Below are 57,671 nucleotides of genomic sequence, written 5' to 3' on the forward strand. Positions count from 1 at the left end.
ATAATAAGAGCCATAATCACAAAAAAATAGCAGATGGTCAATTTGACCACCTGTTATTTTTTTACCAATTAACAATTTTATCTACAATATTTTGTTGTTCAGTAGCTGTTTTCCTTAGATAAATTCGAGTAGTTTCTATACTTTCGTGTCCCATCAAATCTGCAAGCAAGGCAATATCATTATACTTCGATAAAAAATTCTTAGCAAATAAATGTCTAAAAGAATGAGGGTAAATTACTTTAGGATTCATTTTGTATTTATCAGCATAATTTTTTAACTGTTGAGCAACTCCTCTTGCTGTAATTGGTTCATTAAATTTATTCAAAAATAAATAACCACTTCGGCGATTTTCTGATTCTAACCAACTAAGACAACTATTTCTTAATTTTTTAGGAATGTACAGTCTACGAATTTTACCACCTTTTGAGTAAATGTCAAAATAACCGATTTCTACATGCTCTACTTTTAGCTTAATAAGTTCACTTACACGAGCCCCGGTTGCACCTAAAAACCAAACGACAAAATGCCATTTTAAAATACCATCTTTTTTCAAACTACGTTTAAGAAAAAGGTAATCAGCATGGCTAATGACATCTTCTAAAAACGGTTTTTGCTGTACTTTGACAAATTTTAATTTCAAATCATCATGACCAATAAAAGCCAGATATTTATTTACTCCTTGTAGTCGCAAATTAACAGTTTTAGGTTTAAAATTGTCTAATAAATATCCTTTGTATTCAAATAAATCTTCCATTTTGAGTTCGTAATTCTCCAAGAAAAATCGAACACCATAAAGGTACGAACGCACAGTATTTTCAGCTAAACCAGCTTTCTTCAAATGTAATTCAAAATCTTTCAACGTAAAACTCCTATCTTATGTTTGATAGAAATTCCACCGCACGTAAAACTATTATACTAAATTAGTGCGTCAATAATGGCGAAAGATTCTTCGATTTTATCAACGATTCTGGATTGTTCAGGAAGGGGTGGGAGGGGGATTAAATATTCTTTTATAGTTTTCGTTAATAATTCTTTTTGTTTTGTACTACCCGACGCTTTTTCTTCAATAACTGACTGAACAATAGGAGAGGAAAGAAAATTATAGATGAAATGGCAATTAGTAAACCCCGATAAGACTCTTATAACTGTAACATGGCTATCTGCAACAGCCCAGCCATAAGGATTTTTATTTTCATGGTAAATAGCTAATCGTCCTAACGTACCTAGGCCTGTTGAATTCCACATTAAATCACCATATCTTAGTAATCTTTCTTTCTGGTAACTATGAACTGTTTCGGGATCAATAAATCTTGCTAAGTCAATAGAAAAGCCAGACCATTGATTACATTTCTGAGCAATCACAGGGTATATAGGAATATTTGAATATTTTGGAGACTTCCCTCTTTGAATGTAGGAGCTTATATCGTTTAACTTCACCCATTCCCAACTTTCTGGTATTTCACAAGGTACTTCCTCATAATAAGAGTTATCATCTCCTTGGGAAACAATTGAAATCTCTAAATCTTTCTTTTTAATCTTACCTTCTTCGAAGAGTTTTTCCTTTTCTGCTCGTATTTTTTCAAGTAGAACTTCGACTGGTTCATCATTTGGGTCTTGTTCAACTAATTTTCCTTGCATAGCATATTGAAGAATAGATTTTTTTAGTTTATCTGGAAATTCTTTATCTAGCTGTTCTAGTCTATTATAACTTTCAGCATATTCATCTACTTTTTCTAAAGCTGATTCGATTACTTCTACTATGCGTTGTTGTTCGGATAGTGGAGGCAATAACATAGGAACTTCATATTTTAAAAATTTTATTGAAGCTAAATTTTTTATCGCTGAACCTATAGAATGCTCTTTTAGTGTATTAATCAAACTCGTAAACATCCATTTAAAATACTGTGAATCTATTATATCTGAGTTTAACGTAAGTTTTAATAATGCTTGATTTATAACTCCATTATAATAATTTGAAGGTATTTGAAAGATTTCTCCAATAGTACCTGCACAAGATATTAAAATATCTCCTGCTTTTATTGAAAAATTTTTTAAACGTATATAATCACTCTCTTTTAACCAATAGTCTCCATAATCTATAGTTTTTCTTATAGCATTACCTTGTTCATAAACCTTATATGTATGTTCTCCTTTCGGAACAAACATTGACTTTGTTATAGAACTACCAAAAGGACCTCTTTTTATTGAGCCGTCCTCTAATGCACAAATGTCTGGTAAATAAACTATGGCCCATCCTTTAGGTATATTATGTTTAAACTCTTTTATACTTCCATCAGCGAACTTCTCATAATGTTTCCCATCATCACCACGAAATATCTCAGTTTCCTTTTTATCTCGTTTGATTTTTCCTTCACTGATAAGTTTTTCTTTTTCAGCTTTAATTCTCTTTAATAATTCACTTGCAGGTTCGTCATTGGGATTTTGCGGCACTAATTTCCCTTCCATCGCTCTTTGGAGAATACTTGCTTTAAGTTGTTCTGGTGTCATTATTTATCCTCCAACAACTGCAAAATATCAGTTAATACATTATCAATCTTATGATTTAAAGTTGCTCTTTCCGCTTGATAATTCTGAATCAACTCAAAGGGATTTAAGATTTCCTCTTCCTCTTTTGGAAAACCACACTGGTCTAAATTATAATTCAACTCAGCCAATTCACTAGGTGTAAATGATTTAGATTTGTAGAACTTACCTTCCAGAATCTCTTCACGATTTTCCCACCAGTCACGAACAGGATTGAAGTGTTCTGACTTCATCGGCTTAGTTTTCGAGAAATTTTTATAACCATCTGGCATATCTAAACGATAAAACCAAGTTTCTTCTGTTTTCTTTGTTTTATCAAAGAAAAGAATGTTTGTATGGATTCCTGTATACGGTGCAAAGACACTATGAGGCAACCTAATAATCGTATGCAAGTTGAACTCATCTACCAGTTTTTGTTTCAAGCGAGTTTTTACACCTTCACCAAATAGAAAACCATCAGGTAAAATAACTCCAACACGACCATTTTCTTTCAAACGATACATAATGACAGCCATAAATAAATCAGCCGTTTCAGAACTCCGTAATTCTGCTGGAAAGTTATTTTTTATTGTTTCTAATTCTGACCCTCCAAAAGGTGGATTCATCATAATAATGTCAAATTTTTCATCATCCGTATATTCACGAACATTTTTCTCCAAAGTATTTCCATGAACAATTTTAGGGTCATCAATTTCGTGAAGAAACAGATTTGTAACTGCTAAAAGATGAGGAAATGCTTTCTTTTCAATACCAAAAACAGCTGTATTATATTTTTTGGTATCTTCACTAGTTTTACGTTGACTACTTAAACGGTTCAGAGTCGAAGTCAAGAAGCCTCCTGTTCCGCAAGCAAGGTCTGCCATTGATTCTCCAAGTTTTGGGTCAAGAACTTCGGCGATAAAATCAGTTGCTGCTCGTGGCGTATAAAATTCTCCTGAGTTCCCAGCATTTTGAATATCTTTAAGAATTTTTTCGTAAATATCATTAAACGAATGACGATCTTCAAGGCTGTTGAAATCAACTTCATCAATAACATTGATGACTTGGCGTAACAAGACGCCATTTTTCATATAGTTGTTCGCATCTTCAAAAGCTGATTTAACAATCGTTTTTCGAATAGGCATATTTGAAGTTATTTCAAGCTCTTTCAACTCTTTGAATAACTTGTTATTGACAAAATCAAGTAATTCATCGCCTGTCAATACCCGTTCCCCATTTTGAGAATGAGCCCAATTCCGCCATTTTAATTCCTCTGGGATAATTGACTTATACTCGTCTTCTTCTAATTCCCAAACCATTTCACGGCTATCATAAATTTTTAAGAATAATAACCAAGACATTTGCTCAATACGTTGAGCATCACCATTAACACCAGCATCGTTTCGAGTGATATCTTGAATTCTTTTTACAAATGATGTAATTGACATACTTTCCTTTCATTAAGCTACTGTAAATAGCTCTTTCTCCAATTCTTTAATTGCTTGTAAATATCGTTTTTTATCTCCAAAATAAGTATTGATGATTTTGAAGGTTCCACCATATATCTGAAATTCTGGAAGTTTTAATGTTTCAATACTTTCGAGTTCTCCAATACCTTTATCCATGTATTTGTCCAGTAAAATTTCCAAAACAGCACGCGCTTCCTCACTATATTTATATAAATATCCGCTTTGTTTGAGTTTATTGATACGTTCCGTTTTGGTTAATTCTTTTTGACCATAGGCAAGTTTTAGGAGTAAATCAAAATCATCGATTTCTTGTTCTGATATTCCCTCCGACTCTCGAATAGCATCTAGATAAACTCCTTTTTTATAAAGTTCGTCTAAGATAAGCTTCTTTTTATCCGCCGTATGCCAAACTGTGATAAAATCGTTCAAAGTGGCGTAGCTACCTAAGATATTCTTCCGAGTGTAGTCAGTCAGGCTTTCGGTAATCAGTTTCCCGTTTTCGTCCAATACTTGAACAGTAGAATTAAGAATGGTAACCTGCTTATCTGTAACGATATATTTTTCTATTGGGTCACCACCTTCGTTTACAAAACCAGGTGTAGTACCATTGTTTGTTTTTGCGCCCGTTTCCAGAACCTTCACTGGTTCACCATCAAAATCAGGGTCAGCAAACAAATTGGTAACATTTCTAAAATCAATAATCGTAAAAAATTCTTTCCCCTTTTGAGGATAAAGACGTGTGCCACGACCAATAATTTGTTTAAACTCAGTCATGGATTGGATATTAGAGTCTAAAACAATCAAACGACATGTTTTAGCATTAACTCCTGTAGTTAATAATTTAGACGTTGTTACAATAGCGGGAAAATTAGAATTGACATCCATAAAGTTATCCAGTTGAGCTTTTCCTTCAGCGTTGTCACCAGTTACTTGCATAATATAACGATAGTCTTCTTGGACTAAGTCTAGATTCTCTTTTATAAGTGCAGCACGCATTCGCTCGGCATGGTCAATATCAACACAAAAAACAATTGTTTTATCAAATCGTGCATTGTTTTGCTTCATATAATCAGAAACAAACTTGGCAACTCTTTGAGTTCTATCATCAATGACAATGGTTTTGTCAAAATCTTTCCTGCCGTAGTACCTATCTTCTATTAATTGTCCGTTAGCATCAACTTTTCTAGTTTCTGGACGATAACCATCCACATCCACATCTAAATTAACCCTCATAACACGATATGGAGCCAAAAAACCATCCTCGATTCCCTGTTTTAAACTATAAGTATAGATTGGCTCACCAAAGTATTCCATATTGGAAGCATTCTTGGTTTCTTTAGGAGTAGCGGTCATCCCAATTTGTGTAGCAGAACTGAAATAATCAATCACCTTACGCCAGTTACTGTCTTCCTTAGCTGAGCCACGGTGTGCTTCATCAATTATGATTAAATCAAAGAAGTCTTTGTCAAACTTTTGATAATGTGTTTCAGTTCCATCTTCACCAGTTAGTTGCTGATAAAGTCCTAGATAAATTTCAAAAGAATTTAATTTTTCAGGAGCAGTCAAAAGTTTTGGTGTAATTTTCGTCATTACCTTTTCGAATGGCTTAAAGTCTTCAGCCATCGTTTGGTCTACTAAGATGTTTCTATCCGCTAAGAATAAAACTCGTTTAGCCAAACCAGCTTTTCGAAGGCGATGAATAATTTGAAAAGCCATGAACGTTTTCCCTGTTCCTGTTGCCATCACAAACATTACTCGTTTTTGTCCTCTGGCAACTGTTTCAATAGTACGGTTGATAGCTATTTGCTGATAATAGCGTGGCGTTTTCATTGAGAAGGCGTCTGTATAGTATGGAGTTGAGATAGCTTCTGTAATTTCGTATGTCAATCCTTTTTCCTTCGTCATACGAGAAAATAATTCTTCACGAGTGGGGAATTCGTCTAACTCCAGCTCACGTTCTTCTCTCGTGATACGATCGTGTTCAATAAAGCCATCACCATTCGAAGAATAAACAAATGGAACATCTAAAATCTCTCCATATTCAATAGCTTGTTGTAATCCTGCTCGAACGCTGTGTTTATTATCCTTTGCCTCAACAATTGCAATTCGAGTTCCAAATTGGTAATACAGTGAATAGTCTGATTTTTTTCCTTCTTTACGACGAGCCTTATCTCCTCTAACCTCAATTCGACCATCAGTGAAGTATTCTTCGTAAGTGATATGCTCACCATTTTTCCATCCTTTGGATACAATAGCAGGAGTGATGAAATTTGCTTTAATATCCTCCTCACTCATTTCTTTCTTAGACTTTATAAACTCAACCATATTGAACCCTCCGCATTCTAAAAATATACTTCTCCATAAAATAAACTATCAGAACAAATTATACTTCTATTATATCATACTTATAAAAATACTCTGCTAAATTGTTGAAAATAAGTATACAATATACTTTAGCATCGAGTCGGATTATCTCCGCATAACACCGCTATTTTTCGCTGTTTTTGGCAGGCGACTTATTATCATTCTATAAGCACTTTCAGTCGGGCTGGTGAGCTATTTTTCAAAAATAAATAATCACATTTAAACATTTTGAAAGTATAAAATATCTACATCAGCCATTCAAAAACTGGTGTAAATTCTACTATAATATTTTAGCATGAATAAAGATTTTTTTATGTCAAACGGATTTTAACGAGGCGGATGCTTCCTATTTTGCTTCTCTTTTTAGCTCTACTACCGGTTTTCTCAAAGTTTGTCAGTGGAGGTAGTTCTTTCAGTTGGGAAGTATTTTTGATTTTCATAATAGATTGGGTTTTATTGATAGTTTTTGCGATTCAGATTTCTTATATTTTTTGGAGATTGAGTCAAAAGTGGAAAGAATTATCTAATAAATAACACCAGGCATGTTTTCTAATTTTGGGGTAAGACAATGAATAGCAGAGTAGAATTTCGGATTTTCACCATTGTTGATTTGGACAAGGAAGAAGAATATTTGCATGAGATGCACTTGAAAGGTTGGAGATATAGAACGAGTCGTTTTGGTTTTTTCTATTTTGACCAATGTCAACCAGACGATGTCATCTACTATATATATGATTCTAGATTTCTTAAAAAATATAAGCATGAACTGCAAGATTGTAGAAATAGAGGTTGGGAATTGATAGGAGCAGGTTCTTGTTCGATTCTTCGTAAATCGGCTTCTGATTTACTTCCAGAGGATCAAGTCTATATGAGTAAGGGGCTCAGATGGGAAGTTATGCGATATAGACTTCGTTCATGTGCAGCTGCTTTCTTAGGTGGTCTTGTTGTTTGTATGAGTTTGTTTCGAGAAGAACTGTCGCAACCTTTCTTTGTCATTTTTGTTCTATATGCCTTTATGATTTCTTATCTAATCTATGGTTATTTCAGACTAAAAAGGAAATATCAAGTAGATGGAAGGTGAGTTTCTCGGTCTTCAGACCGATTTTTAGCACTCTTGGCAAAAGAGTGCTAATTTTTTGAGTTTTTATCTTGACATTCTCTTTTAAGGGTGTATAATAGAATCATGAGTTAGCACTTGAGTATGTTGAGTGCTAATCGATCAGACAGAGAGGAGTGATGAGGTGGTTACAGAGCGTCAGCAGGATATTTTAAATCTGATTATTGACATCTTTACCAAAACGCACGAACCTGTCGGATCTAAAGCCTTGCAAGAGTCTATTAACTCTAGCAGTGCAACCATTCGTAATGACATGGCGGCTCTAGAAAAGCAAGGTCTGCTTGAGAAGGCTCATACTTCAAGCGGTCGGATGCCAAGTGTTGCTGGTTTTCAGTACTATGTGAAACACTCACTGGATTTTGACCGACTGGCTGAAAATGAGGTTTATGAGATTGTCAAAGCCTTTGATCAGGAATTTTTCAAGCTTGAGGATATTCTGCAAGAGGCTGCTAATCTACTAACAGACTTGAGTGGCTGTACGGTAGTGGCTCTGGATGTTGAGCCCAGCAGGCAACGGTTGACAGCCTTTGATATTGTTGTTCTGGGGCAACATACAGCCTTGGCGGTATTTACCCTAGACGAGTCTCGAACGGTTACCAGTCAGTTTCTGATTCCAAGGAACTTCTTGCAGGAGGATTTGCTGAAACTGAAGAGCATCATTCAGGAACGTTTCCTCGGCTACACCGTTCTAGATATTCACTACAAGATTCGGACGGAGATTCCGCAGATTATCCAGCGTTACTTTACAACAACGGATAATGTGATTGATCTCTTTGAACACATCTTTAAGGAAATGTTCAACGAAAATATTGTGGTGGCGGGTAAGGTTAATCTCTTGAATTTTGCCAATCTAGCAGCCTATCAGTTCTTTGACCAACCGCAAAAGGTGGCTCTGGAGATTCGTGAGGGGTTGCGTGAAGATCAGATGCAAAACGTCCGTGTTGCAGACAGTCAAGAGTCCTGTCTAGCTGACCTAGCGGTGATTAGTAGCAAGTTCCTCATTCCTTATCGGGGAGTTGGAATTCTAGCCATTATCGGTCCAGTCAATCTGGATTACCAACAGCTAATCAACCAAGTCAATGTAGTCAATCGTGTTTTGACCATGAAGTTGACAGATTTTTACCGCTACCTCAGCAGTAATCATTACGAAGTACATTAAGATTGAAATCATTAAAGGAGGCGAAAATGGCCCAAGATATAAAAAATGAAGAAGTAGAAGAAGTCCAAGAAGAGGAAGTTGTGGAAACGGTAGAAAAAACAACTCCTGAGAAGTCTGAATTGGACTTGGCAAATGAACGTGCAGATGAGTACGAAAACAAATACCTTCGTGCTCATGCGGAAATGCAAAATATCCAACGCCGTGCCAATGAAGAGCGTCAAAACTTGCAACGTTATCGTAGCCAGGATTTGGCAAAAGCGATTCTCCCTTCTTTGGATAACCTTGAGCGTGCACTCGCAGTTGAAGGTTTGACAGATGATGTGAAGAAGGGCTTGGAAATGGTGCAAGAAAGCTTGATTCACGCTTTGAAAGAAGAAGGAATCGAAGAAATCGCAGCTGACGGCGAATTTGACCATAACTACCACATGGCTATCCAAACTCTCCCAGCAGACGATGAACACCCAGCAGATACCATCGCCCAAGTTTTCCAAAAAGGCTACAAACTCCATGACCGCATCCTACGCCCAGCCATGGTAGTTGTTTACAACTAGGCAATTCTGACGGTTGTAACATACATAATAGAAAACTTGTCCGAAACGACAATAAACTATGAAAGAAAGATAAAAAAGTAGTTCAGCTTTGCAATAGTGAGCGAAGCGAACAAAAGACGATACTCTTCGCCGTGGCGCTATTTGCGAAAACTTTGAGACCTTAGGCTCAAAGTTTAGTCAAAGAGATTGACGAGTCAAGCTCTGACGGCGCCGCCACTTAAGAAGAGTATCTAAAAGAAAAATAGAATATAAAATTTAAGGAGAAAACACATGTCTAAAATTATCGGTATTGACTTAGGTACAACAAACTCAGCAGTTGCAGTTCTTGAAGGAACTGAAAGTAAAATCATCGCAAACCCAGAAGGAAATCGGACAACTCCATCTGTAGTATCATTTAAAAACGGCGAAATCATCGTTGGTGATGCTGCAAAACGCCAAGCAGTTACAAACCCAGATACAGTCATCTCTATCAAATCTAAAATGGGAACTTCTGAAAAAGTTTCTGCTAACGGAAAAGAATATACTCCACAAGAAATTTCAGCTATGATCCTTCAATACTTGAAAGGCTACGCTGAAGACTACCTTGGTGAAAAAGTAACTAAAGCAGTTATCACAGTTCCAGCTTACTTCAACGATGCTCAACGTCAAGCAACAAAAGATGCTGGTAAAATCGCTGGTCTTGAAGTAGAACGTATCGTCAACGAACCAACTGCAGCCGCTCTTGCTTACGGTTTGGACAAGACTGACAAAGAAGAAAAAATCTTGGTATTTGACCTTGGTGGTGGTACATTCGACGTCTCTATCCTTGAATTGGGTGACGGTGTCTTCGATGTATTGTCAACTGCAGGGGACAACAAACTTGGTGGTGACGACTTTGACCAAAAAATCATCGATCACTTGGTAGCAGAATTCAAGAAAGAAAACGGTATTGACTTGTCTACTGACAAGATGGCAATGCAACGTTTGAAAGATGCTGCTGAAAAAGCGAAGAAAGACCTTTCTGGTGTGACTTCAACTCAAATCAGCTTGCCATTTATCACTGCAGGTGAGGCTGGACCTCTTCACTTGGAAATGACTTTGACTCGTGCGAAATTTGACGATTTGACTCGTGACCTTGTAGAACGTACAAAAGTTCCAGTTCGTCAAGCCCTTTCGGATGCAGGTTTGAGCTTGTCAGAAATCGACGAAGTGATCCTTGTTGGTGGTTCAACTCGTATCCCAGCCGTTGTTGAAGCTGTTAAAGCTGAAACTGGTAAAGAACCAAACAAATCAGTAAACCCTGATGAAGTAGTTGCTATGGGTGCGGCTATCCAAGGTGGTGTGATTACTGGTGATGTCAAAGACGTTGTCCTTCTTGACGTAACACCATTGTCACTTGGTATCGAAACAATGGGTGGTGTATTCACAAAACTCATCGACCGCAACACTACTATTCCAACATCTAAATCACAAGTCTTCTCAACTGCGGCAGACAACCAACCAGCCGTTGATATCCACGTTCTTCAAGGTGAACGCCCAATGGCAGCAGATAACAAGACTCTTGGACGTTTCCAATTGACAGATATCCCAGCTGCACCTCGTGGAATTCCTCAAATCGAAGTAACATTTGACATCGACAAGAACGGTATCGTGTCTGTTAAGGCCAAAGACCTTGGAACTCAAAAAGAACAAACTATTGTCATCCAATCTAACTCAGGTTTGACTGACGAAGAAATCGACCGCATGATGAAAGATGCAGAAGCTAATGCTGAAGCAGATAAAAAACGTAAAGAAGAAGTTGACCTTCGTAACGAAGTAGACCAAGCGATCTTTGCGACTGAAAAGACAATCAAGGAAACTGAAGGCAAAGGCTTCGACGCAGAACGTGACGCTGCCCAAGCTGCCCTTGATGACCTTAAGAAAGCGCAAGAAGACAACAACTTGGACGACATGAAAGCAAAACTTGAAGCATTGAACGAAAAAGCTCAAGGACTTGCTGTTAAACTTTACGAACAAGCCGCCGCAGCCCAACAAGCTCAAGCAGGAGCAGAAGGCACACAAGCAACAGGAAACGCAGGCGATGACGTCGTAGACGGAGAGTTTACGGAAAAATAAGATGCAAAGCCCGTTAAAACCTCACAGTGAAAATAGGAAATCTGACGCAGAAACTTTAGTTTCTAGGAAGATTTGTCTTTTTCACCAAGAGGTTAGGGAGTGCTCGATTTAGCATTACTAGTTTGATTTTTAAAACTTGAACGTCGTAATGATAGGAAGAAATCCAGAGGTTGCAACCCAGCCTCTGTTTTTCGATAAAAAGGACCTAAACCTGATTTATTTGGGGTTTGTCTCATCAATATGACATACAGAAATTGAACCCGATCTAAATCGAAGTTTGATTCAAAATATCAATAGAAAGGAACAATGGTGTTCAGGGAATTGAACACGGGTTCCCATATTTCTTACTCAATATAACAGAAAGGAATTGAACCCGACCTAAATTCTCGGAAAAAAGATAAATCTGCCTAGGAGCATCGCTCCAGCGTCAGATTTCCTATTTTTCAGTCGAATTTTACGGTCTTGGTATCTTGTATGAACAATACTGAATTTTATGATCGTCTGGGGGTGTCAAAAAACGCTTCGGCAGACGAGATCAAAAAGGCTTATCGTAAGCTTTCTAAAAAATACCACCCAGATATCAACAAGGAGCCTGGTGCTGAGGAAAAATACAAGGAAGTTCAAGAAGCATATGAGACTTTGAGTGACGACCAAAAACGGGCTGCCTATGACCAATATGGTGCTGCAGGCGCCAATGGTGGATTTGGAGGCTTCGGTGGTGGAGCTGGCGGTTTCAACGGGGCAGGTGGCTTCGGTGGTTTTGAAGATATCTTCTCAAGTTTCTTCGGCGGAGGCGGTACTTCACGCAATCCAAATGCTCCTCGTCAGGGGGATGACCTCCAATACCGTGTGAATTTGACCTTTGAAGAAGCTATTTTTGGAGCTGAAAAAGAAGTCAAATATAACCGTGAAGCTAGCTGTCGTACATGTAATGGCTCAGGTGCTAAGCCAGGAACAAGTCCAGTCACTTGTGGACGCTGTCATGGTGCTGGTGTCATTAACGTCGATACACAGACTCCGCTTGGTATGATGCGTCGCCAAGTAACCTGTGATGTCTGTCATGGTCGCGGAAAAGAAATCAAAGATCCATGTACAACTTGTCACGGAACAGGTCATGAAAAACAAGCCCATAGTGTACATGTAAAAATCCCTGCTGGTGTGGAAACTGGTCAACAAATTCGCCTAGCCGGTCAGGGTGAAGCAGGATTTAATGGTGGACCATACGGTGACTTGTATGTAGTAGTTTCTGTGGAAGCCAGCGACAAGTTTGAACGTGAAGGCACGACTATCTTCTACAATCTCAACCTCAACTTTGTCCAAGCCGCTCTTGGTGATACAGTTGATATCCCAACTGTTCACGGTGATGTTGAATTGGTTATCCCAGAGGGAACTCAGACTGGTAAGAAATTCCGTTTACGTGGTAAGGGAGCTCCGAGTCTTCGTGGTGGTGCTGTTGGTGACCAATACGTTACCGTTAATGTCGTAACACCGACAGGCTTGAACGACCGTCAAAAAGTAGCCTTGAAAGAATTCGCAGCTGCAGGTGATTTAAAAGTCAATCCAAAGAAAAAAGGCTTCTTTGACCATATTAAAGATGCCTTTGATGGAGAATAAAGTAAAAAGAGCCGATGAGCTCTTTTTGTTTATAGATTTTTTAAGACTTTCCTTAAGTAATGACGGACGGTAGCGCCCTTCTTCGAAGTTCCATACCTAAACTTTGAGCCTAGGTCTCAAAGTTTCCGAACACCTGAAACCAAGCTATTTCAGGTGTTTTCATTACGGCGGAAAGTCTGGGAAAGTCTTCGATTTAGTTATGAAACGGTGAATGATACTCTTCAAAAATCTCTTCAAACCACGTCAGCGTCGACTTGTCGTACTCAAGTACTACCTGCGTCTAGCTTTCTAGTTTGCCCTTTGATTTTTATTGAGTATGAGTTTTCTAAATTATGATGTATAGTTGATGGGATATAACTTGTTTACCTTTTAAAAAAGAGCCGATTGGCTCTTTTTACTTATCTTTAAGTTCCTGTGTTTCTTTGATCACAGCTAGTCTAGTCTGGATATCTTTTTCCAAGACCTTAAACTTGTAAGTCAGGTCTTCTTGGTATTCCTTGATGAGTTCTTTTTGTTGGTCGATGATTTGCAGGCTGTTTTGGATAATATCCACATCATCCTTGATAGCTTGAACGCGGTCAGTGGTATTCAAGACTTCATCTGTGATGGTTTGGCGATTTTTTGTGATCAGATAACTTCCAGCTGCAGCTCCTGCAAATAACAGTAGGTTGGATAATTTCATGGCAACTCCTTAGGCGTTTTTGATAGTTTCAGCAACTTGAGCAAGTTTGTCAAAGTCTGGTTCGTGGGCGATAAAATCAATCTTGAGGTCATCGTCTGCACTGTAGCGAGGCACGAGGTGAACGTGGGTATGAAAGACGGTTTGTCCTGCGATTTCTTCACAGTTGGCAATGATATTCATACCAGCAGCCTTGGTAGCTTTCATGACTTTTTGAGCTACTTTTGGTACTTGGGCAAAGAGTTGGCTGGCGCTAGTAGCGTTCATTTCCAAAAGATTGCGATAGTGTTCTTTTGGCACGACCAAGGTATGTCCTGGTGTCACTTGAGAGATATCAAGAAAGGCAAGAACCTGCTCATCTTCGTATACTTTTGAAGCAGGAATTTCCCCTGCGATGATTTTACAAAAAATGCAATCTGACATAAAATCTACCTCTACTGTATTGAATTTTGATATAATATAGCTACATTATACCAGATTTGGAGAAAATATGTTAGAAATTAAAAACCTGACAGGTGGTTATGTTCATGTCCCTGTCTTGAAAGATGTGTCCTTTACTGTTGAAAGTGGGCAGTTGGTCGGTTTGATTGGTCTCAATGGTGCTGGTAAATCGACGACTATCAATGAGATTATCGGTCTGTTGACACCTTATAGTGGTTCCATCAATATCAATGGCTTGACCTTGCAAGAAGACGCGACTAGCTACCGCAAGCAGATTGGCTACATTCCTGAGACACCTAGTCTGTATGAGGAATTGACCCTCAGAGAGCATATCGAAACGGTTGCTATGGCTTATGGTATTGACCAGAAAGTGGCTTTTGATCGAGTGGAACCTTTGTTAAAAATGTTCCGTCTGGACCAGAAATTAGATTGGTTCCCTGTTCATTTTTCAAAAGGGATGAAGCAAAAGGTCATGATTATCTGTGCTTTTGTGGTGGATCCGAGTCTCTTCATCGTGGATGAGCCTTTCCTTGGTCTTGATCCGCTGGCTATTGCGGACTTGATTCAGCTTTTGGAAGTGGAAAAGCAAAAAGGCAAGTCCATTCTCATGAGTACCCACGTGCTGGATTCGGCTGAGAAGATGTGTGATGCTTTTGTCATTCTTCACAAAGGGGAAGTGCGTGCCAAGGGGAATTTAGCGCAACTGCGCGAAGCCTTTGATATGCCTGAGGCTAGTTTGAATGATATTTACTTGGCTCTGACCAAAGAGGAGGAGCTATGAAAGACTTGTTTTTAAAGAGAAAGCAGGCTTTTCGTAAGGAGTGTCTTGGTTATTTGCGCTATGTTCTCAATGACCACTTTGTCTTGTTCCTGCTTGTTCTGCTGGGCTTTCTAGCCTACCAATACAGTCAACTCTTACAACATTTTCCTGAAAATCATTGGCCTATCCTTTTATTTGTAGGAATTACGTCTGTTTTACTTTTGCTTTGGGGAGGAATTGCCACCTATATGGAGGCTCCAGACAAGCTCTTTCTCTTGGTCGGAGAAGAGGAAATCAAACTCCATCTCAAGCGTCAAACTGGCATTTCCCTAGTCTTTTGGCTCTTTGTACAGACCCTTTTCTTGCTTTTATTTGCGCCCTTATTTTTAGCCATGGGTTATGGCTTGCCAGTTTTTCTGGTCTATGTGCTTTTATTGGGGGTAGGAAAATATTTCCTCTTTCGTCAAAAGGCCAGCAAATTTTTCACTGAAACTGGACTAGACTGGGACTATGTCATTTCCCAAGAAAGCAAGCGCAAGCAAGTCTTGCTTCGTTTCTTTGCCCTCTTTACGCAGGTAAAGGGAATTTCAAACAGTGTCAAGCGTCGTGCCTATCTGGACTTTATCCTAAATACTGTTCAGAAGGTGCCTGGGAAGATTTGGCAAAATCTCTATCTGCGTTCTTATCTGCGAAATGGAGACCTCTTTGCTCTCAGTCTCCGTTTGCTCTTACTTTCCTTGCTGGCACAGGTTTTTATTGAGCAAGCTTGGATTGCGACAGCAGTGGTAGTTCTCTTTAACTACCTCTTGCTCTTCCAGTTGCTGGCCCTCTATCATGCCTTTGACTACCAGTATTTGACCCAACTCTTTCCGCTGGACAAGGGGCAAAAGGAAAAAGGCTTGCAGGCAGTGGTCAGAGGATTGACCAGTTTGGTCTTAGTAGTGGAATTAGTTGTTGGGTTGATTACCTTCCAAGAAAAACTAGCCCTTTTAGCCTTACTGGGAGCTGGTTTGGTTTTACTAGTTTTGTACCTACCTTATCAGGTAAAACGTCAGATGCAGGACTAACATTTCTTATATGACACTAAAAAAGAAGTTGAGTTCAGTTTGTCTCAACTTCTTTTATTTTCTACAGGATAATGGTTGGTCCGTAGAGACTCAACTTGGTCTTGACTTGGTCAAAGTGGAAGCGGTCATAGGTCCGCCAAGCGGCGCGAGTTGGAGCGTCTGGATTGAGAGCGCTGAGTCCCATGAGAAGACTGGAAGTCTGGTAGAATTTTTCCAGTTCAATCAAGACTCGATTATCCACTGTTTCAGCCTTAGCTAGAAAGCCAAGAATAGAGTTTAATTGCTCCTGAAAGCGGACGTCGTCAGCGGTTGCCTGTTTGCATGCTTGGTAGGCTTTGTTTAAGTCAGTAATCAAAGTCTGAGCTCTTTTGATGGGGTCTGTATCTGTCATGAGAATTCCTCCTCTAATCTGGGTGCTAGTCTTGGTTCTAGCAACTGTATTTTGATACTGTCAGTCTATCACTTTTATCTCCTTTTTCACCATCAAATCTTTAATTGTTCTTGAAATTTCCTGAATGGTACTGTTAAGATTTTATGATAAAATAGTTGTAAGATTATCATGCTTATTTGAGGAACAAGCTACCCTTCAGGAGCGTTAAAGGTCTGTTTAGGATTTGGTGGGCTTGTATCATAGTATTTTTGCTATTCTCTTTTTAGGAAGAAATCGAAACAAGGAGAGTAAGAAGATGAGAATATTTGTTTTAGAAGATGATTTTTCCCAACAGACTAGGATTGAAACGACGATTGAGAAACTCTTGCAAGAACATCAGATCATTCCTAGCTCTTTTGAGGTATTTGGCAAGCCAGACCAGCTGCTGGCAGAGGTGCATGAGAAGGGAGCCCATCAACTATTCTTTTTGGACATTGAGATTCGAAATGAGGAGATGAAGGGTCTGGAAGTGGCTAGAAAGATTCGGGATTGGGATCCTTATGCTCTCATCGTCTTTGTGACGACTCACTCAGAGTTTATGCCCCTGTCTTTTCGCTACCAAGTGTCTGCTCTGGACTACATTGATAAGGCCTTGTCAGCAGAGGAGTTTGAATCTCGTATCGAGACAGCCCTCCTCTATGCCAATAGTCAAGATAGTAAAAGTCTGGCGGAAGATTGTTTTTACTTTAAATCAAAATTTGCCCAATTCCAGTATCCTTTTAAAGAGGTTTATTATCTCGAAACATCGCCCAGAGCCCATCGTGTTATTCTCTATACCAAGACGGACAGGCTGGAATTTACGGCGAGTTTAGAGGAGGTTTTCAAGCAGGAACCTCGTCTCTTGCAGTGCCACCGCTCATTTCTCATCAATCCTGCCAATGTGGTTCGTTTGGATAAGAAAGAAAAACTCCTTTTCTTTCCCAATGGTGGAAGCTGTCTAATCGCGCGTTATAAGGTCAGGGAAGTATCTGAAGCTATCAATAACTTGCATTGAGCTAGGAGAGTTTATGAATATTGCTTGGATATTATTGTATACGCTTATTACTAATGGGCTAAAAATTGTTATTTTCTTTAAGGTAGATGGAATTGGTCTCAATTTTGAGAGAATTTTTAAGGCCTTTCTTTTTAAGCTACTTTTGGCAGTTGTTTTTGTAATGATTAGCTATATAGTAGGAAATGATTATCTATCTTATTTTATGGAACCCTTGTACGGTATAGGTTTGTCTTTCTTACTGTTAAGAGGGCTTCCTAAAAAACTCCTTTTCTTTTATGGTCTCTTTCCAATTATATTGGTGAATCTCTTTTATAGAGGGGTCTCCTATTTTGTGCTTCCATTTTGGGGACAAGAAATTGTAGATAAAGGTAGCAATCCTATCTTTTTATTGATGACGATATTCGTTTGCTTCATAGTTTTAGTCTTTTTGAAATGGTTGGACTATGATTTCACTAACTTGAGAAAGGAGATTCTCGATAAAGGTTTTCAAAAGTCCCTGACCAGGATTAACTGGATAATGGGGGCTTATTATCTAGTGATGCAAAGTCTGTCTTTCTTTGAATATGAACAAGGTATTCAATCAACGACTGTTCGCCATCTGATTCTAGTGTTTTACTTGCTCTTTTTTATGGGGATTATCAAGAAACTGGATACCTATTTGAAGGACAAACTCCATGAGAGATTGGACCAAGAGCAGGCCTTGCGCTACAGAGATATGGAGCGATATAGTCGGCATATAGAGGAACTTTACAAGGAAGTCCGGAGCTTTCGCCATGACTACACTAACCTCTTAACCAGCTTACGTCTGGGCATCGAAGAGGAGGATATGGAGCAGATAAAAGAGGTCTACGACTCCGTCTTAAAGGATTCCAGTGAAAAATTGCAGGACAATAAATATGACCTTGGACGACTCGTGAATGTTCGTGATAAAGCCCTCAAAAGTCTCCTAGCAGGGAAATTTCTAAAAGCCAGAGATAAGAAGATTGTCTTTAATGTCGAAGTTCCAGAGGAGATTCAGGTCGAGGGGATGAGCTTGCTTGATTTTCTAACCATTGTGTCTATCCTTTGTGACAATGCTATTGAAGCTAGTGTAGAAGCCTGTCAACCTCATGTTTCAATCGCCTTTTTAAAAAATGGGGCACAGGAGACCTTTATCATCGAAAACTCCATCAAAGAAGAGGGCATCGATATTTCTGAAATCTTCTCCTTTGGAGCAAGTTCTAAAGGGGAGGAGAGAGGAGTTGGTCTCTATACCGTCATGAAAATTGTGGAAAGCCATCCCAATACCAGTCTCAATACCACCTGCCAAAATCAAGTCTTTCGTCAGGTTTTAACAATTCACTCGATGTCAGTTGATGATTAGAAGATTTGTTGAAAGAAGTACTGCCCAAAGTCATCAATTAAAATACTATAGTATGCGAGGTATATTAAATGAATAAGAAATCCTTTTTTATCATCTGTTCTACGTTAATCATAGCATCGAATCTTCTCATGATTTCCGTGGTGAATAAGGGAGAAGAAACGGGGAGTAATCTGTTTGTGATTGCTATAGCCTGTGTTATGTTACCATCATTCTTATATGCGGTTGAGAACCGACTGACTTCTCTAATTCGGACAGGGTCAGTAGCTTTACTCTTATTGACAGTATTGTCCTTAGTCCGTCTTGTCAACAGAATAGAGAGGACGCCTGAAATTCTCAACATTATCATTACTCTTCTGGTTTTGGCAGGTGGGACAGCCTGTATCCTTGTTGCGATTATGAGAATATATGAGAACAGAAGGAAGTAAGGGTGAATAGCTTTCTATTTTGTATTTTCACATTGTTAAATTCCCCTAGGGCAAGTATGTTTTTCATGCTTGCTTTTTAAATTTTTTACAATTCAAGATGTTTTGATGACCATTTATGATTTGGATGGAAAATTTTAAAAAATAGTAGTATACTAACCTTATTAAGGTTGTAATAGGACGAAAGTAAAAAGAGGTATTCCTCGTGAATGCAAAAACAATGTTACAATTGGCTATTATGGTTGCTTAAAGACTTGAGCTTGTGTACTTGGAGGTAATTATGGATTTTAAAAGTTTTATTATTGGTTTAGTAGTTGGTATATTTGGTCCTTATATGGATGATTTAATTAGAAAAATATTTTCAAAATCTCCCAAAAAGGATACAGATAGTACCCTCTAAAAAATAAATTTCTCCCCTGTATTTGCTAGCTTAATTTACAGGGGAGTTTCTTTAATTTTGTTTCGCCTGTCAAAATGATATGTGATAGCAGGATGAAAAGTCTACAAACAAGTTGGTATCAATACAATATAAAGAGGAAAGTATGTTTTTCATGCTTGCTTTTTAAATTTTTTACAATTCAAGATGTTTTGATGACCATTCGTGATTTGAGTGATCCAAGGTCAAAATAAGTGCTATACTAATAGTGTAAAGGTTCTAGCTCAACAAACATTTAGGAGGAAATCTTATGAAGAAAAAAATACTTGTCATTTTCATCTTGTATCTAATCATGTCCATCTTTCTATATCCGCTTAGGGAGAGTGCTTGGTATCAGCTATTTTATACTATAGCCTATATGATTGCGGTTATGATTTATCTTGCTTTAACTAAAAAGAAAGGAGCAAAGAAATGAAAACTTTTCTTGCTAAAAAACGGAACATCTTCCTTGCGAGATTGTTCTTAGGTCAGTTGCCCTTGCTTGTCTCTACTTATCTATTTCTATCTCGTCAGTTTTTAAATTTTTCCTTGGTTTTCCAATTTCTTTTAGTGGTTATTAACTTGGCTTCGATTTTGGTTACTGTTTACCTCACTAGGGAGATGAGGATAAGAGAGTTTGAAGATGATGATTTGGTTAGTCCTAGAACCAATCAACTCATGTTCATCGGCTTGACAGGTTTTATGTCTATTATCTGTTTGTATAGAGGTATCACAGCAGGAGAATCCTATCAGCAATTGATTGCCTACATTGGTGCTATTCTCTGCTTGATTATCATGCTTCTGCTTATTTGGGGCTTGAAGTATTATAAAAAGTAGGGGCTAATGAAGTTTTTACAATTCAAGATGTCTCGATGACTATTCAAGATTTGGATGAAAAACTTTAACAAATAGTGCTATACTGAAATTGTCAAAGTTGCAACGGGTGCTGCTACATTATGTTAAAAATCGCTCTTGATTGATAAGCTGGATTTGTTAGGAAAGGAGTAAATAATTATGGATAAGAAAAAGATAGTTTCGACTATAATATGTATAGTATTTCTTGTAGTGTCAGTAGATAATTTTTTTAGAGACTTAACCCCGTTATTGTTCATTTTAAATATTATTGGCCTAACTTGTTTTTTAGTGTTAACATACACTAACATAAAAGAGATACTCTTAAATATAAGTAAATGATGATTTGGTTAGTCCTAGAACCAATCAACTCATGTTCATCGGCTTGACAGGCTTTATGTCTATTATCTGTTTGTATAGAGGTATTTCAGAAACAGAATTCTATCAACAACTAATCGCTTATATATATGAAATACAGACTATTTCTTGTTATTTTCTTGAGTAGTGTGTTGGATATTCTTTTAGGGACATTTTTACAAATCTCTATCGTATCGATTGGGTGGCTTGTTCTTTACAGTGGTTTGTTTGAGGCAGGAGTTTTCCTTCTTGCCAATAAAGGGTTGGCGGTAAAAATCAAGGAAGTAGACATTCGAAATCGCTTTAAATTTATTTTTGGAAAAACCTTATGGTTTCAAATTCTTTTGCTCATCTTTTTGATAATCAAACTTTATCTTGGTTTGGATGCGAGGTTGATTTTATTCTATGGACATATTTTCATTGTCTTTAATGCCTTAATGTATCTATTATCTAGTAGTCAGGTTATCCTTAAAAAGAACAAACTGTCTTCTTAATCTTACAGCAGTAGAGCCTGACAAGGGGAGCCATCCTGTCTTGTAGATAGTAGGAGGATTTATATGAAAAGACACTCTATTCTTTTCAAAACGAGTGCAATTCTTTCTTATTTGTTTCTGTTTTTCGGACTGTCTTGGACGCACCAATTTTGGAGCAATTATTGGGAGTTCTCGTCTTGGGTAGGAAATATTATCTGGATTCGAAACATCATCAGCCTTCTCTTTATCGGCTTGATGGTTTGGATTTTGGTCAGGTCGGGCCATGCTTATCTCTTTCGTATCCCTAGGAAAAAGTGGTTGAGCTATTCTGTTCTGACGGTGTTAGCAGCTGTTGTGCTTATCTGCTTTAACTATCTGACAGCTAAACACGTTCAGGGAACCAATGAAGGGTGGAATTTGTTTATTGCTTATAGTGAGACAAATTTTGCGGAGTTTGGTGTTTACCTAACCTTAATCGTACTAGGACCTCTGATGGAAGAATTGGTATGTAGGGGATTGCTTCAACATGCCTTCTTTAAGAATTCGAGGTGGGGGCTGGATCTTCTCTTTCCGTCATTCTTATTTGCCTTGCCCCACTTTTCTAGCTTGCCAAGTCTGGCAGATATTTTTGTCTATACGGCAGTGGGCTGTCTATTTGCCTGTCTAACACGTTATACTAAGAGTATCTATCCTTCTTATTCGATTCATATTGTTAATAATATCATCGCAAACTTACCATTTTTGCTCACTTTTCTACATAGGGTCTTGGGGTAAAAAAACCAAAGGCTTGCTTTTCAGCCATAGAGGAGGTTATCATGTATAAACACTTATTTTTCCTAGATTCAAAAACCTTAGACTGGTTGACACCTTATATTCTGGTCTTGGCTTCTGACACCATTGCCTTTAATGTTTTTGTGCTAACCTTTGTATCTGTTGTGATGTTTTATTTTCTGAATCCCATGCTATCTTTAATGGCTATATTCTTAGGAGCTGGCTATGTGGTCGGTTTTTGGTTGTTAAAATGGTTTGTTTTGGAAAGGTTAGAGCTCAAGGATGACGCGTAGGAAGTCTGTTTGGTGAGGAGGATAATTTGATGGAGTTTTTTGACAAATTTCATGCCTTTTGTTTTGGATTTTTAGTACTAATAATCGTCATTACAGTTCCTTATACGATTAACCACGGGGATTTTTTTCAAAATGAGCCTGCACTGATTATTGTAAGTCTTCTTGTAACCTCGATGAGTGTTGCTTATGCTAGAAAATTTGAAATGATTTCTTTTGGGATGTTAAGCAAGAAAGACATTTTGCTTTTCATTACAATCTTTCTTCTAAGTCTGCTTGAGACGCTGGTTTATATTCATTTCTTCGCTATTTCTTCTGGCGCGGGAGTTCAACACTTGGCGGAAGTCCGCAGAGGAATTTCCCTGTCTTTGGTTTTGACTTCCTCAGTTTTTGGCCCCATCCAGGAGGAACTCATTTTCAGAGGACTTCTTCAAGGTGCGGTTTTTGACAATTCTTGGTTAGGGCTTGTGCTAACTTCCTCTCTCTTTTCGTTCATGCATGGTCCTTCTAATGTCCCTTCGTTTATTTTTTATCTACTTGGGGGCTTGTTGCTGGGCTTTGCTTATAAAAAGAGCCAAAACTTATGGGTTTCTACTCTAGTTCACATGTTTTACAATGCTTGGCCACTCTTATATTATTTATAAAAATCATGAAAGGGAAGCAGAAGAAAGAGCTTGCCTTTTCTTTCTACAATGATACCCAAGTCAATCCAGAGGCTTTTCTTTGAGAATCGGGTGTGGAGCGGTTGACGAATAGGCCAAAAACTAGTAGAATAGTAAGGAAACTTTATACGGAGGAAAGAAATGGATTTGGGTGATAATGAGCTAACACTGACTCCCATACCTGGGAAAAGTGGCAAAGCTTATATGGGTAGCTATCCTGATGGGAAGCGTATCTTTGTAAAAATGAACACCTCTCCAATCCTACCTGGTCTAGCTAGAGAACAAATTGCTCCACAATTATTATGGAGTCGCCGTTTGGCAGATGGGCGTGATATGTGTGCTCAAGAATGGTTGACAGGCAAGATATTGACCCCCTATGATATGAATCGTAAGCAAATCGTCAATATTTTAATCCGTCTGCATCGCTCACGTCCGTTGATGACACAGTTGAGTCGTTTGGGCTATGCCATGGAAACACCTGTAGATTTACTACAGTCTTGGCAGGAAACGGCTCCAGATGCTTTGCGTAAAAATCATTTTATCAGTGAAGTGATGGCTGATTTACGTCAGACTATTCCAGGATTTAGAGAGGACTATGCGACCATTGTCCATGGAGATGTACGACATAGTAATTGGATTGAGACAGATAGTGGCTTGATTTATTTGGTAGATTGGGATTCGGTTCGCTTGACCGACCGCATGTTTGATGTGGCCCATATGCTCTGCCATTATATTCCAGAACATCAGTGGAAGGAGTGGTTAACCTACTACGGTTACAAGTACAATCAAACGGTATTAAATAAATTGTATTGGTACGGTCAATTATCTTACTTGAGCCAGATTTCCAAGTATTATATGAACCAAGATTTAGAAAATGTTAATCGGGAGATTCATGGCTTGCGTCACTTCCGAGACAAGTATGGAAAGAGAAGATGAGAGTTAGAAATCGTAAAGGGGCGACAGAATTACTAGAGGCAAATCCCCAGTATGTGGTTCTCAATCCCTTGGAATCCAAGGGAAAATGGCGGGACCTGTTTGGCAATGACAATCCCATTCATGTGGAAGTTGGAAGTGGAAAGGGTGCCTTTGTTTCAGGAATGGCCAAGCAGAACCCTGACATCAACTATATCGGGATTGATATTCAAAAGTCTGTTTTGAGCTACGCTTTGGACAAGGTGCTTGAAGTTGGAGTGCCTAACATCAAGCTCTTGTGGGTAGATGGTTCTGACTTGACTGACTACTTTGAAGACGGTGAGATTGATCGTTTGTATCTGAACTTTTCAGATCCTTGGCCGAAAAAACGCCATGAAAAGCGTCGTTTGACCTATAAGACCTTCTTGGATACCTTCAAGCGTATCTTACCTGAAAATGGTGAAATTCATTTCAAGACGGATAACCGTGGCTTGTTTGAGTACAGCCTAGTGAGCTTTTCTCAGTATGGCATGAAGCTCAATGGTGTTTGGCTTGATTTACATGCCAGTGATTTTGAAGGCAATGTCATGACAGAATACGAGCAAAAATTCTCCAACAAGGGGCAAGTTATCTACCGAGTTGAGGCAGAATTTTAAGAAATAGCCTGAAATCAGGCTGTATAAGTGCTTTTGCTTTACATAAGTTAGCAAATGTGATATACTAAGGGTAAGAATATGAGAAAGTGAGGCGGGGAAATATCTTCGCCTCTTGCTTATGAGGAGGTGGACGCAATCGCAACAATCGTAGAATTAGTCAGAGAAGTTGTAGAACCTGTCATAGAAGCGCCTTTCGAACTCGTGGATATCGAGTATGGAAAGATTGGCAGTGACATGATTCTCAGTATTTTTGTAGATAAACCTGAAGGAATTACCTTGAACGACACAGCAGACTTGACAGAAATTATCAGTCCTGTCCTAGACACCATCAAGCCAGATCCCTTCCCAGAACAATATTTCCTAGAAATCACCAGTCCAGGCTTGGAACGTCCTTTAAAAACCAAGGATGCCGTTGCTGGAGCGGTTGGGAAATACATCCATGTCGGGCTCTACCAAGCCATCGATAAGCAAAAGGTCTTTGAAGGAACCTTGTTGGCCTTCGAAGAGGATGAATTGACCATGGAATATATGGACAAGACGCGTAAGAAAACTGTCCAAATTCCATACAGTTTAGTATCAAAAGCACGTTTAGCAGTTAAATTATAGAAAAAGAAAGGATAGCTTTTGAGGATTCAAAAGTGAAGAAAACATGAGTAAAGAAATGCTAGAGGCCTTCCGCATTTTGGAAGAAGACAAGGGAATCAAAAAAGAAGATATCATCGACGCAGTAGTAGAGTCGCTTCGTTCCGCTTATCGCAGACGCTATGGTCAATCAGACAGCGTAGCTATTGACTTTAACGAAAAAACAGGTGACTTTACAGTTTATACTGTCCGTGAAGTTGTTGATGAAGTATTTGATAGCCGTTTGGAAATCAGTTTGAAAGATGCTCTTGCCATTAATTCAGCCTATGAACTTGGAGACAAAATCAAGTTTGAAGAAGCACCTGCTGAGTTTGGTCGTGTAGCAGCCCAATCTGCTAAACAAACCATCATGGAAAAAATGCGCAAGCAAACACGTGCTATCACTTACAATACTTACAAAGAACATGAGCAAGAAATCATGTCTGGTACAGTAGAACGCTTTGACAACCGCTTTATCTATGTCAACCTCGGCAGCATCGAAGCCCAATTGTCAAAACAAGACCAAATTCCTGGTGAAGTTTTTGCTTCTCATGATCGTATTGAAGTTTATGTCTACAAGGTTGAAGACAACCCTCGTGGCGTCAACGTCTTTGTTAGCCGTAGCCATCCAGAAATGATCAAACGTTTGATGGAGCAAGAAATTCCTGAAGTTTATGATGGAACTGTTGAAATCATGAGCGTGGCTCGTGAAGCTGGTGACCGTACGAAGGTTGCAGTTCGTAGCCATAATCCAAACGTGGACGCTATCGGTACAATCGTTGGACGTGGTGGTGCTAATATCAAGAAAATTACTAGCAAATTCCACCCAGCTCGTTACGATGCCAAGAGCGACCGTATGGTGCCAATCGAAGAAAATATCGACGTTATCGAGTGGGTAGCAGATCCAGCTGAATTTATCTACAATGCCATCGCTCCTGCTGAGGTTGATCAAGTTATCTTTGATGAAAACGATAGCAAACGTGCCTTGGTGGTTGTTCCAGATAACAAGCTTTCTCTTGCCATCGGTCGTCGTGGACAAAATGTTCGCTTGGCGGCTCACTTGACTGGTTACCGTATCGATATCAAGTCTGCTAGCGAATTTGAAGCCATGGAAGAAGCTGGTTCGGTAGATTTGGAAGCAGAAAACGATACTGTAGAAGAATAAAAGCTGCTAGAGGAGGGAAAGATGAAAACGAGAAAAATCCCTTTGCGCAAGTCTGTCGTGTCTAACGAAGTGATTGATAAGCGTGATTTGCTCCGCATTGTCAAAAACAAAGAAGGACAAGTCTTTATCGATCCGACAGGCAAGGCCAATGGCCGCGGCGCTTATATCAAGCTAGACAATGCAGAAGCCTTAGAGGCGAAAAAGAAGAAAGTCTTTAACCGCAGCTTTAGCATGGAAGTGGAAGAAAGCTTTTATGACGAGTTGATCGCTTATGTGGATCACAAAGTGAAAAGAAGAGAGTTAGGACTTGAATAAGCAAAAGATAAGCAATCTCTTGGGACTTGCTCAGAGAGCAGGGCGGATTATATCGGGTGAAGAATTGGTGGTCAAGGCCATTCAAGACGGCAAGGCCAAGTTGGTCTTTCTAGCCCATGATGCTGGACCCAATCTGACCAAGAAGATTCAAGATAAAAGTCATTATTATCAAGTAGAAATTGTAACCGTGTTTTCAACACTGGAATTAAGCATAGCAGTCGGAAAATCGAGAAAGGTTTTGGCTGTAACAGATGCTGGATTTACAAAGAAAATGAGGTCTCTTATGGAATAGAAGAGGAGGACATGATTTGTCTAAGAAAAGATTGTACGAAATCGCAAAAGAACTTGGAAAAGAAAGTAAAGAAGTTGTAGCGCGTGCAAAAGAGTTGGGCTTGGATGTGAAAAGCCACTCATCAAGTGTGGAAGAAGCTGTCGCTGCAAAAATCGCTGCCAGCTTTAAGCCTGCAGCTGCTCCGAAAGCAGAAGCAAAACCTGCAGTACCAAAAGCAAGTACAGAAAAGAAAGCCGAAAAGTCTGAACCAGCTAAACCAGCTGTAGCCAAGGAAGAGGCAAAACCAGCTGAGGCAGTCGCTCCGAAGGCAGAAAAAGTAGCGGCTAAACCGCAAAGTCGTAATTTCAAGGCTGAGCGTGAAGCACGTGCTAAAGAGCAGGCAGAACGACGCAAGCAAAATAAGGGCAATAACCGTGACCAACAACAAAACGGAAACCGTCAGAAAAATGACGGCCGTAATGGCGGAAAACAAGCTCAAGGCAACCGCGACAATCGTCGCTTTAATGACCAAGCTAAGAAGCAGCAAGGTCAGCAAAATCGTAGAAATGAGCGCCGTCAGCAAGAGGACAAACGTTCAAATCAAGCGGCTCCACGTATTGACTTTAAAGCCCGTGCAGCAGCCCTAAAAGCAGAGCAAAATGCAGAGTATGCGCGTTCAAGTGAGGAACGCTTCAAGCAGTATCAAGCGGCTAAAGAAGCCTTGGCTCAAGCTAACAAACGCAAGGAACCAGAGGAAATCTTTGAAGAAGCGGCTAAGTTAGCTGAACAAGCGCAACAAGCACAGCAAGTTCAAGCAGTGGTTGAAGTCGTCCCTGAGAAAAAAGAACCTGCAGTAGATACACGTCGTAAAAAACAAGCTCGACCAGACAAAAATCGTGACGATTATGATCACGAAGAAGATGGTCCTAGAAAACAACAAAAGAATCGAAGTAGTCAAAATCAAGTGAGAAATCAAAAGAATAGTAACTGGAATAACAACAAAAAGAATAAAAAAGGCAATAACAAGAACAACCGTAATCAGACTCCAAAACCTGTTACAGAGCGTAAATTCCATGAATTGCCAACAGAATTTGAGTATACAGATGGTATGACCGTTGCGGAAATCGCAAAACGTATCAAACGTGAACCAGCTGAAATCGTTAAGAAACTCTTTATGATGGGTGTCATGGCCACACAAAACCAATCCTTGGATGGGGAAACCATTGAACTCCTCATGGTGGATTATGGTATCGAAGCTAAGCAAAAGGTTGAAGTGGATAATGCCGACATCGAACGTTTCTTTGTCGAAGATGGTTATCTCAATGAAGATGAATTGGTTGAGCGTCCACCAGTTGTAACTATCATGGGACACGTTGACCACGGTAAAACAACCCTCCTAGATACCCTTCGTAACTCTCGTGTTGCGACAGGTGAAGCGGGTGGTATCACTCAACATATCGGTGCCTACCAAATCGTGGAAAATGGCAAGAAGATTACCTTCCTTGATACACCAGGACACGCGGCCTTTACATCAATGCGTGCGCGTGGTGCTTCTGTTACCGACATTACCATCTTGGTCGTAGCGGCAGATGATGGGGTTATGCCTCAGACAATCGAAGCCATTAACCACTCAAAAGCAGCGAACGTTCCAATTATCGTAGCTATCAACAAGATTGATAAACCAGGTGCCAACCCAGAACGCGTTATCGGTGAATTGGCAGAGCATGGTGTCATGTCAACTGCTTGGGGTGGAGATTCTGAATTTGTTGAAATCTCGGCTAAATTCAACCAAAACATCGAAGAATTGTTGGAAACAGTCCTTCTTGTGGCTGAAATCCAAGAACTCAAGGCAGACCCAACAGTGCGTGCGATCGGTACAGTTATCGAAGCGCGCTTGGATAAAGGAAAAGGTGCGGTCGCAACCCTTCTTGTTCAACAAGGTACCTTGAATGTTCAAGACCCAATCGTTGTCGGAAATACCTTCGGTCGTGTCCGTGCTATGACCAACGACCTTGGTCGTCGTGTTAAGGTAGCAGGTCCATCAACACCAGTTTCAATCACAGGTTTGAACGAAGCGCCAATGGCGGGTGACCATTTTGCTGTTTATGAGGATGAAAAATCTGCGCGTGCAGCCGGTGAAGAGCGTGCCAAACGTGCCCTCATGAAACAACGCCAAGCTACTCAACGTGTCAGCCTTGAAAATCTCTTTGATACCCTTAAAGCTGGTGAACTCAAATCTGTTAACGTTATCATTAAGGCTGACGTACAAGGTTCTGTTGAAGCCCTTTCTGCCTCACTTCAAAAGATTGATGTGGAAGGTGTTAAAGTAACCATCGTCCACTCAGCGGTTGGTGCTATCAACGAATCAGACGTGACTCTTGCTGAAGCTTCAAATGCCTTTATCGTTGGTTTCAACGTACGCCCTACACCACAAGCTCGTCAACAAGCAGAAGCTGACGATGTGGAAATCCGTCTCCACAGCATTATCTATAAGGTTATCGAAGAGATGGAAGAAGCCATGAAAGGGATGCTTGACCCAGAATTCGAAGAAAAAGTTATCGGTGAAGCAGTTATCCGTGAAACCTTCAAGGTGTCTAAAGTCGGAACTATCGGTGGATTCATGGTTATCAACGGTAAGGTTACCCGTGACTCTAAAGTTCGTGTTATCCGTGACGGTGTCGTTATCTATGATGGCGAACTCGCAAGCTTGAAACACTACAAAGACGACGTGAAAGAAGTTACAAACGGTCGTGAAGGTGGATTGATGATCGATGGCTACAATGATATCAAGATGGATGATGTGATTGAGGCCTACGTCATGGAAGAAATCAAGAGATAATAGAGAAACGATAGCTCATTTGACTCGTCGTCAACAGCGCCTTGATGAACTTCAGTTCTATCTAAGGCTTGTTTCCTAGATTCAAATGGCTCTAGTTCCTCTATCTAATAAAAATAGCTAGGTCTGCTGGCCTAGCTTTTGGTTCAAAGTAGAGAAAGGAATATCATGGCAAATCATTTCCGTACGGATCGTGTGGGCATGGAAATCAAGCGTGAAGTCAATGAGATTTTGCAAAAGAAAGTCCGTGATCCGCGTGTCCAAGGCGTGACCATCACAGATGTTCAGATGCTAGGTGACTTGTCTGTTGCCAAGGTTTACTACACCATTTTGAGTAACCTTGCTTCAGATAATCAGAAAGCCCAAATCGGGCTTGAAAAAGCAACTGGTACTATCAAACGTGAACTTGGTCGCAATTTGAAATTGTACAAAATCCCAGATTTGACCTTCGTCAAAGACGAGTCCATCGAATATGGAAACAAGATTGACGAAATGCTACGCAATCTGGATAAGAACTAAGAAGAGGGGCAACCCTCTTTTTTGGTGGAGGAAAATAGGTGGAATTTGAAATGGAAAAATATTCTTTTAAAAAAGGGATTCTGTATTTTTTAATGTTATCTAATTAGAAAATGCTTTTTTTTTTTAGGAAATATGATATGATGATTTCATAAATAAAAGGAGATTCTATCAATGAATAATGTAAAAAAAGTTTGTCGTTTAGCTTTGCTATGTCTTTCCGTTTCTACTCTAGTTGCTTGTAGTTCTCTTTCTGAAAAAACAAGTAGCTCTTCTAGTGAGAATCAAACAGAAGCTTCATCTAGTAGTTCTGAAAAGAAAGGATTGTTTGCTAAAGCAAAAGAAAAACTCAGTTCAAGCGATTTTAACCCACAAGATGTTAGCGATACGACAATTGAGTCTATAAAAACCTATGAAGATTACTTGATTATGAATGAGAAAATAATCGATAATTACTATACAGAAGCAGACGAAGCTTTTAAAGGAACTGTTTTAGAAGATAGCGCTGCTATCCAAGAACTAAAAGATAGCACTAAAAAAGAAATGGAAGATTTGAAAAAACAATATGGTCCATTAAAGAAAGCACCGATTCAAGGGAAAGAAGAAGTGATTAAGACTCTAAAAGATTATCGTGATAATCTACATGAACAAGTGGAGCAGTGGAAAGCTAGTCTTTAATAGGAAGAGTGGAGTTCAATATGGATTATAAATTATTGCCACATGAATATATGGTTATGAATAGTGACCATGTGAGTTTTGGGAAAAATGGTTTGTCTACAGATGAATTAATTTTAACGAATCTACACTTAATATATATCAAAAAAGGTTTGTGGGGAGGAAAAAAAGACCAAGTTACCATTCCTATTAACCAGATTAAAATTTTTGAAGGGAAACCTCAAGTTTCAGTAACCAAAACCAATGGTGTGAAACGGCTGGAAATTTATTATAATGGCGGACAAGCTATCTTTGCATTTAATAATACTAAGGATACTGACAAGTGGGCTAGAAACATTATTAAATTGATTTCAGGTGATACAAGTAATTTTGAAACCTTGGGGGATAGTAGCTTGTTTGGAGCAGATGTTTTAGCAGAAACATTTAAGGATACATTTGACACTTTTAAAGCAGGGCTTGGGATTAAGGATGCAGAGCCAGAAAAGATTTCAACCAAGTGTAGCTTTTGTGGAGCACCTTTGTCAGGTCAAGTGAAGCAAACAGTAAGATGTGCCTATTGTGATATGGAGCAGAGTTTATAAGGGGGCAATTAAATGGGGTTGATAAAAGCCATCACAGATTCTATTGGTGGGACATTTGCAGACCAGTGGAAAGAAATTATCACAATTCAAGCTTTTGATGAACATACAGCTGTAAGTCCAGGTATTGTTCAAGAAAGTAATAATGGTAGGGGTGTCAATACGAAGGGATCTGTAGGTGTTATTTCGAACGGATCCAAGATTTTTATTCCAGAAAATACTGCTGCCTTTATCTTTAGTCAGTCTGGTATCGAGGAAATTATTACAGAACCAGGTGGATATGAATACCAAAATGGTGAGAGCAGTGTTTTTAACGGTGATGGATTGAAAAAGTCACTGTTTGACAATGTTGTTAATCGTGTTGGATTCGGTGGTCAAAGTGATCAGCAAAAACAGATTTGTTTTGTTAATTTGAGAGAAATTCGTGATATTAAATTTGGGACTCGCGGTCCAGTCATGTATAATGATTTGTTTTATGGGACAGATTTAGAAGTACGTGCTTTTGGAACATTTTCTATCCAAATTACAGATGCTAAGCAATTTATCAGAAACTTTCTTCCTGCCAATGTGACTTATTATACCTTTGATAGCGCTCAAGCTAGATCACAAATAGTGACAGAGTTTCTTCAATCTTTTATTGTTGCACTTAATTCCTTGTCAACAACTTATCGTATTTCACAATTACCCTCACAAGCTGCAGTTCTTGCGGAACAGGTATCAAATGATGGACAGTATGCAGGGACTTGGAAAGAACGTTTTGGATTTGAGATTGTAAAAGTTGCCATTGCTAATATTGAGTTCTCACCAGAATCTAAGGAATTGGTTAAACAATTTTCATCAAATAAGATGAATTTAAAAGCTTATGATGATGTATCGCAGAAATCTTCTAATATTGCAGCACAACAAAAAATTGCATCAGGAGTGGAGCAACATGGTCTAGGTGATAGTGCTGGAATGATATTTGGTATGAATATGGCACAAGGTTTAGATGAAAAAGCCATGAAACCAAGTCTATCATTAGATGAGCAAATCGAAGCCCTTACAAAACTAAAATCTCTTTTAGATGCAGGGATACTATCCCAGGAAGAATTTGATCGAAAGAAAAAAGAAATTATGGATTTATAAGATGAAGCTCGAAAGCTCATAGTTATACTCAATGAAAATCAAAAAGCAAACTAGGAAGCTAGCCGCAAGCTGTACTTGGGTACGGTAAGGCTACGCTGACGTGGTTTGAATTTGATTTTCGAAGAGTATTAGTGTGTATTCAAGGAACATTTTAGGTAAAACAATAATAGACTATCGTTCACAGATAGAATATCATGTTGTAAAGGTAGGAGTTGAATATTCGAGCTGTCTCTACAAAGACTATTAAAAATCTTTAACAAATAAGTTGCTAAGGATTTTTTGAAAATTTTTGAGGAGAATTTGAAACATACTTTAAAAGAGTATGCTATCATAGAATATAACTTACAGAAGTAAAAGGAGTTTGTATATGGCTGAACAAGAGTTAGCTATGCAAGTATTGCAACAAGTGGTGAAATTACCTGTTGTTAAGGTTGATCGTTCGAAATTTTTAGTGGATAAGTTTTCCAAAGAATTGGATCCAAAAGATATTCCTACCTTATTGGAACAAGGTCCAACGACTCTTCTATCTCAAGAAATCTTAGATCGTGTAGCTAATGCTTGTATTCGGGACAATGTATTATTAGCGAGTGGGACTTCTGTTGTTGCTGGATTACCTGGAGGGCTTGCTATGGCAATTACCATACCAGCGGATGTAGCTCAATTTTATGCTTTTTCTTTAAAATTAGCTCAAGAATTAGGTTATATTTATGGATATGAGGATCTTTGGGCTTCACGCGATGAGTTGAGTGAAGATGCTCAAAATACCCTCTTGCTTTATCTAGGCGTCATGTTGGGGGTAAATGGAACCGCTGCCTTGCTACGTGCTGGTGGTATAACAATTGCCAAACAGGTAATGAAAACAGTACCTAATAAAGCTTTAACAAAGACGCTTTGGTACCCTATTTTGAAAAAAGTCTTAAAAATATTTGGTGTGAATCTGACCAAGGGAGGGTTGGCCAAAGGAATGGGGAAATTTATACCTATCTTGGGAGGTATCATTTCTGGAGGATTAACCTTTGCAACTATGAAACCGATGGGGGAAAGCTTGCAGAAAGAATTGTCCAAGCTAGTCAACTATAGTGAAGTTCAATATCAAGAAGATGTTGAAACAATCCGAAAAGAGGCTGAAATCCTCGAAGGAGAGTAATATGGGACTCATAAAAATTCTAGCTAAAACTTATGGGAATTACTTTTTGACCATGCAAGGTGTAAAAGTAATGAAAACGATAAAGAAAGATGACCACGCCGTTGTTGGTCTGGGAAAACTTTTTATTGCTGACAAGTTAATGGATACGGCTCGGTGGCTCATTAAGCCAGAGGATAAAAAATGAAATTTTTCTGGGGACTTCTTGCCATTATTTTTATCAAACCGATTATTGGGATTGTGAAATTCTTTTGGATGATCATCTCTTTTGCAGTCCAATTGCTGTTTTACAAGCTATTATTTAAAATATTGGATTGGCTCTTTAAACTTATTTAGATGATAATCCAAGTCACAGAGAACTAGCAAGTCTTGTACTGCTAGTTTTTTAATCTCTTTCCATATGGTATAATATAAGCAGTAAAATCATTTTAGAACATACATGGAGGTCGTCATGGACAATATCATCGATGTGTCAATTCCTGTTGCAGAAGTGGTGGATAAGCATCCAGAAGTCTTGGAAATCCTAGTGGAGCTGGGTTTTAAACCCCTTGCTAATCCCTTGATGCGTAATACTATCGGTCGCAAAGTATCGCTTAAACAGGGTTCTAAGCTAGAAGGAACTCCTATGGACAAGATTGTCCGCATGCTGGAAGCAAATGGCTACGAAGTGATTGGATTAGACTAATGGCAGATGAACGGATTCATATTCTACGGGATATTTTGTTAGAATTGCACAATGGCGCTTCTCCTGAGTCGGTTCAAGAGCGCTTTGATGCGACCTTTGCGGGTGTCTCAGCCATAGAGATTTCCCTCATGGAGCACGAGCTGATGAACTCAGACTCAGGTGTCACCTTTGAAGATGTTATGGAACTCTGCGATGTCCATGCTAATCTTTTTAAAAATGCTATCAAAGGTGTCGAAGTAGAGGATACTGAGCATCCAGGTCACCCAGTTCGGATTTTCAAAGAAGAAAATCTGGCTCTCCGTGCGACCTTGATTCGCATTCGTAGATTGTTAGATACCTATGAGTCTATGGAAGATGAAGAAATGCTGGCGGAGATGCGTAAGGGTTTGGTGCGTCAGATGGGACTTGTAGGTCAATTTGATATTCATTACCAACGTAAAGAAGAACTTTTCTTTCCTATCATGGAGCGCTATGGACACGATTCACCTCCCAAAGTTATGTGGGGAGTGGATGACCAGATTAGGGAACTCTTTCAAACAGCTTTAGCGACAGCCAAGTCACTACCAGAAGTGTCGATTAGCACTGTAAAGGAAACTTTTGAAGCCTTTGCGACAGAGTTTGAAAGTATGATTTTCAAGGAAGAGTCCATCCTTCTCATGATTCTTCTTGAGTCCTTTACCCAAGATGATTGGCTTCAGATTGCAGAGGAGAGCGACGCCTATGGCTATGCTATTATCCGTCCGTCTGAGAAATGGGTGCCAGAACGCCAGAGTTTTGTTGAGGAAAAGAGTGAAGAGGAGCCTGTACAGCTAGATACGGCAGAGGGTCAAGTTCAGCAGGTTATTGATACGCCAGAAGGACAGTTTACCATTACCTTTACCCCTAAGGAAAAGGAAGCAGTGTTGGACTGCCATAGTCAACAGGCTTTTGGCAATGGCTATCTCTCCGTCGAGCAGGCCAATCTCATCCTCAATCACCTCCCTATGGAGATTACCTTTGTCAATAAAGACGATATTTTCCAGTATTACAATGACAATACGCCAGCTGATGAGATGATTTTCAAACGGACGCCGTCCCAAGTTGGGCGCAATGTTGAACTCTGTCATCCGCCTAAGTACTTGGACAAGGTCAAGACTATCATGAAGGGGCTTCGTGAGGGAAGCAAAGATAAGTATGAAATGTGGTTCAAGTCTGAGTCGCGAGGTAAGTTTGTCCACATCACCTACGCTGCAGTGCACAATGAAGATGGGGAATTCCAAGGTGTGTTGGAGTACGTTCAGGATATTCAACCCTACCGTGAGATTGATACGGACTATTTCCGTGGATTAGAATAAGGAGAAAAAATGAGTTACGAACAAGAATTTATGAAGGAATTTGAAGCTTGGGTTAATACACAGATTATGATTAACGACATGGCGCACAAGGAAAGCCAAAAAGTCTACGAAGAAGACCAAGACGAGCGTGCCAAAGATGCCATGATTCGCTACGAAAGTCGCTTGGATGCTTATCAGTTCTTGCTTGGTAAGTTTGAAAACTTCAAGGCAGGTAAGGGATTCCATGATTTACCAGAGGGATTGTTTGGTGAGCGGAATTATTAAATGAGATAGATTCTTGATTTTTTACTAAAATCTTGATAGAATATTTATATTAAATCCTTGTCAGAACAGGGGTTTTTTATTGAAAGGATTTTATCATGTCAAAGAAACTCAATCGTAAAAAACAATTACGAAATAGCCTCCGTCGTGCAGGCGCTTTTTCAAGTACTGTGACTAAGGTTGTAGAAGAGACAAAGAAAGTCGTGAAACGTGCAGAACAGTCAGCAAGCCAAGCTGGTAAGGCTGTTTCTAAAAAAGTTGAACAAGCAGTGGAAGCTACCAAAGAGCAAGCTCAAAAAGTAGCCAATTCTGTAGAAGATTTTGCAGCAAACTTGGGTGGACTTCCACTTGATCGTGCTAAGACTTTCTATGATGAAGGAATTAAGTCTGCTTCAGATTTCAAAAACTGGACTGAAAAAGAACTCCTTGCCTTGAAAGGAATCGGCCCAGCTACCATCAAGAAATTGAAAGAAAATGGCATCAAATTCAAGTAATTTTTCTTGTGCCTTGCATTTCCGTCAAAATCTTGCTACAATAGAGCCATTAGAGGTGTTTTGAATCCCACATTTTACAGAAAGTGGCGGCGCTGAGAAGTCCACAAATGTGTCAAAACTGGTTGCTAATGGATGAAAATGAAATAAACAAAGTTGCGGGCAACTGCCCGAAATTGGGTGGTACCGCGGATAAGCACATTCGTCCCTGTCATGTAGATGGCAGGGGCGATTTTTTGTAGAAAACGAGGTATAAGGATGACAAGAACTGAACTGCCAGAACGATTAGAAACAGAACATCTCGTTTTACGAGTCCGTACTGTGGCGGATGCTGAGGATGTCTTTGACTATGCTAGTTTGCCAGAGGTCGCCTATCCAGCAGGTTTTCCTCCAGTCAAGACCTTGGAAGATGAGATTTACTATCTGGGGCATATCCTTCCTGAGCGCAATCAAAAGGAAAATCTCCCAGCTGGCTATGGAATTGTCGTCAAAGGAACGGATAAAGTCATTGGTTCTGTTGACTTCAATCATCGCCACGAAGACGATGTGCTGGAGATTGGCTATACCCTGCACCCAGACTATTGGGGTCGAGGCTATGTACCAGAAGCAGCACTTGCCTTGATTGACTTAGGATTTAAAGAACTGGGGCTTCATAAGATTGAACTGAGTTGTTTTGATTATAATGTCCAAAGTCAACGAGTCGCAGAAAAACTTGGATTTACCCTCGAAGCTCGCATAAGAGACCGTAAAGATATTCAAGGAAACCGCTGTGATGATTTGAGATATGGCTTGCTGAGGAGTGAGTGGGAGGTAATTTGATGCATCTTTTCATCATTGGTGCTCCAGCCTCAGGAAAAATGACGATTGGTCAAGAACTGTCTCAACTGACGGATTCTACCCTCTTTTATAACCATCAAGCCATCGATTTTGCACTAGAAATCTATCAGGATTATACAGAGGAGATGTGGGAATTTGTTCGTGGAATTACCTTTTCTTTCCTTGGAGCAAGTGCAAGAAATCAGCGATCAGTAATTTTAACAGACGTAATTGATTTTTCAAATCAGTACCAGCTGATGTATTTGAAGCAAATTCAGGATTTGTTGGACGACTATCATCAAGAGATTCTTTTTGTGGAGTTGGAAACAAGTCTTGAGGAGCGCTTACATCGAAATCGAACGGAGAACCGGTTGAAGCACAAACCCTTAAAACGACATATTGAGGTATCTGAAAGAGAAATTTTGGAGACTACTGAAACACTTCAATTAAATTCCCAACATCAACCAAATGAGTTGCACCACTACCTTAAAATAAATAATACGAATCTGTCTGCAGAAGAAGCTGCTAAGCAAATTCAAAATAAAATGAACAAAATAGAGAAAGGACACACACATGTCTAAAGAACTTTCACCTAAATACAATCCAGCCGAGGTTGAGGCTGGTCGTTACCAAAAATGGCTTGATGCTGATGTTTTCAAGCCTTCAGGAGATCAAAAGGCTAAGCCTTATTCAATCGTTATTCCACCACCAAACGTAACTGGTAAGCTTCACCTTGGTCACGCTTGGGATACGACTTTGCAAGATATCATCATCCGTCAAAAACGCATGCAAGGTTTTGATACCCTTTGGCTTCCAGGGATGGACCACGCGGGGATTGCGACTCAGGCTAAGGTTGAGGAGCGTTTGCGTGGAGAGGGCATTACGCGTTACGACCTCGGTCGTGAAAAATTCCTAGAGAAAGTCTGGGAATGGAAAGACGAATATGCCACTACTATTAAGGAACAATGGGGCAAGATGGGGCTCTCTGTAGACTATTCTCGTGAGCGTTTCACTCTTGACGAAGGTTTGTCAAAAGCTGTTCGTAAGGTCTTTGTGGACCTTTACAAGAAAGGCTGGATCTACCGTGGTGAATTTATTATCAACTGGGACCCAGCTGCTCGCACTGCCCTTTCTGATATCGAAGTTATCCATAAGGATGTGGAAGGTGCCTTCTACCACATGAATTATATGCTGGAAGACGGTTCACACGCCCTTGAAGTTGCGACAACTCGTCCTGAGACCATGTTTGGGGACGTTGCGGTTGCGGTCAATCCAGAAGACCCACGCTACAAGGACTTGATTGGTAAAAACGTTATCCTTCCAATCGCTAATAAATTGATCCCGATCGTTGGAGATGAGCATGCTGATCCTGAGTTTGGTACTGGTGTCGTGAAAATCACGCCTGCCCACGATCCAAACGACTTCTTGGTTGGTCAACGTCACAATTTGCCGCAAGTCAACGTCATGAACGACGACGGAACTATGAATGAGCTTGCCTTCGAGTTTGCAGGTATGGACCGTTTTGAAGCTCGTAAGGCAGTTGTTGCTAAATTGGAAGAAATCGGGGCCCTCGTTAAAATCGAAAAACGTGTCCACAGTGTTGGTCACTCAGAGCGTACAGGTGTTGTGGTTGAACCACGCTTGTCTACTCAATGGTTCGTTAAGATGGACCAATTGGCTAAGAACGCCATTGCCAACCAAGACACAGAGGACAAGGTAGAATTTTACCCTCCACGTTTCAACGATACCTTCCTTCAATGGATGGAAAATGTTCACGACTGGGTTATCTCTCGTCAGCTCTGGTGGGGTCACCAAATCCCTGCTTGGTACAATGCTGAGGGTGAAATGTACGTCGGCGAAGAAGCTCCTGAAGGTGACGGTTGGACTCAGGACGAAGACGTCTTGGATACTTGGTTCAGTTCTGCCCTTTGGCCATTCTCAACTATGGGCTGGCCTGATGTCGACTCAGAAGACTTCAAACGTTACTTCCCAACTTCAACCTTGGTTACAGGTTACGACATCATCTTCTTCTGGGTATCTCGTATGATCTTCCAATCATTGGAATTTACTGGTCGTCAGCCATTCCAAAACGTGCTTATCCACGGTCTCATCCGTGACGAGCAAGGACGCAAGATGTCTAAATCTCTCGGTAACGGTATTGACCCAATGGATGTCATCGAGAAATACGGTGCCGATGCCCTTCGTTGGTTCCTTTCAAACGGTTCTGCGCCAGGACAAGACGTGCGCTTCTCTTACGAGAAAATGGATGCTTCATGGAACTTTATTAACAAGATTTGGAACATCTCTCGCTACATCCTTATGAACAATGAAGGCTTGACTCTTGAGCAAGCGACTGCCAATGTGGAAAAAGTTGTCAACAAGGAAGCTGGGAATGTCACAGACCGCTGGATTCTCCACAACCTCAATGAAACCATCGGAAAAGCTACTGCTAACTTTGACAAGTTTGAATTTGGTGTGGCTGGACACATCCTCTACAACTTCATCTGGGATGAATTTGCGGACTGGTATGTTGAGTTGACCAAGGAAGTACTTTACAGCGAAAATGAAGAAGAGAAAGTCATCACACGCTCTGTTCTTCTTTACACCTTGGACAAGATCCTTCGTCTCCTCCACCCAATCATGCCATTCGTGACAGAGGAAATCTTTGGACAAATCTCAGAAGGCTCAATCGTCACAGCAGCATACCCAACTGTCAACCCAGCCTTTGAAGACCTTGCGGCCCACACAGGTGTCGAAAGTCTCAAAGACTTGATCCGTGCCGTTCGGAATGCGCGTGCGGAAGTAAACGTAGCACCAAGCAAGCCTATCACCATCCTTGTTAAGACAAGCGATAGCGACTTGGAAGCCTTCTTTAACAGCAATGTCAACTACATCAAACGCTTCACAAATCCAGAACACCTGGAAATCGCATCAACTATTCCTGCACCTGAACTGGCTATGTCAAGCGTCATCACTGGAGCAGAAATCTACCTGCCACTAGCAGACCTCCTTAATGTCGAAGAAGAATTGGCTCGTCTCGACAAGGAACTGGCTAAATGGCAAAAAGAACTGGATATGGTCGGTAAGAAGCTCTCTAACGAACGCTTCGTAGCCAATGCCAAACCAGAAGTCGTCCAGAAAGAACGCGACAAACAAGCCGACTACCAAGCGAAATACGACGCGACCGTAGCACGTATTGATGAGATGAAGAAGTTGGTGAAATAAAGGAGGAAATTAAGGCGATAAAGTTATTTTTTGAACATAAATATTTATTTATTTTTAGTGGAATTGTTTTACTTGTTCTGATAGGAATTATTTATTATTTGGTAGAAAAATTAATATTAAATTATTTTACTAAGATTGATTATAAAAAGAAATACGACATTAATAAATTACAAAATATGATTGAGTTACGAGAAGATCGTGAGAGAAACTATATATATTATGGTATAGACTACTGGGTATGGTAAAACAATCACTGATGTTTTGCATTTTTCGAAAATAACTCCTAGAATTTTTGGGAATGGAGATAGAGAAACAATATATCTGAGAGAATTAAGATTTATTCCGACTAATATTTCTCAAAATATCAACTCTTATGGTGACAATATCTACGGTGATAAGATTGGAGGAGATAAATTTGAGAATAATAATGGGGTACAAAATATTAATATCACAAAGTATCAAGTAATCGAACCTCTTGAAAAATTATTGATGAAAAATGAGTTATCAGAAAATGATAAAAATAAAATCAAAGACTTTATCAATAATCTTTCTAAAGATAATTCTTCAGAGAGTGAGAAATCTGGAATAATTGAAACATTAAGTAACTACATAGGAGTAATCGGAGGGATAGCTGGTATAATTGATGTGTTACATAATTTTCAAATACTTTAAATTAGAATATTATATAATTTAGAAAACTATAATTTTGATTTTGAAAATTAGTGAATAATAAATTTCTTTATTTTTTTGATATATAAATTGTTCTATTCTAGAAACCAGCTTACTACACAACAAACCATCTAAGTTCGAACCGACCTGAGAAGTACAACATTGCAGCTTTCTTCTCAGGTGTTGGGAGAATTGAGTTGGGATTTGAACAGACCAACGAGTTCAGAGTGGTGTATGCCAATGACTTCGATAAGTCTGCGCGTCAGACTTACTGGCCCATTTATTCAGATATATCTTGATAATCATATTATTCAGTCACTGAAGAAAAACAATTGAAAGGAACTTTCTATGCAACCAACTTACAACATTGACAACCCAAACTTGTCTTATGAAGCTAAGCGTGACTTATGGCAGATTGGTTTTGGTCTGCAGAAAGTTGACAATCTAGTGCCATCAGCTTATATGGAATCTTTGGCTGAGAAACAGTCTCGGGGAGAACTGACTTATGAGCAGGTTTATGAGGATGCAACGTTTTATCATCATACCATTGATGCAAGTACGGAGGAGGCAGACTTGGTTTCTCTACGTATTGTAGAACTATTGTCTCGAAGAGGCTTTAGCTTCAGTCCTGCGACCTTACTTGCTATTCATAAGGAGTTGTTTCAAGATATATTTGAAACCTCTATTCCGGTGGGGCAATTTCGTCAGACCAATATCACAAAGAATGAACCTGTTTTGAATGGTGAAAGTGTTGTGTACTCTGATTACTCCATGATTCAAATGACATTGGATTATGATTTTAATCAGGAAAAACAAGTTACATATTCGACACTAACCCAGGCGAATATGGTTAAAAAAATCCAGCATTTTATTTCAGGAATCTGGCAGATTCATCCATTTCGCGAAGGAAACACTCGGACGGTAACGGTCTTTTTGATTCAGTATCTTCGTGAGTTTGGTTTTGATATTGATAATACACCATTTCAGCAACATGCCAAGTATTTTCGTGATGCCTTGGTATTAGATAATGCAAAGATTTTACAGCGACGTCCTGAGTTTTTAACAGCTTTTTTTGAAAATCTCTTGCTCGGTGGTCAAAATGATCTGTCATCAGAAAAGATGTATCTAGAACTCGATCTTTAAAAATCCTAATACTGAGTAAACATTGAATTTTAGGAAAAAAATGAAGTAAATATTCCTACAAGAAAACGCATATCATCAAAGATTTAGGTCGCTTGATAATATGTGTTTTTTTTTATTTTATAGATTGCTCGTTTAAACTCTATTTATTTCGTACTTTCAGTGCTATTCGGATTTTATTTTCGTGTACAATTTCAGCTATTCTTGTTATAATCAGCCTATAGGAATCAAGGAGGTGATTGTTATGGCTGTTTTTGTGTCTTTGGATGGAATTGTGGTAGAAGTACTTGATGTCTTTTCTTCTTTTAATGGGGATAGTGAGTTTTTCTTGTGTAAACGTCTAAAAGACAAGAGTCAGTTTGTGATGGAACGCTCTCAGTTCGAGGAGATGTTCCAACTTCAAAGTAGTCACTTGACGACGCAAGAAAAATTACAATTGTTTACCTCTGTGTTTGCTGGCCGTTATGATGTTTATGCTAAGAGTTTTATCAATGATCAAGGGAAAATTCAGTATTTTCCATCCTATGATTATGGTTGGAAGCAGTTGCCGCCTGAAAAACGGAGTTTCCAGACATTAACGGACTCCGTTTTGAAATCTCATTTTCGTGGGGAGACAGCTATCGGTATCTTTCCTATGCACTTAGATGATAGCTGTTATTTTTTGGTACTGGATTTTGATGAAGGAGATTGGAAAGAAGCTGGTTTAACCATTCGAAGAATAGCCAGGGAACGCCAGATGGAAGCCCATTTAGAGATTTCTCGTTCGGGTCACGGACTCCATATTTGGTTCTTCTTTGAGGAAGCGATTCCGAGTCGAGAGGCTCGCTTGTTTGGAAAGAAATTGTTAGAACTGGCTATGCAGGAAAGTATGCAACTGTCCTTTGATTCTTTTGATCGCATGTTTCCAAATCAGGATGTCCTTCCTAAGGGGGGATTTGGAAATTTGATTGCCTTGCCTTTTCAAGGAGAAGCTTACCATCAAGGGAGAACGGTCTTTGTGGATGAACAGTTTCAGCCTTATGAAGACCAATGGAGGTATCTACAAGAGATTCAGAGGGTTTCAACTGCTAAAGTGGCACTGTTAATCCAAGAGGAGTTAGGGAAGCAAGAATTGGATAAGGAGTTGAAGGTCATCTTATCCAATATGATCCAACTTGAAAAATCGTCTGTGACACCCAAGACACTTTTTTTCTTGAAAAATATGGCTTCATTTTCTAATCCCGAATTTTATTTAAAGCAGGCTATGCGACAGCCAACCTATCAAATTCCTGAGCGAATGTATTTATTTGGAGAATCCGATCATTATTTATGGTTGCCGAGAGGTTTGCTATATCCATTGCAAGATAAATTTAAGCAGGTCGTTGTGGAAGATAGGAGAAAGGTACAAAGGTCTATTAGAGTGGAATTTAAGGGAGAACTCACTTTGGAGCAAGAGTTAGCCCTGTCAGATATGATTTCCAAAGAAAATGGTTTACTCCATGCGGAGACTGGTTTTGGGAAGACCGTTTTAGGTGCTGCTCTCATCTCTGAACGTAAGACCAAAACAATTATTCTAGTCCATAATAGGCAACTCTTAGACCAATGGCTGGATCGTTTAAACCATTTTTTGACTTTCGAAGAGGAAGAAGCTACCCGTTATACGGCATCAGGTCGTGAAAGGGTAATAGGCTATGTTGGGCAGTACGGTGGGACTAAGAAATGGCTGAGTGGACTGGTTGATGTCGTTATGATCCAATCTCTATTTAAGTTGGAAAATAGTCAAAGTCTTTTGGATAAGTATGAGATGATGATTGTGGATGAGTGTCATCACGTGTCTGCTTTGATGTTTGAAAAAGTTGTGGCACAGTTTAGAGGGAAGTATCTTTACGGTTTGACGGCTACGCCTGAACGTAAGAATGGTCATGAACCTATTGTTTTTCAGAGAATTGGTGAGATACTCCATACTGCTGATAAGAGGGAAACGGATTTTAAACGGCAATTGCAATTAAGATTCACTTCTTTTGGTCATTTGGAGATTGAAAAGACCAAAGCAAGTAATTTTATACAGCTTAGTGATTGGATTGCGACAGACTCAGTGAGGAATCAGATGATTCTCAAGGATATTCTAGACCAAGTGACAGAAGGGCGGAATATCTTGGTTCTAGTCAATCGAATTCAACAGATAGATGTCTTTGAAAAGTTATTGAAAGAGAAAGAGGTTGATGATTTTTATATTATTAGTGGCAAAACCAAAGTCCGAGAGAGAACAAGTTTACTGGAGACGTTAGAACAGTTAGATAAAGGGTTTGTTTTGTTGTCTACTGGAAAATACATTGGCGAAGGTTTTGACTTGCCTCAGCTAGATACGCTTATCTTGGCAGCGCCCTTTTCTTGGAAAAATAATTTGATTCAGTATGCAGGTCGGATTCATAGAAACTACAAGGATAAGTCTTTGGTACGTATTTTCGATTATGTGGATATTCATGTTCCTTATTTAGAAAAGATGTTTCAGAAACGACAAGTAGCTTATCGAAAGATGGATTATTGTGTCATTGAGGGTGAGGAGAAACAATTCGTTTATGTTGATAGTAGATATGAGAATGTGCTGAGAGAGGACTTGGCAGGGGAAAGACAGGAGTGTCTGCTTATTTTACCTTATGTGCACCAGACAAAACTGATGAAATTTCTAAAAGAATTTAGGATTAGTCAAATTGAGATATGTGTACCAGAGACGGTTGCAAATAAAACATGGCTAGACCAGTTGAAGAGCCAGAAAATTAAAGTATCTTTTACTCAATCAAAAATAGTCACGCCTATTCTTTTGGTAAACAAGACCATTGTTTGGTATGGTGCAATGCCATTATTAGGGAAGGTAGATGAAGTGACCATATTACGTTTGGAATCAGCTAGTATAGTTTCTGAACTAGTGGCAGGTTTACGATAGAGAAAATTTTTAAAAATTTCTATGTATGATTTTCATTTCTTTAGTGAGAGTGATGACATTTTCACATTCGAATCGCAGCTAACAAGCAGAAGTGAGATAGGTCTTGCAAGAATGGTAAAAATCTGATAAACTAAGTAGTAATTGAATAGAAATCCGCAAGACTAGTAACTCAAGGGAAGTATATCAGGGAGGAGAGCCGTGACTGCAAGCTCTCTATATGAAAGCTGGGTGAATTCACTTGCGCATGGATTTAGAAATGAAGGTCTGACTTGTCAGATGAAAACGGATGGTACCGCGTGTCAACGCTCCGAGTGGAGTTTTTGGCATGTGGTTTTCTTTTTATCTACGAGCGACTGATGGAGGAAATATGTCAACTATTGAAGAACAATTAAAAGCGCTTCGTGAAGAAACGCTGGCTAGCTTGAAGCAGATTACTGCTGAAAATGAAAAAGAGATGCAAGATTTGCGTGTCTCAGTCCTTGGTAAAAAGGGTTCGCTTACTGAAATCCTCAAAGGAATGAAAGATGTATCTGCTGAGATGCGTCCAATCATTGGGAAACACGTCAATGAGGCTCGTGATGTCTTGACAGCAGCCTTTGAAGAAACAGCTAAGCTCTTGGAAGAAAAGAAAGTCGCTGCACAGTTAGCTAGCGAGAGTATCGATGTGACGCTTCCAGGTCGTCCAGTTGCTACTGGTCACCGTCATGTTTTGACACAAACTAGTGAAGAAATCGAAGATATTTTCATTGGGATGGGTTACCAAGTCGTGGATGGTTTTGAAGTAGAGCAAGACTACTATAACTTTGAACGTATGAACCTTCCCAAAGACCACCCAGCTCGCGATATGCAGGACACTTTCTATATCACAGAAGAGATCTTACTCCGTACCCATACGTCTCCTGTTCAGGCGCGTGCCATGGATGGCCATGATTTCTCTAAAGGTCCTTTGAAAATGATCTCACCAGGGCGTGTGTTCCGTCGTGATACGGACGATGCGACCCACAGTCACCAATTCCACCAAATTGAAGGCTTGGTTGTTGGGAAGAACATTTCTATGGCAGACCTTCAAGGAACCCTTCAATTGATTGTGCAAAAAATGTTCGGTGAAGAGCGTCAAATTCGTTTGCGTCCATCTTATTTCCCATTCACAGAGCCATCTGTTGAGGTGGATGTTTCTTGCTTCAAGTGTGGTGGAGAAGGCTGTAACGTATGTAAGAAAACTGGTTGGATCGAAATTATGGGAGCTGGTATGGTTCACCCACGTGTCCTTGAAATGAGTGGTATCGATGCGACTGTTTACTCTGGATTTGCCTTTGGTCTTGGTCAAGAACGTGTAGCTATGCTCCGTTACGGAATCAATGATATCCGTGGATTCTACCAAGGAGATGTCCGCTTCTCAGAGCAGTTTAAATAATGATTAGAAAAGTAGAAATGGCAGATGTTGAGGTGTTGGCTAAAATTGCTAAACAAACCTTTCGTGAAACATTTGCTCATGATAATACGGAAGAGCAGTTACAGGAATACTTTGAAGAGGCTTATAGTCTGAGAGTTTTGTCAATTGAGTTGGAAAATCCAGAATCCGAAACCTATTTCATTATGCATGAAGAGGAGATAGCTGGTTTTCTTAAAGTCAACTGGGGAAGTGCTCAAACTGAGAGAGAATTAGAGGACGCTTTTGAAATTCAACGTCTCTATGTGCTACAAAAATTCCAAGGATTTGGATTCGGTAAGCAACTGTTTGAATTCGCTCTGGAACTTGCTACAAAAAATGGTTTTTCCTGGGCTTGGTTAGGTGTTTGGGAGCATAATACAAAAGCTCAAGCCTTTTATAACCGATATGGTTTTGAAAAATTTAGCCAACATCATTTTATGGTTGGTCAAAAAGTAGATACGGATTGGTTACTGAGAAAGAAATTAAGGTAAGAAGATGATTCTTCTATTGAAATGATAGGAAAGGAAAAGAACCAGAGTGGCAACTGTCATTCTGGAGAACTAAATTATGCTTGTATCTTATAAATGGTTAAAAGAATTGGTGGACATTGATGTTCCATCACAAGAGTTGGCTGAAAAAATGTCAACTACAGGGATCGAGGTAGAAGGTGTCGAATCACCTGCTGCTGGTCTCTCAAAAATTGTCGTCGGTGAGGTCTTGTCTTGCGAAGATGTGCCAGAAACTCACCTCCATGTTTGTCAGGTTAACGTTGGCGAAGAAGAAGCCCGTCAAATCGTCTGTGGTGCCCCGAATGTGCGTGCAGGTATCAAGGTTATGGTGGCACTTCCGGGAGCTCGTATCGCTGACAATTACAAAATCAAAAAAGGAAAAATCCGCGGTCTTGAGTCACTTGGGATGATCTGTTCACTTGGTGAATTGGGAATTTCTGACTCAGTTGTACCTAAGGAATTCGCAGATGGCATCCAAATCTTGCCAGAAAATGCCGTTCCAGGTGAGGAAGTCTTCTCATATCTAGACTTGGATGATGAAATCATCGAACTTTCTATCACACCAAACCGTGCAGATGCCCTTTCTATGCGTGGGGTGGCTCACGAAGTGGCAGCCATCTATGACAAGGCAGTCAACTTTAAAGAATTTACTCTTTCAGAAACTGACCAAGCTGCAGCAGATGCTCTTTCTGTGGGCATTGAGACAGACAAGGCGCTTTACTATGCAGCTCGTATCTTGGACAATGTGACTATCGCACCAAGTCCACAATGGTTGCAAAATATCCTCATGAACGAAGGTATCCGTCCCATCAATAACGTAGTGGACGTGACAAACTACATCTTGCTCTACTTTGGTCAACCAATGCACGCCTTTGACTTGGATACCTTTGAAGGAAATGACATCCGTGTGCGTGAAGCGCGTGCTGGTGAAAAATTGGTGACTTTAGATGGTGAAGAACGTGATTTGGACGTGAATGACCTAGTCATCACTGTCGCAGACAAGCCAGTTGCTCTTGCAGGTGTCATGGGTGGTCAAGCAACAGAAATCTCTGAAAAATCTAGTCGTGTTGTCCTTGAAGCTGCAGTCTTCAATGGTAAATCAATTCGTAAGACCAGCGGTCGCCTCAACCTTCGTTCTGAGTCCTCTTCTCGCTTTGAAAAAGGCATCAATGTGGCAACAGTCAATGAAGCCCTTGATGCAGCGGCTAGTATGATTGCAGAACTTGCAGGTGCGACGGTGCGTAAAGGCATCGTTTCAGCAGGTGAACTTGATACCTCTGATGTGGAAGTTTCTTCAACGCTTGCTGATGTTAACCGTGTCCTTGGTACAGAACTTTCTTACGCGGATGTAGAAGATGTCTTCCGTCGTCTTGGATTTGGCCTTTCTGGAAATGCAGATAGCTTTACAGTCAGAGTCCCACGTCGTCGTTGGGATATCACTATCGAGGCAGACCTCTTTGAAGAAATCGCTCGTATCTATGGTTATGACCGCTTGCCAACCAGTCTTCCAAAAGACGATGGGACAGCTGGTGAATTGACAGCGACACAAAAACTTCGACGTCAAGTTCGTACCATTGCTGAAGGGGCAGGTTTGACAGAAATTATCACCTATGCTCTAACAACTCCTGAAAAAGCAGTTGAGTTTACGGCTCAACCAAGTAACCTTACAGAACTTATGTGGCCAATGACAGTGGACCGTTCTGTCCTCCGTCAAAATATGATTTCTGGTATCCTTGATACGGTGGCTTATAACGTAGCTCGTAAGAACAAAAACTTGGCCCTTTACGAGATTGGAAAAGTCTTTGAACAAACAGGTAATCCAAAAGAAGAACTTCCAAATGAAATCAACAGCTTTGCCTTTGCCTTGACAGGCTTGGTTGCTGAAAAAGATTTCCAAACAGCAGCAGTTCCAGTTGATTTCTTCTATGCTAAGGGAATCCTAGAAGCGCTATTTGCTCGTTTGGGACTAGAAGTGACCTATACAGTAACATCTGAAATCGCTAGCCTTCATCCAGGTCGTACAGCAGTCATTTCACTCGGTGACCAAGTTCTTGGTTTCCTTGGCCAAGTGCATCCAGTCACCGCTAAGGCTTACGATATTCCAGAAACGTATGTAGCTGAGCTCAACCTTTCAGCCATCGAAGCTGCCCTTCAACCTGCTGCTCCATTTGTAGAAATCACGAAATTCCCAGCAGTCAGCCGTGACGTTGCCCTTCTCCTCAAGGCAGAAGTGACTCACCAAGAAGTTGTGGATGCAATCCAAGCTGCCGGCGTAAAACGTTTGACAGATATCAAACTCTTTGACGTCTTCTCAGGCGAAAAATTGGGACTTGGTATGAAGTCAATGGCTTATAGCTTGACTTTCCAAAATCCAGAAGATAGCTTAACGGACGAAGAAGTCGCACGCTACATGGAAAAAATCCAAGCGTCTCTCGAAGAAAAAGTCAATGCAGAAGTGCGTTAAACGATAGTAGGATACAAATTCCCCCTCTAGTTCATGAACACTAGAGGGGTGATTTTATATAAAATAATTAAAATGTGATTTCTGTAAAAATACATCTATGATCAGAGTTTTGAAAACTTACAATGTCTAAATTTTTAACATAGTAGTGGTTTTTAGGCAATAAAATATGATCTATTGTTGCATTAAAAAGTTTTGGACTTTGGCTATTCCAAGTTCCTCTTTCAAAAGGTGGAAGTGCATTTAATGCGTCCCTATGAGAGCTTATTTTTGCAAGTGCTCCATGACGCATAGTTGCATTAAAATCACCTGCAATAATAGCCTTTGGATATTTTGAAGCCAATTGATTATGAATGATGTTTAAGTCTTGCTTCCAGATTTCCATTAAACCTGGCAGAGGAGGAGCAGTATGCAAAGCAATGATATCTGGTATATTTTGTTTTCTCGAATGTAATACAATTGTCCCGAACCGTGTTGTATGGAAAGTTTTAGCTTCTGTATAGAAACCATAACTTTTCTTGACAATCACAGTCACAGGAGCTATTCCACTGTCAGTAGGTGGAGAAGTAAAAATATCATAGTTGGCTATAGAAAGTCCAACTTGATGAAACAATAGTTTGATTCTCTGGTTTTCTTGCTCACCTCTGATATTGGTAGCTAGTTCAGGGAATATAGCCATATCAGCATCAAAATGGCTAAAAATTCGCTCAATATGTTGTGCTTCTATTTGATTAGCGACGTTCCAAGTTACTAATTTTAAGGTTTTAGTCTTATTTGATGTGGAAGAAAGGGTTTTATCTGTTCCGAATAATAGTAATATGAGCGATAATAAGAGCAAAATGCCAGAGTAAAACCGTATTTGTTTATTTTTCTTGTAAAAAGATAGGGAAAAAAATACGAAACTTAAAATAGAAGCCATAGTTGCAGTAGCTAAGGGGAAGGCATAAATCTGTGCCAAGATAGGTCTGGTAGATAGCCAAATATTAAGATTAGAAGATGGGAAAAAAGAATAAGCTATGATAGGGATAGCGAAGAGAATGACAGAAAGGGCAGAAAGAAATGTTTTAATCATTGTATGAGTACCTCAATTTGCAATGGTTGCTCGGAGCTAATGTGATTTTGTGACTTTACTTGATTGATATTCTTTTTCTTGTCTTCCTCATAGATTAAGTACAACCCAAGTAAAAAAAGTCCAATTTAAGATTGAAATGATTAAAAGGCACAGAAATGCAAGACAATTATACTACAAAAGGCAAACATTTGACAATCGATAGTCGTTGCTTAATCGAACGATGGAAAAAAGAAGGAAAATCAAATAGAGAAATTGCCTCTCTATTTGGAAAAGCTCCTCAAACATCCATACTGAAATCAAGCGTGGGACAGTCCGAAAATGTCTTGGGAAAGGGGGGTAAAGAGCTTTACTCTGCCGACTACGCTCAACAATTTTATGAAAATAATCGCAAGCGCTCGGTCAAGAAATCAAGCTTGACCAAGGAACTAAAGGAAAAGATTCTCCACTATCATAACCAAAAATTTTCGCCTGAAATGATGGTGATGGCTAAGGGCGTTAACGTGGGAATTTCAACCATTTACTATTGGATTCATCATGGAAAATTAGGATTATCAAAACAGGATCTGCTCTATCCTAGAAAAGGAAAAGCGCTTAAGAAACAAGCTAGTTCCAACTTTAAACCCGCTGGTCAATCTATCGAATCATAATTCGCTCATTATACATAGACGTAAAAGAAAGAGGGCTAAGTGATGGAGAATAGTGCTATTGGGAGTAACTGGAAGGATGTCCGATCTCAACTCTTTACAAAGGAGGAAATTCTTGAAAGTGATATGCGAGTGGCTATCATGAGTGAGCTGATTGAGGCTAGGCATGACCAAGGAATCAGCCAGAAAAAGCTGGAAGAATTCAGTGGAGTAAGCCAGCCTGTCATAGCTAGGATGGAAACAGGCAAGACAAGTCCTCAGTTGGATACAGTCTTGAAAGTTTTAGCCAGTTTAGGAAAGACACTAGCAGTCGTCCCCCTCGAACAGGAAAAGAGTTGATTAGAGTAGACTCATACTCAATGAAAATCAAAGAGCAAACTAGGAAACTAGCCGCAGGCTGTACTTGAGTACGGCAAGGCGACGTTGACGCGGTTTGAATTTGATTTTCGAAGAGTATTATAGTCTTTTCTAATAACAAGTCATAGTCACTTATAAGAATTACTAATAACGCGTTTGGCCAGTCTAACGGAAATATAGTTAAAAAACAAGCTACACAAAGGATTTGAGGCATTTGTTTCAAGTCTTTTTCTTTTGTCTAAAACGAAGATATAGTTTCAAACTATATCAAAGCCTAATTTTTTACAATTATACAGATGATTTCTTTTCTGTTAAGATAGTTTCAACAACAAATTTTGGAGGACACATCATGTCAACTACAATCATCGGTTTCCCTCGTTTGGGAGAATTCCGCGAATTAAAATTTACAACTGAAAAATACTTTAGAAAAGAAATCTCAGAAGAAGAACTCTTGGCAGCCGCAAAAGACTTGCGTGCTAAACACTGGAACATTGTCAAAGAAAAAGGCATCACTGAAATTCCATCAAATGACTTTTCTCACTATGACAACTTCCTAGATGCAGCTTTCCTTTTCAACGTGGTACCTGCTTCAGTTCAAAACTTGGACTTGTCTGACCTTGAGCGCTACTTCGCTTTGGGTCGTGGTTACCAAGGAGAAAAAGGGGACGTTCGCGCCCTTCCAATGAAGAAATGGTTCAACACCAACTACCACTACATCGTTCCTAAATTTGAAAAAGACACTCAAGTCAAACTTGCAGGTCACAAAATCTTTGATGAGTTCCAAGAAGCAAAAGAACTCGGATTGAACACTCGCCCAGTTCTTGTAGGTCCATTCACTTTCCTTCAATTGTCAGACTTTGAAGAAGGCGTGAAAGCAGAAGACTTCGTAGACAGCTTAGTGGCTGCTTATCAAGAAGTTTTTGCAAAATTGGCTGAACTTGGTGCAACTCGCATCCAATTGGATGAAGCTGCTCTTGTCAAAGACTTGACAGCCGAAGAAAAAACTCTCTTCTTGAACCTCTACAACAAACTCTTGGCTGACAAAAAAGGTCTTGAAGTCTTGCTTCAAACTTACTTCGGTGATGTTCGTGACGTTTACGCTGACCTTGTAAATTTGCCAGTAGATGCTATCGGTCTCGATTTCGTTGAAGGTAAGAAAACTCTTGAATTGGTCAAAGGTGGTTTCCCAGCTGACAAGACTCTCTACGCAGGTATTGTCAATGGTAAAAACATCTGGCGTAACAACTACGAAAAGAGCTTGGCTATTCTTGAGCAAATCCCAGCTGAAAATATTGTCTTGACAAGCTCATGCTCACTTCTTCATGTGCCATTTACAACAGCTAATGAAGAATTTGAACCAGCAATCTTGAACCACTTTGCCTTTGCGGTTGAAAAATTGGATGAGATCCGTGATTTGGATGCTATCCGCAATGGTCAAGGTGAAGAAGCACTTGCAGCTAACAAAGAACTCTTTGCGACTGAGCGTGTGGGTGAAAATGCGGAACTTCGTGCGCGTATCGCTGGCTTGACAGACGCAGACTACACTCGTTTGCCAGCCTTTGCAGAACGTGAAGCCATCCAAGAAGAAACTCTAAAGCTTCCAGCTCTTCCAACAACAACGATCGGTTCATTCCCTCAAACTAAGGAAGTTCGTGCCAAACGTTTGGCTTACCGTAAAGGTGAATTGTCTCAAGAAGAGTACGATGCTTTCCTTGCTGAAACAATTGACGAATGGATCAAATGGCAAGAAGATATCGACTTTGATGTCCTTGTTCACGGTGAATTTGAGCGTAATGACATGGTTGAGTACTTCGGCCAAAACTTGTCAGGTTACCTCTTCTCTAAAAATGGTTGGGTACAATCATACGGTATGCGTGGGGTGAAACCACCAATCATCTGGGGTGATGTCACTCGTCTTAACCCTATCACTGTTAAATGGTCTAGCTATGCACAAAGCCGTACAAACAAACCTGTTAAAGGTATGTTGACTGGACCTGTTACCATCCTCAACTGGTCATTCCCACGTGAAGACATCTCTATCAAGGATTCTACTCTTCAAATCGCCCTTGCTATCAAGGATGAAGTGCTTGACCTTGAAGCTGCTGGTGTGAAAATCATCCAAATCGATGAGGCTGCTCTTCGTGAAAAATTGCCACTCCGTCGTAGCGACTGGTATGAAGACTACCTTGACTGGGCAATTCCTGCCTTCCGCTTGGTACACTCAACAGTAGCGCCAGATACACAAATTCACACTCACATGTGTTACTCAGAATTTACAGATATCATCCCAGCTATCGATAACATGGATGCAGACGTTATTTCCTTTGAAGCTAGCCGTTCAAACCTTGAAATCTTGGACGAACTCAAAGCGAAAAACTTCCAAACAGAAGTAGGACCTGGGGTTTACGATATCCACTCACCTCGTGTGCCAAATGAAGGCGAAATCGACCACACAATCGAAGCCATCCTTGCTAAAGTGCCAAGCAAGAAAGTTTGGATCAACCCTGACTGTGGTTTGAAAACACGCGGTATTCCAGAAACAAAAGAAAGCTTGATCCGCCTTGTTGAAGCAGCTAAAGCTGCGCGTGAGAAATTGTAAGATTAGATTTCTCTCCATACAATGGTTGTTCAAAAAGAAATCAACTAGAAAAGGTTATTACATATGTCACGCCAAACACCGTCACTCTCATTTGAAGTGTTCCCTCCAAACCCAGCTGTGGGTAATGATAACATTATTTCTGCTCTTCAAGATATGCAGGAGTTGGCTCCCCACTTTATCAGTGTGACTGCCAGCAATAATAAATTTAATATCAAGGAAACGACGGTTCGTTTGGCTGACTTTATCCAAAATGACTTGGCGATTCCGACTATTGCTCACTTGCCAGCTATCTATTTGACTAAGGACAAGGTTGCTGAAACCATTGCCGACTTGGACAAGGTTGGGGTACAGAAAATATTGGCTCTTCGTGGGGATATTATCCCTGATGTAGAGCCGCAAAAGGATTTTCGCTACGCAACTGACTTAATTGAGTTCATCAAGGAACAAGCCCCTCACTTTGATATTGTCGGAGCTTGCTATCCAGAAGGGCATCCAGATTCGCCAAATCAGATTTCAGATATTCAAAATCTTAAGAAGAAAGTGGATGCAGGCTGTTCGAGCCTCGTAACTCAGCTTTTCTTTGATAATGAGCGCTTCTATGATTTCCAAGACAAGTGCATCTTGGCTGGGATTGATGTTCCCATTCATGCAGGGATTATGCCAATTTTGAATCGAAATCAGGCTCTCCGTCTCTTGAAGACTTGTGAGAATATCCATCTTCCACGCAAATTTAAAGCTATCTTAGACAAGTATGAGCATGACCCTGAGTCGCTCAGAGCAGCAGGACTTGCCTATGCAGTGGACCAAATCGTGGACTTGGTAACTCAGGATGTTGCAGGTGTGCATCTCTACACAATGAACAATGCGGATACAGCAAAATACATTCATCAAGCAACCCATGCCTTGTTTAATCACCAGTCTCTAGGATAATAAAAAGTAAACCATTCTTCTCAGGTGAGGGGAATGGTTCCTTTTTAATGGTAAAGACCGCACTTTTTAAGAAAAATATGATAAAATAGACTCTGTACGTACTTGATACAAAGATGAGGGTATTTAGGTTGTAGAAGTTTGTTTAAAGTTGATTATTTTTTAAACAAAATCTAATAATGTGTGTCTCAAAAAACACGAACAGAGTGAGTATTTAAAAGATATTTCACGCTATCGTGGTATCTTAGATGATAACAATATTATTATCTAAGACGGGATTTTTGAGAGTAAAATAGTTCGGGAAACTATTTTAGCCTGAGCATAGAAATGAGAAGGCGAAGTAATTAAAAATTACCATTGAAATTCCATTGGATTTCTAAAATCATCCACTGGATAATTTTACCTCCCGTCCGCACTATTTCAGGGAAATATCAAAAAGATACTTAATTGAATTTTGGCCTCATTTCTTAGGAAAAAAGATAAGCTTACTAGCACTCATCGAGTGCGGCGTCACCTTCCTATTTTTCTACAGAAATATTCGGCAAGCCGAACCGTCCAAAATATATTGAGTAACTGAACACGCCTACAACTCTGTGGAAAAAGATAAATCTACCTAGGAGCATTCGCTCCGTCGTTCGATTTCCTATTTTCCTTTGAGTTGCTTAACGGCTTAGTATCTTGAGTAATTGAACACGGGCTAAATCCCTAGTGAAAAAGATAGATTTCTTGGTGCGCATCGCACACTGCGTCAATCTCCTATTTTCATACGGGATTCTTCACGCCCTTAGTATCTTGATCTTTGTAGGCAAGGCGTATAATTTCATCAATCCAAAGGGGATTAAAATGACAAAACAAGTGTTTCAAACGACTTTTGCGGGTCGTGAGTTAATTGTAGAGACTGGTCAGGTTGCTAAGCAAGCAAATGGCGCAGTTGTTGTGCGTTACGGTGAGTCAACTGTCTTGACTGCTGCCGTTATGTCTAAGAAAATGGCAACTGGGGATTTCTTCCCTCTTCAAGTCAACTACGAAGAAAAAATGTATGCGGCTGGGAAGTTTCCTGGTGGCTTTATGAAACGTGAGGGACGTCCTTCAACAGATGCGACTTTGACAGCGCGTTTGATTGACCGTCCAATCCGTCCAATGTTTGCGGAAGGTTTCCGTAATGAAGTACAGGTCATCAACACCGTGCTTTCTTATGATGAAAATGCTTCTGCACCTATGGCAGCTATGTTTGGTTCATCCTTGGCACTTTCCATTTCAGATATTCCATTTGACGGCCCAATCGCTGGGGTACAAGTAGGATATGTAGATGGCCAAATCATTATCAACCCAAGTCAAGAACAAGCAGAGCAATCGCTTCTTGAATTGACAGTAGCTGGTACCAAACACGCCATCAACATGGTAGAGTCTGGTGCTAAAGAATTGTCAGAAGAAATCATGTTGGAAGCTCTCCTTAAAGGGCACGAAGCAGTCAAAGAATTGATTGCCTTCCAAGAAGAAATCGTTGCAGCTGTCGGTAAGGAAAAAGCAGAAGTAGAATTGCTTCATGTGGACGCTGACTTGCAAGCTGAAATTATCGCAGCCTACAACAGCGACCTCCAAAAAGCTGTCCAAGTAGAAGAAAAATTGGCTCGTGAAGCTGCAACTCAAGCAGTCAAAGACCAAGTAACTGCTGTTTACGAAGAAAAATATGCGGACCATGAAGAATTTGACCGTATCATGCGTGATGTGGCTGAAATCTTGGAACAAATGGAACACGCTGAAGTGCGCCGTTTGATCACAGAAGACAAGGTTCGTCCTGACGGTCGTAAGGTCGATGAAATCCGTCCTTTGGATGCGGTTGTTGACTTCCTTCCTCGTGTACACGGTTCTGGTCTCTTCACTCGTGGACAAACTCAGGCTCTTTCAGTCTTGACCTTGGCCCCAATGGGTGAAACTCAAATCATTGATGGTTTGGACCCTGAGTACAAGAAACGCTTTATGCACCACTATAACTTCCCTCAATACTCTGTAGGGGAAACTGGACGCTACGGTGCACCTGGTCGTCGTGAAATCGGTCACGGTGCTCTTGGTGAGCGTGCCCTTGCTCAAGTCTTGCCAAGCTTGGAAGAATTCCCATACGCTATCCGTCTAGTAGCAGAAGTTTTGGAATCAAATGGTTCTTCATCTCAAGCTTCTATCTGTGCGGGAACTCTTGCCCTTATGGCTGGTGGTGTGCCAATCAAGGCACCAGTAGCAGGGATTGCCATGGGACTTATCTCAGATGGAAATAACTACACAGTATTGACAGATATCCAAGGTTTGGAAGATCACTTTGGAGACATGGACTTTAAGGTTGCTGGTACTCGTGATGGGATTACAGCCCTTCAAATGGACATCAAGATCCAAGGGATCACTGCAGAAATTTTGACGGAAGCTCTTGCCCAAGCCAAGAAAGCGCGTTTT

At 39.9% G+C, this 57,671-nt stretch carries 55 protein-coding genes and 2 pseudogenes (1 of these 57 running past the window's edge); 49 read left to right on the forward strand and 8 right to left on the reverse strand.

Annotation, left to right across the window (positions count from 1 at the left end):
- Positions 1–61: 61 nt before the first annotated feature.
- The 4 genes from psrA to HT728_RS06575 are packed head-to-tail and all read right to left on the reverse strand — an operon-like array spanning position 62 to position 6,317.
- Complete coding sequence (psrA, locus tag HT728_RS06560) at positions 62–859, reverse strand: tyrosine-type DNA invertase PsrA (protein WP_000651180.1); 798 nt, start codon at positions 857–859, stop codon at positions 62–64.
- A gap of 56 nt (positions 860–915) precedes the next feature.
- Positions 916–2,508, reverse strand: a complete 1,593-nt coding sequence (locus HT728_RS06565) for a restriction endonuclease subunit S (RefSeq protein WP_173234421.1) — start codon at positions 2,506–2,508, stop codon at positions 916–918.
- The gene (locus HT728_RS06570) at positions 2,508–3,971 is read right to left on the reverse strand and encodes a class I SAM-dependent DNA methyltransferase (protein ID WP_173234423.1); all 1,464 of its coding nucleotides are present in this window, start codon (positions 3,969–3,971) and stop codon (positions 2,508–2,510) included. The genes HT728_RS06565 and HT728_RS06570 overlap by 1 nt, the downstream gene beginning before the upstream one ends.
- Before the next feature lie 12 nt (positions 3,972–3,983).
- Positions 3,984–6,317 carry a DEAD/DEAH box helicase family protein gene (locus HT728_RS06575; RefSeq protein WP_173234425.1) on the reverse strand — a complete coding sequence of 778 codons (2,334 nt, stop codon included), beginning with the start codon at positions 6,315–6,317 and terminating at the stop codon, positions 3,984–3,986.
- 607 nt (positions 6,318–6,924) lie between these two features.
- Between HT728_RS06575 and HT728_RS06580 the strand changes: the two genes are divergently transcribed.
- From HT728_RS06580 to dnaJ, 5 genes are all read left to right on the forward strand, one after another.
- Complete coding sequence (locus HT728_RS06580) at positions 6,925–7,437, forward strand: DUF2812 domain-containing protein (RefSeq protein WP_173234427.1); 513 nt, start codon at positions 6,925–6,927, stop codon at positions 7,435–7,437.
- A gap of 160 nt (positions 7,438–7,597) precedes the next feature.
- On the forward strand, positions 7,598–8,632 hold the full coding sequence (hrcA, locus tag HT728_RS06585; RefSeq protein WP_057487506.1) for a heat-inducible transcriptional repressor HrcA: 1,035 nt from the start codon (positions 7,598–7,600) through the stop codon (positions 8,630–8,632).
- A 26-nt stretch (positions 8,633–8,658) separates the two neighbouring features.
- The gene (grpE, locus tag HT728_RS06590) at positions 8,659–9,183 is read left to right on the forward strand and encodes a nucleotide exchange factor GrpE (RefSeq protein ID WP_173234429.1); all 525 of its coding nucleotides are present in this window, start codon (positions 8,659–8,661) and stop codon (positions 9,181–9,183) included.
- Between the two features lie 270 nt (positions 9,184–9,453).
- On the forward strand, positions 9,454–11,277 hold the full coding sequence (gene dnaK / locus HT728_RS06595; RefSeq protein WP_173234430.1) for a molecular chaperone DnaK: 1,824 nt from the start codon (positions 9,454–9,456) through the stop codon (positions 11,275–11,277).
- Between the two features lie 474 nt (positions 11,278–11,751).
- Positions 11,752–12,891 carry a molecular chaperone DnaJ gene (gene dnaJ, locus HT728_RS06600; RefSeq protein WP_173234432.1) on the forward strand — a complete coding sequence of 380 codons (1,140 nt, stop codon included), beginning with the start codon at positions 11,752–11,754 and terminating at the stop codon, positions 12,889–12,891.
- A gap of 394 nt (positions 12,892–13,285) precedes the next feature.
- On the opposite strand, the gene HT728_RS06605 is transcribed toward dnaJ, so the two are convergent.
- Both HT728_RS06605 and HT728_RS06610 read right to left on the reverse strand, forming a co-directional pair.
- Entirely contained in the window at positions 13,286–13,573 is a 288-nt protein-coding gene (locus tag HT728_RS06605) for a hypothetical protein (protein ID WP_173234434.1), read from the reverse strand.
- 9 nt (positions 13,574–13,582) lie between these two features.
- A complete protein-coding gene (locus tag HT728_RS06610) occupies positions 13,583–13,993 on the reverse strand; it encodes an HIT family protein (RefSeq protein WP_050275810.1) in 411 nt (136 codons plus the stop codon).
- Positions 13,994–14,060: 67 nt separating this feature from the next.
- Between HT728_RS06610 and HT728_RS06615 the strand changes: the two genes are divergently transcribed.
- Both HT728_RS06615 and HT728_RS06620 read left to right on the forward strand, forming a co-directional pair.
- Positions 14,061–14,792, forward strand: coding sequence for an ABC transporter ATP-binding protein (locus HT728_RS06615; RefSeq protein WP_173234436.1), 732 nt, complete (start codon positions 14,061–14,063; stop codon positions 14,790–14,792).
- Complete coding sequence (locus HT728_RS06620; protein WP_173234438.1) at positions 14,789–15,838, forward strand: ABC transporter permease; 1,050 nt, start codon at positions 14,789–14,791, stop codon at positions 15,836–15,838. The genes HT728_RS06615 and HT728_RS06620 overlap by 4 nt, the downstream gene beginning before the upstream one ends.
- A gap of 61 nt (positions 15,839–15,899) precedes the next feature.
- On the opposite strand, the gene HT728_RS06625 is transcribed toward HT728_RS06620, so the two are convergent.
- The gene (locus HT728_RS06625) at positions 15,900–16,229 is read right to left on the reverse strand and encodes a helicase BlpT (protein WP_173234440.1); all 330 of its coding nucleotides are present in this window, start codon (positions 16,227–16,229) and stop codon (positions 15,900–15,902) included.
- A 295-nt stretch (positions 16,230–16,524) separates the two neighbouring features.
- On the opposite strand from HT728_RS06625, the gene HT728_RS06630 reads away from it, so the two are divergent.
- The 37 genes and pseudogenes from HT728_RS06630 to pheT all read left to right on the forward strand — a co-directional run bounded on the left by HT728_RS06630 (position 16,525) and on the right by pheT (position 49,630).
- Entirely contained in the window at positions 16,525–17,262 is a 738-nt protein-coding gene (locus HT728_RS06630) for a LytTR family DNA-binding domain-containing protein (protein ID WP_173234442.1), read from the forward strand.
- 13 nt (positions 17,263–17,275) lie between these two features.
- Complete coding sequence (locus HT728_RS06635) at positions 17,276–18,625, forward strand: sensor histidine kinase (protein ID WP_173234444.1); 1,350 nt, start codon at positions 17,276–17,278, stop codon at positions 18,623–18,625.
- A gap of 68 nt (positions 18,626–18,693) precedes the next feature.
- On the forward strand, positions 18,694–19,050 hold the full coding sequence (locus HT728_RS10665; RefSeq protein WP_084928133.1) for a hypothetical protein: 357 nt from the start codon (positions 18,694–18,696) through the stop codon (positions 19,048–19,050).
- Positions 19,051–19,327: 277 nt separating this feature from the next.
- Positions 19,328–19,447 (forward strand): PncF family bacteriocin immunity protein, encoded by a 120-nt coding sequence (locus HT728_RS06640; protein ID WP_173219790.1) that lies wholly within the window; start codon positions 19,328–19,330, stop codon positions 19,445–19,447.
- A gap of 286 nt (positions 19,448–19,733) precedes the next feature.
- Positions 19,734–19,898, forward strand: coding sequence for a hypothetical protein (locus tag HT728_RS06645; protein WP_049511538.1), 165 nt, complete (start codon positions 19,734–19,736; stop codon positions 19,896–19,898).
- On the forward strand, positions 19,895–20,299 hold the full coding sequence (locus HT728_RS06650; RefSeq protein WP_138704684.1) for an immunity protein: 405 nt from the start codon (positions 19,895–19,897) through the stop codon (positions 20,297–20,299). The genes HT728_RS06645 and HT728_RS06650 overlap by 4 nt, the downstream gene beginning before the upstream one ends.
- Positions 20,300–20,781: 482 nt before the next feature.
- Complete coding sequence (locus tag HT728_RS06655; protein WP_173219793.1) at positions 20,782–21,165, forward strand: immunity protein; 384 nt, start codon at positions 20,782–20,784, stop codon at positions 21,163–21,165.
- Between the two features lie 63 nt (positions 21,166–21,228).
- Positions 21,229–21,918: a CPBP family intramembrane glutamic endopeptidase gene (locus HT728_RS06660; protein WP_173234446.1), complete on the forward strand. Its 690-nt coding sequence runs from the start codon at positions 21,229–21,231 to the stop codon at positions 21,916–21,918.
- Between the two features lie 41 nt (positions 21,919–21,959).
- Positions 21,960–22,208 (forward strand): immunity protein BlpZ, encoded by a 249-nt coding sequence (blpZ, locus tag HT728_RS06665; RefSeq protein ID WP_112444995.1) that lies wholly within the window; start codon positions 21,960–21,962, stop codon positions 22,206–22,208.
- A 29-nt stretch (positions 22,209–22,237) separates the two neighbouring features.
- Entirely contained in the window at positions 22,238–22,849 is a 612-nt protein-coding gene (locus tag HT728_RS06670; RefSeq protein ID WP_112444996.1) for a type II CAAX endopeptidase family protein, read from the forward strand.
- Between the two features lie 159 nt (positions 22,850–23,008).
- Complete coding sequence (locus HT728_RS06675; protein ID WP_112444998.1) at positions 23,009–23,803, forward strand: phosphotransferase family protein; 795 nt, start codon at positions 23,009–23,011, stop codon at positions 23,801–23,803.
- The gene (gene trmB / locus HT728_RS06680) at positions 23,800–24,435 is read left to right on the forward strand and encodes a tRNA (guanosine(46)-N7)-methyltransferase TrmB (RefSeq protein WP_112445000.1); all 636 of its coding nucleotides are present in this window, start codon (positions 23,800–23,802) and stop codon (positions 24,433–24,435) included. The genes HT728_RS06675 and trmB overlap by 4 nt, the downstream gene beginning before the upstream one ends.
- A gap of 126 nt (positions 24,436–24,561) precedes the next feature.
- A complete protein-coding gene (gene rimP / locus HT728_RS06685; RefSeq protein WP_001808691.1) occupies positions 24,562–25,041 on the forward strand; it encodes a ribosome maturation factor RimP in 480 nt (159 codons plus the stop codon).
- Positions 25,042–25,084: 43 nt separating this feature from the next.
- Positions 25,085–26,221, forward strand: a complete 1,137-nt coding sequence (nusA, locus tag HT728_RS06690; RefSeq protein ID WP_000032285.1) for a transcription termination factor NusA — start codon at positions 25,085–25,087, stop codon at positions 26,219–26,221.
- A 21-nt stretch (positions 26,222–26,242) separates the two neighbouring features.
- On the forward strand, positions 26,243–26,536 hold the full coding sequence (locus HT728_RS06695; protein ID WP_000857562.1) for a YlxR family protein: 294 nt from the start codon (positions 26,243–26,245) through the stop codon (positions 26,534–26,536).
- Complete coding sequence (locus HT728_RS06700) at positions 26,529–26,828, forward strand: YlxQ-related RNA-binding protein (protein ID WP_001041390.1); 300 nt, start codon at positions 26,529–26,531, stop codon at positions 26,826–26,828. Before HT728_RS06695 ends, HT728_RS06700 begins: the two co-directional genes overlap by 8 nt.
- 16 nt (positions 26,829–26,844) lie before the next feature.
- Positions 26,845–29,646, forward strand: a complete 2,802-nt coding sequence (gene infB, locus HT728_RS06705) for a translation initiation factor IF-2 (protein ID WP_173234448.1) — start codon at positions 26,845–26,847, stop codon at positions 29,644–29,646.
- A 165-nt stretch (positions 29,647–29,811) separates the two neighbouring features.
- Positions 29,812–30,162 (forward strand): 30S ribosome-binding factor RbfA, encoded by a 351-nt coding sequence (gene rbfA / locus HT728_RS06710; RefSeq protein WP_001273601.1) that lies wholly within the window; start codon positions 29,812–29,814, stop codon positions 30,160–30,162.
- Positions 30,163–30,333: 171 nt separating this feature from the next.
- Complete coding sequence (locus HT728_RS06715; protein ID WP_001067003.1) at positions 30,334–30,837, forward strand: hypothetical protein; 504 nt, start codon at positions 30,334–30,336, stop codon at positions 30,835–30,837.
- A 20-nt stretch (positions 30,838–30,857) separates the two neighbouring features.
- Complete coding sequence (locus HT728_RS06720) at positions 30,858–31,415, forward strand: hypothetical protein (protein WP_173234450.1); 558 nt, start codon at positions 30,858–30,860, stop codon at positions 31,413–31,415.
- Positions 31,416–31,427: 12 nt separating this feature from the next.
- On the forward strand, positions 31,428–32,537 hold the full coding sequence (locus HT728_RS06725; RefSeq protein WP_173234452.1) for an SPFH domain-containing protein: 1,110 nt from the start codon (positions 31,428–31,430) through the stop codon (positions 32,535–32,537).
- A gap of 367 nt (positions 32,538–32,904) precedes the next feature.
- Positions 32,905–33,684: a hypothetical protein gene (locus HT728_RS06730; protein ID WP_173234454.1), complete on the forward strand. Its 780-nt coding sequence runs from the start codon at positions 32,905–32,907 to the stop codon at positions 33,682–33,684.
- 1 nt (position 33,685) lies between these two features.
- Positions 33,686–33,868, forward strand: a complete 183-nt coding sequence (locus HT728_RS06735; RefSeq protein WP_050252318.1) for a hypothetical protein — start codon at positions 33,686–33,688, stop codon at positions 33,866–33,868.
- Positions 33,869–34,132: 264 nt separating this feature from the next.
- Entirely contained in the window at positions 34,133–34,366 is a 234-nt protein-coding gene (locus HT728_RS06740; RefSeq protein WP_173234456.1) for a DUF1858 domain-containing protein, read from the forward strand.
- Entirely contained in the window at positions 34,366–35,700 is a 1,335-nt protein-coding gene (locus tag HT728_RS06745) for a DUF438 domain-containing protein (RefSeq protein ID WP_173234458.1), read from the forward strand. Before HT728_RS06740 ends, HT728_RS06745 begins: the two co-directional genes overlap by 1 nt.
- Before the next feature lie 9 nt (positions 35,701–35,709).
- The gene (locus HT728_RS06750) at positions 35,710–35,964 is read left to right on the forward strand and encodes a DUF1912 family protein (protein WP_000119707.1); all 255 of its coding nucleotides are present in this window, start codon (positions 35,710–35,712) and stop codon (positions 35,962–35,964) included.
- A 95-nt stretch (positions 35,965–36,059) separates the two neighbouring features.
- Complete coding sequence (locus HT728_RS06755) at positions 36,060–36,455, forward strand: helix-hairpin-helix domain-containing protein (RefSeq protein WP_000038635.1); 396 nt, start codon at positions 36,060–36,062, stop codon at positions 36,453–36,455.
- Positions 36,456–36,710: 255 nt separating this feature from the next.
- Positions 36,711–37,271, forward strand: a complete 561-nt coding sequence (locus HT728_RS06760) for a GNAT family protein (protein ID WP_188110921.1) — start codon at positions 36,711–36,713, stop codon at positions 37,269–37,271.
- Positions 37,271–37,849: an AAA family ATPase gene (locus HT728_RS06765; RefSeq protein ID WP_173234462.1), complete on the forward strand. Its 579-nt coding sequence runs from the start codon at positions 37,271–37,273 to the stop codon at positions 37,847–37,849. Before HT728_RS06760 ends, HT728_RS06765 begins: the two co-directional genes overlap by 1 nt.
- Positions 37,842–40,493 (forward strand): valine--tRNA ligase, encoded by a 2,652-nt coding sequence (locus tag HT728_RS06770; protein ID WP_173234464.1) that lies wholly within the window; start codon positions 37,842–37,844, stop codon positions 40,491–40,493. Before HT728_RS06765 ends, HT728_RS06770 begins: the two co-directional genes overlap by 8 nt.
- A gap of 261 nt (positions 40,494–40,754) precedes the next feature.
- A complete protein-coding gene (locus tag HT728_RS06775) occupies positions 40,755–41,165 on the forward strand; it encodes a hypothetical protein (RefSeq protein WP_050265970.1) in 411 nt (136 codons plus the stop codon).
- A 158-nt stretch (positions 41,166–41,323) separates the two neighbouring features.
- Positions 41,324–41,434: pseudogene (locus HT728_RS06780) on the forward strand (DNA cytosine methyltransferase); the annotation flags it as partial.
- A gap of 76 nt (positions 41,435–41,510) precedes the next feature.
- Entirely contained in the window at positions 41,511–42,305 is a 795-nt protein-coding gene (locus tag HT728_RS06785) for a Fic/DOC family protein (RefSeq protein WP_050265972.1), read from the forward strand.
- Between the two features lie 241 nt (positions 42,306–42,546).
- The gene (locus HT728_RS06790) at positions 42,547–45,225 is read left to right on the forward strand and encodes a DEAD/DEAH box helicase family protein (RefSeq protein ID WP_173234466.1); all 2,679 of its coding nucleotides are present in this window, start codon (positions 42,547–42,549) and stop codon (positions 45,223–45,225) included.
- A 367-nt stretch (positions 45,226–45,592) separates the two neighbouring features.
- Positions 45,593–46,639 carry a phenylalanine--tRNA ligase subunit alpha gene (gene pheS / locus HT728_RS06795; RefSeq protein ID WP_112445101.1) on the forward strand — a complete coding sequence of 349 codons (1,047 nt, stop codon included), beginning with the start codon at positions 45,593–45,595 and terminating at the stop codon, positions 46,637–46,639.
- Positions 46,639–47,148: an N-acetyltransferase gene (locus HT728_RS06800; protein WP_112445029.1), complete on the forward strand. Its 510-nt coding sequence runs from the start codon at positions 46,639–46,641 to the stop codon at positions 47,146–47,148. The genes pheS and HT728_RS06800 overlap by 1 nt, the downstream gene beginning before the upstream one ends.
- Positions 47,149–47,224: 76 nt before the next feature.
- Positions 47,225–49,630, forward strand: a complete 2,406-nt coding sequence (gene pheT, locus HT728_RS06805) for a phenylalanine--tRNA ligase subunit beta (RefSeq protein WP_173234467.1) — start codon at positions 47,225–47,227, stop codon at positions 49,628–49,630.
- A gap of 67 nt (positions 49,631–49,697) precedes the next feature.
- Here pheT and HT728_RS06810 read toward each other — a convergent pair whose 3' ends face one another.
- Positions 49,698–50,699 carry an endonuclease/exonuclease/phosphatase family protein gene (locus tag HT728_RS06810; protein ID WP_164226401.1) on the reverse strand — a complete coding sequence of 334 codons (1,002 nt, stop codon included), beginning with the start codon at positions 50,697–50,699 and terminating at the stop codon, positions 49,698–49,700.
- Between the two features lie 155 nt (positions 50,700–50,854).
- Between HT728_RS06810 and HT728_RS06815 the strand changes: the two are divergent.
- From HT728_RS06815 to pnp, 5 genes and pseudogenes are all read left to right on the forward strand, one after another.
- Positions 50,855–51,340, forward strand: a pseudogene (locus tag HT728_RS06815) (helix-turn-helix domain-containing protein); the annotation flags it as partial.
- 48 nt (positions 51,341–51,388) lie between these two features.
- Positions 51,389–51,682 carry a helix-turn-helix transcriptional regulator gene (locus HT728_RS06820; RefSeq protein WP_112445038.1) on the forward strand — a complete coding sequence of 98 codons (294 nt, stop codon included), beginning with the start codon at positions 51,389–51,391 and terminating at the stop codon, positions 51,680–51,682.
- Between the two features lie 367 nt (positions 51,683–52,049).
- Positions 52,050–54,299, forward strand: coding sequence for a 5-methyltetrahydropteroyltriglutamate--homocysteine S-methyltransferase (gene metE, locus HT728_RS06825; RefSeq protein ID WP_164226400.1), 2,250 nt, complete (start codon positions 52,050–52,052; stop codon positions 54,297–54,299).
- 63 nt (positions 54,300–54,362) lie between these two features.
- On the forward strand, positions 54,363–55,229 hold the full coding sequence (gene metF, locus HT728_RS06830) for a methylenetetrahydrofolate reductase [NAD(P)H] (RefSeq protein ID WP_000089966.1): 867 nt from the start codon (positions 54,363–54,365) through the stop codon (positions 55,227–55,229).
- Positions 55,230–56,069: 840 nt separating this feature from the next.
- A protein-coding gene (gene pnp, locus HT728_RS06835; protein ID WP_120769868.1) for a polyribonucleotide nucleotidyltransferase crosses the window boundary here: on the forward strand, positions 56,070–57,671 show its 5' portion. Its footprint extends 612 nt past the window's final position; the window shows 1,602 of its 2,214 coding nt (coding positions 1–1,602); its start codon is at positions 56,070–56,072; its stop codon lies beyond the right edge, outside the window.

Origin of the sequence: Streptococcus sp. 544 (assembly GCF_013277385.1) — a bacterium.
Classification (GTDB): Bacteria; Bacillota; Bacilli; order Lactobacillales; family Streptococcaceae; genus Streptococcus; species Streptococcus mitis_BA.

Bases quoted from the DNA above. Each gene is read 5' to 3' on its own strand.
- HT728_RS06800 (WP_112445029.1), top strand. From the start codon at position 46,639: ATGATTAGAAAAGTAGAAATGGCAGATGTTGAGGTGTTGGCTAAAATT.
- HT728_RS06790 (WP_173234466.1), top strand. From the start codon at position 42,547: ATGGCTGTTTTTGTGTCTTTGGATGGAATTGTGGTAGAAGTACTTGAT.
- dnaK (WP_173234430.1), top strand. From the start codon at position 9,454: ATGTCTAAAATTATCGGTATTGACTTAGGTACAACAAACTCAGCAGTT.
- HT728_RS06785 (WP_050265972.1), top strand. From the start codon at position 41,511: ATGCAACCAACTTACAACATTGACAACCCAAACTTGTCTTATGAAGCT.
- HT728_RS06630 (WP_173234442.1), top strand. From the start codon at position 16,525: ATGAGAATATTTGTTTTAGAAGATGATTTTTCCCAACAGACTAGGATT.
- HT728_RS06605 (WP_173234434.1), bottom strand. From the start codon at position 13,573: ATGAAATTATCCAACCTACTGTTATTTGCAGGAGCTGCAGCTGGAAGT.
- HT728_RS06660 (WP_173234446.1), top strand. From the start codon at position 21,229: ATGAAAAGACACTCTATTCTTTTCAAAACGAGTGCAATTCTTTCTTAT.
- nusA (WP_000032285.1), top strand. From the start codon at position 25,085: ATGAGTAAAGAAATGCTAGAGGCCTTCCGCATTTTGGAAGAAGACAAG.
- blpZ (WP_112444995.1), top strand. From the start codon at position 21,960: ATGTATAAACACTTATTTTTCCTAGATTCAAAAACCTTAGACTGGTTG.
- HT728_RS06725 (WP_173234452.1), top strand. From the start codon at position 31,428: ATGGGGTTGATAAAAGCCATCACAGATTCTATTGGTGGGACATTTGCA.
- HT728_RS06750 (WP_000119707.1), top strand. From the start codon at position 35,710: ATGAGTTACGAACAAGAATTTATGAAGGAATTTGAAGCTTGGGTTAAT.
- HT728_RS06610 (WP_050275810.1), bottom strand. From the start codon at position 13,993: ATGTCAGATTGCATTTTTTGTAAAATCATCGCAGGGGAAATTCCTGCT.
- metF (WP_000089966.1), top strand. From the start codon at position 54,363: ATGTCACGCCAAACACCGTCACTCTCATTTGAAGTGTTCCCTCCAAAC.
- HT728_RS10665 (WP_084928133.1), top strand. From the start codon at position 18,694: ATGAATAAGAAATCCTTTTTTATCATCTGTTCTACGTTAATCATAGCA.
- HT728_RS06770 (WP_173234464.1), top strand. From the start codon at position 37,842: ATGTCTAAAGAACTTTCACCTAAATACAATCCAGCCGAGGTTGAGGCT.
- HT728_RS06820 (WP_112445038.1), top strand. From the start codon at position 51,389: ATGGAGAATAGTGCTATTGGGAGTAACTGGAAGGATGTCCGATCTCAA.
- HT728_RS06615 (WP_173234436.1), top strand. From the start codon at position 14,061: ATGTTAGAAATTAAAAACCTGACAGGTGGTTATGTTCATGTCCCTGTC.
- HT728_RS06730 (WP_173234454.1), top strand. From the start codon at position 32,905: ATGGCTGAACAAGAGTTAGCTATGCAAGTATTGCAACAAGTGGTGAAA.
- HT728_RS06695 (WP_000857562.1), top strand. From the start codon at position 26,243: ATGAAAACGAGAAAAATCCCTTTGCGCAAGTCTGTCGTGTCTAACGAA.
- HT728_RS06810 (WP_164226401.1), bottom strand. From the start codon at position 50,699: ATGATTAAAACATTTCTTTCTGCCCTTTCTGTCATTCTCTTCGCTATC.
- HT728_RS06670 (WP_112444996.1), top strand. From the start codon at position 22,238: ATGGAGTTTTTTGACAAATTTCATGCCTTTTGTTTTGGATTTTTAGTA.
- HT728_RS06580 (WP_173234427.1), top strand. From the start codon at position 6,925: ATGAATAGCAGAGTAGAATTTCGGATTTTCACCATTGTTGATTTGGAC.
- HT728_RS06620 (WP_173234438.1), top strand. From the start codon at position 14,789: ATGAAAGACTTGTTTTTAAAGAGAAAGCAGGCTTTTCGTAAGGAGTGT.
- HT728_RS06755 (WP_000038635.1), top strand. From the start codon at position 36,060: ATGTCAAAGAAACTCAATCGTAAAAAACAATTACGAAATAGCCTCCGT.
- HT728_RS06575 (WP_173234425.1), bottom strand. From the start codon at position 6,317: ATGGTTGAGTTTATAAAGTCTAAGAAAGAAATGAGTGAGGAGGATATT.
- rbfA (WP_001273601.1), top strand. From the start codon at position 29,812: ATGGCAAATCATTTCCGTACGGATCGTGTGGGCATGGAAATCAAGCGT.
- HT728_RS06655 (WP_173219793.1), top strand. From the start codon at position 20,782: ATGAAATACAGACTATTTCTTGTTATTTTCTTGAGTAGTGTGTTGGAT.
- HT728_RS06565 (WP_173234421.1), bottom strand. From the start codon at position 2,508: ATGACACCAGAACAACTTAAAGCAAGTATTCTCCAAAGAGCGATGGAA.
- HT728_RS06760 (WP_188110921.1), top strand. From the start codon at position 36,711: ATGACAAGAACTGAACTGCCAGAACGATTAGAAACAGAACATCTCGTT.
- HT728_RS06735 (WP_050252318.1), top strand. From the start codon at position 33,686: ATGGGACTCATAAAAATTCTAGCTAAAACTTATGGGAATTACTTTTTG.
- HT728_RS06625 (WP_173234440.1), bottom strand. From the start codon at position 16,229: ATGACAGATACAGACCCCATCAAAAGAGCTCAGACTTTGATTACTGAC.
- pheS (WP_112445101.1), top strand. From the start codon at position 45,593: ATGTCAACTATTGAAGAACAATTAAAAGCGCTTCGTGAAGAAACGCTG.
- dnaJ (WP_173234432.1), top strand. From the start codon at position 11,752: ATGAACAATACTGAATTTTATGATCGTCTGGGGGTGTCAAAAAACGCT.
- HT728_RS06745 (WP_173234458.1), top strand. From the start codon at position 34,366: ATGGCAGATGAACGGATTCATATTCTACGGGATATTTTGTTAGAATTG.
- HT728_RS06675 (WP_112444998.1), top strand. From the start codon at position 23,009: ATGGATTTGGGTGATAATGAGCTAACACTGACTCCCATACCTGGGAAA.
- metE (WP_164226400.1), top strand. From the start codon at position 52,050: ATGTCAACTACAATCATCGGTTTCCCTCGTTTGGGAGAATTCCGCGAA.
- pheT (WP_173234467.1), top strand. From the start codon at position 47,225: ATGCTTGTATCTTATAAATGGTTAAAAGAATTGGTGGACATTGATGTT.
- trmB (WP_112445000.1), top strand. From the start codon at position 23,800: ATGAGAGTTAGAAATCGTAAAGGGGCGACAGAATTACTAGAGGCAAAT.
- HT728_RS06640 (WP_173219790.1), top strand. From the start codon at position 19,328: ATGGATTTTAAAAGTTTTATTATTGGTTTAGTAGTTGGTATATTTGGT.
- HT728_RS06720 (WP_173234450.1), top strand. From the start codon at position 30,858: ATGGATTATAAATTATTGCCACATGAATATATGGTTATGAATAGTGAC.
- HT728_RS06740 (WP_173234456.1), top strand. From the start codon at position 34,133: ATGGACAATATCATCGATGTGTCAATTCCTGTTGCAGAAGTGGTGGAT.
- HT728_RS06765 (WP_173234462.1), top strand. From the start codon at position 37,271: ATGCATCTTTTCATCATTGGTGCTCCAGCCTCAGGAAAAATGACGATT.
- HT728_RS06645 (WP_049511538.1), top strand. From the start codon at position 19,734: ATGAAGAAAAAAATACTTGTCATTTTCATCTTGTATCTAATCATGTCC.
- HT728_RS06570 (WP_173234423.1), bottom strand. From the start codon at position 3,971: ATGTCAATTACATCATTTGTAAAAAGAATTCAAGATATCACTCGAAAC.
- HT728_RS06635 (WP_173234444.1), top strand. From the start codon at position 17,276: ATGAATATTGCTTGGATATTATTGTATACGCTTATTACTAATGGGCTA.
- HT728_RS06650 (WP_138704684.1), top strand. From the start codon at position 19,895: ATGAAAACTTTTCTTGCTAAAAAACGGAACATCTTCCTTGCGAGATTG.
- HT728_RS06715 (WP_001067003.1), top strand. From the start codon at position 30,334: ATGAATAATGTAAAAAAAGTTTGTCGTTTAGCTTTGCTATGTCTTTCC.
- grpE (WP_173234429.1), top strand. From the start codon at position 8,659: ATGGCCCAAGATATAAAAAATGAAGAAGTAGAAGAAGTCCAAGAAGAG.